The following is a 56,252-nucleotide window of genomic DNA, read 5'->3' on the forward strand; positions in this document are numbered from 1 at the left end:
GGGTACCGCTGATCGTGCTGCACCGGCCGGCGCCGTTCGCGCGGCTCACCGAGGAGGTGCACGCCCGCCTGGTGCACGGCCGGTTCGCCGCGCTCGACCTCTCCGACCGGGTCCGCTCCTCGCTGACCGCCCTCAACCTCTCCGGCGCCGGCCTCCAGCAGGTCCTGGACGAGATCGCGGCGCACAGCGGCTGTCCGGCCGTCGTCGTCAACCTCGCGCAGCGCGTGCTGGCCTCGGCCGGGGACAAGGGATCGCTCAACGACCTGCTGCGCGACTGGGAGCGGGTCTCCGGTCAGGTGGCCGAACTGGCCGGCAGAGGCGCGGTGACGGTCGGCCCGGACGGCTGGGTCGTCGCACCGCTGGAGGCCCGGGGCCGGCAGTGGGGGCGCCTGGTGCTCTTCGGCCACCACGGCCCCGAGGAGTTCGGCCGGGTGCTGGGCGCCCGCGCCTCGGAGGCGCTGGCGATGCACCGCCTCCTCGGCGACCAGGACCGGGGCTGGGAGGACCAGGCCGCGGAGTCCCTGCTGCACGACCTGGCGACCGGCACGGCCCGCCCCGAGCAGTTGGTGACGCGGGTGCGCGCGGCGGGCCTCCCGGTCAACCGGCGTACCTTCGTGCCCGTCGTGGTCCGCCCCCTCGGCCCGCCGCCCGGCGGCCGCGACGACCTGCCGGAGCTGATCGAGCACGTGCTGGCCGAACATCCCGGCGTCGCGGGGCTGGTGGCGCGGACCGGCGCCGCCGGCACGGCGGTCCTGCTGAGCATCCCCGCCGGTCAGGACGCCGACGCCGCCGTGCACAAGGTCGCGCTGCGGGTGCACGAGGAACTGGCCGGGCGCGGCCGTACGGCGGTGGTGGGCGCGGGGTTCGGCTGCGGGGAACTGGACGAGGTCCGCCGTTCCTTCGTGGAGGCGGTGCACGTGGCGGACGCGGCGGTCGCCGGCCCCCCGGACGCGCCGGTGGCCCGGCTGCGCGACGTACGGCTGCGCGGCCTGGTGCGCCTGCTGCGCGACGAGCCCGAGCTGCAGGCCTTCATCGGGCGGGAGCTGGGCCCCCTGCTGGGGAACCCGGCGCTGCTGGAGGTGCTGCGCACCTATCTGGCGACGGGCCGCAACAAGTCGGCGGCCGCCCAGGTGCACCACGTCAGCCGGCCCGCCCTGTACCGGCGGCTGCAGAGCATCGAGGCGCTGCTCGGCATCGACCTGGACGACTGGGAGCAGCTCACCTCGCTCTACGTGGCGCTGCTCGCGCACGAGGCGCAGAGCGCCGCGGGGCCCGGGTCCGGCCGCTGACGTGTCGGGCCCGGGCCCCGCGGGCGCGGCGCCGGTTCAGTCCTCGCGCTGGGGCGCGAGACGGCTGAGCAGGACGTACACGAGGAGGGAGGCGGCGAGGCCGACGGCCCACCCGTAGTCCGCGAGCGGCTTCAGGAAGGGAATCATTCCGTCGACCGGGAACGGCCCCTGCTTGACGCCCTTGGCGTCGAGTCCCGAGTGCGAGCCGCCGATGGCGAGGACACCGCCGACGACGAAGGCCGCCAGCGCCCGCCAGTTCCAGCCGCCGTCGTACCAGTAGCGGCCCTCGGACCTGTAGAGGTCGGCGAGTTCCAGCCGTGTGCGGCGCAGGATCCAGTAGTCGGCGATCAGGATGCCGGCCACCGTGCCCAGCAGGCCGCCGACGGTGCCGAGCCAGGTGAAGATGTACGCCTGCGGGCTGGCCAGCAGCTTCCACGGGAAGATGACGACGCCGACGACCGCGGTGATCAGCGCGCCGGTGCGGAAACTGATCCTGCGCGGCGCGATGTTGGACAGGTCGAAGGCGGGCGAGACCACGTTCGCCGCGATGTTCACCGAGAGCGTGGCCACCAGGACCGTGATCAGCGCGAAGAGCACCGCCGCCCAGTTGTCGAGCTTGGCCGCCAGCGCCACCGGGTCCCAGATCGGCTCGCCGTACACCGCCTGCGAGCCGGAGGTCACCAGCACCGACAGCAGCGCGAACAGCGTCATCGTGGTGGGCAGCCCGAGCGACTGCCCCCACAGCTGGGCGCGCTGCCCGGCCGCGTAGCGGGTGAAGTCGGGGATGTTGAGGGAGAGCGTCGACCAGAAGCCGATCATGCCCATGAGGGCGGGGAAGAAGACCTTCCAGAAGTCACCGCCCCAGCCGAGGGCGGAGGGCTGGTCGAGCAGCGGGCCGAGGCCGCCGGCCTTGTTCGTCATCCAGATCAGCAGCGCGATCGCGCCGACGATGACGAAGGGGGCCGCCCAGTTCTCGAACCGTCTCACCATCTCCATGCCGCGCACGATGATCGCGACCTGGATGATCCAGAAGACGACGAAGGACAGCCACTGCGTCCACGGGTATCCGCCGATCGTCCCGGCGTTCGCCCACGAGTCGCCGAAGAGCTTCCCGGCGAGCAGGAAGATGCCGGAGCCGCCGATCCAGGTCTGGATGCCGAACCACACGCAGGCGACCGCCGCCCGGACCAGGGCGGGCAGGTTGGCCCCGCGCACCCCGAACGACGCCCGGGCGAACACCGGGAAGGGGATACCGTACTTGGGGCCGGCGTGGCCGGTGAGCAGCATCGGCACCAGCACGATGACATTGGCGAGGGCGATGGTGAGCACCGCCTGCTTCCAGTCCATGCCGAGGGCGACCAGGCCCGAGGCGAGGGTCCAGGAGGCCACGTTGTGGGCCATGCCGACCCACAGGGCGGTGAAGTTGTACGTGGTCCACTTCCGCTGGGCGAGCGGTACGGGCAGCAGGTCCTCGTTGGCGTAGGGGCCGGTCGGGACGGCGTCGGGCGAGAGCTCGACGCGGCCCTCGGCCCCGGCTCTTCCGGCGGGGGGTGGAGCGGTGGCTGTCATGGCAGCCCCCTTCGTTCGAGGGGTACGGGGATCGAACGTGCCGTGCGGGGGGATGGCGGGCCGGGGATCAGGCGCGGAGCGCGGGGATGACGGTGGAGCCGTAGACGTCGATCACGGACTCCTTGGCGTCCTGCATGTCGTACAGGGCGAACTGGTCGACACCGAGGGCCTGCAGGGCGCGCAGCTTCTCGACGTGCTGCTCGGCGGTGCCGATGAGGCAGAAGCGGTCGACGATCTCGTCGGGGACGAACGCGGTGTCGGGGTTGCCGGTGCGGCCGTGGTGCGAGTAGTCGTACCCCTCGCGGGCCCGGATGTAATCCGTGAGCTCCTGGGGGACGGCGCTGGACACCTCGCCGTACTTGGAGACGAGGTCGGCGACGTGGTTGCCGACCATGCCGCCGAACCAGCGGCACTGCTCACGGGCATGGGCCAACGCCTGCGGGGAGTCGTCCTCGGTGACGTACGCCGGCGCGGCCACGCACACCTTCACCTCGGCCGGGTCGCGGCCGGCGGCGACCGCGGCGTCCTTGACCGCCTTGACCATCCATTCGGTCAGGTAGACGTCGGCGAGCTGCAGGATGAACCCGTCCGCCTTCGCCCCGGCGACCGCCAGCGCCTTCGGCCCGTACGCCGCCATCCACACCGGGAGTTCGGCACCGGGCCGCACCCACGGGAACTTCACCACCGTCCCGCTGCCGAGGTCGGCCTCGCGGCCCTCGGCGAGCTCGCGGATGACGTGCATCGCCTCCTCGATGCGGGCGAGGGTGTTGGGCCTGCGGCCCGCCACGCGCATCGCCGAGTCGCCCCTCCCGATGCCGCAGATCGTCCGGTTGCCGAACATCTCGTTCAGCGTGGCGAAGGTCGACGCGGTCACCTCCCAGGTCCGGGTGCCCGGGTTGGTGACCATCGGGCCGACGACCAGACGTTCGGTGTTCGCCAGGATCTGGCTGTAGATGACGAACGGCTCCTGCCACAGCACGGTCGAGTCGAAGGTCCAGCCGTGGCTGAAGCCGTTGCGCTCGGCGCGCCGCATCAGCTCCACGACCCCCGCGGCGGGCGGGTCCGTCTGCAGGACGAGACCGAAATCCATTGCTGCGCTCCCTGGGTGGCTCGACGGGGTGGCTAGACGAGGTACTGGCAGGTCTCACGGGTCTGGTAGCGGCCGTGGCCGGCCCGGCCCAGGTAGCGGTCCTGGTCGACGACGACGGTGCCGCGGGAGATCACGGTGCGGGCTTTGCCGCGCACGCGCTTGCCCTCGTAGGCCGAGTAGTCGACGTTCATGTGGTGGGTGGCCGCGGAGATGACCTGCTCCGCGTCCGGGTCGTAGATCACGATGTCGGCGTCCGCGCCCGGCGCGATGGTGCCCTTGCGCGGGTACAGACCGAACATCCGCGCCGGCGTCGCGCAGGCGATCTCGATCCACCGGCGGCGGCTGATCTGACCGTCCACCACGGCCTGGTGCAGCAGGTCCATCCGGTTCTCCACCCCCGGCAGACCGTTGGGGATCTTCGAGAAGTCACCCCGGCCCAGCTCCTTCTGCCCCACGAAGCAGAACGGGCAGTGGTCCGTCGACACCACCTGCAGGTCGTTGGTCCGCAGGCCCTTCCACAGCGCCGCCTGGTGCTCCTTCGGCCGCAGCGGCGTCGAGCACACGTACTTGGCGCCCTCGAAGTCCGGCTCCGCCAGGTTGTCCGTCGACAGGAACAAGTACTGCGGGCACGTCTCACCGAAGACGTTGAGGCCGCGGTCGCGCGCCGTCGCCAGCTCCGCGACGGCCTGCTCGGCGGAGACGTGCACGACGTAGAGCGGCGCACCGGCCACCTCGGCCAGCCGGATCGCGCGGTGGGTCGCCTCGGCCTCCAGCAGCTCGCGCCGTACCTCGCCGTGGTAGCGGGGGTCGGTCTGGCCCGCGGCAAGGGCCTGTTCGACCAGGACGTCGATGGCGATGCCGTTCTCGGCATGCATCATGACCAGTCCGCCGTTGGCGGCGCCGCGCTGCATGGCCCGCAGGATCCTGCCGTCGTCGCTGTAGAAGACGCCGGGGTACGCCATGAACAGCTTGAAGGAGGTGACCCCTTCGTCGACGAGGAGGTCCATCTCTTTGAGGCTGTGCTCGTTCACGTCCGACACGATCATGTGGAACGCGTAGTCGACGGCGCAGTTGCCCTCGGCCTTCGCGTGCCAGGTGTCCAGACCGGCGCGCAGCGACTCGCCCACCGACTGGACGGCGAAGTCCACGATCGTCGTCGTACCGCCCCAGGCGGCGGCCCGGGTACCGGTCTCGAAGGTGTCCGAGGCGAAGGTGCCACCGAAGGGCAGCTCCATGTGGGTGTGCGCGTCCACACCGCCCGGGATGACGTACGTCCCGGTCGCATCGATCACGGTGTCGGCCGTCCAGCCCTCGGCGACCGTGCTGTCGGCGGCGGCGAGGGCGACGACCTTCTCGTCCTCGACGAGGACGTCGGCGTGGACCTCGTCCGCGGCGGTGATGACGAGGCCGCCGCGGATCAGGGTTCGGCTCACGGGTTCCCTCCCTCTCCTCAGGCCTCGGTCAGCGGACCGTAGGCGTCGGGGCGGCGGTCGCGGTAGAAGGCCCACTGCTGGCGGACCTCCTCGATCCTCCCGAAGTCCAGGTCGCGCACGAGCAGTTCCTCCTCCTTGTCGGAGGCGACGTCGCCCACGAACTGGCCGCGCGGGTCGACGAAGTAGGACGTGCCGTAGAAGTCGTTGTCTCCGTACTCCTCCTGGCCGACCCGGTTGATGGCGGCGACGAAGTACTCGTTGGCGACGGCCGCGGCCGGCTGCTCCAGCTGCCACAGATAGGAGGAGAGCCCGCGCGAGGTGGCGGAGGGGTTGTAGACCAGCTCGGCGCCGGCGAGGCCGAGCGCCCGCCAGCCCTCGGGGAAGTGGCGGTCGTAGCAGATGTAGACGCCGACCTTGCCGACGGCCGTGTCGAACACCGGCCAGCCGAGGTTGCCGGGCTTGAAGTAGTACTTCTCCCAGAAGCCCTTGACCTGCGGGATGTGGTGCTTGCGGTACTTGCCGAGATAGCTGCCGTCGGCGTCGATCACGGCGGCGGTGTTGTAGTAGAAGCCCGCCTGCTCGATCTCGTAGACCGGGACGACCATCACCATGCGGAGCTCCTTGGCGAGCGCCTGCATCCGCACGATCGTCGGGCCGTCCGGCACCGGCTCCGCCCAGCGGTAGTGCTCGGGCTCCTGCACCTGGCAGAAGTACGGGGCGTTGAACACCTCCTGGAAGCCGATGACCTGCGCCCCCTGGGCCGCGGCCTCACGGGCGTAGCGCTCGTGCAGGTCGGTCATCGACTCCTTGTCGCCGGTCCACTTCGTCTGGACGAGCGCGGCGCGCACTACTCGACTCATCGGTCTTCCCTCCGACGTCGCGGCAATGGGCGGGCCGCGGAGGTGAACTCCGGGCCGCTTGACGGCTGACATTAGGAGCCGTGCGGTGCGGGGTGGAGTACCACGGTGTAACGCGATGGGGCCCCCGGCGTTCCGCCGCGTCACCTGCGCGGACACCGCCCACCGGTGTGTCAGGGGCGTTCGCGCGGCAGGTGAAATCGGCGTTTCGTCCCCCGCGCCGGCGTTACCGGCCGGTGTCCGCGACCAGCCGACAAGAAATGTGGGCTGGACAAAATAATTTGTCGGTGAGATGGTGGAGCCATGTTGGACGTGAGCGTGATCGAGGACTCGGCGGCCGCCGCCGCCACCCTGGACCCCGTACGGGCCCGCCTCCTCGCCGAGCTGGCGGAGGGGCCCGCGTCGGCGGCCATGCTCGCCGCCCGGGTCGGGCTGCCCCGGCAGAAGGTGAACTACCACCTGCGGACACTGGAGGCGCACGGCCTGGTCGAACTGGCCGGCGAGCGCCGCAAGGGCAACGTCACCGAGCGGTTGATGCGGGCCACAGCGGCCTCGTACGTGATCTCCCCGCTCGCGCTGGCCGCCGTCCAGCCGGACCCCGGGCGCTTCCGCGACCAGTTGTCCGCGCGCTGGCTGCTGGCCGTCGCCGCCCGCCTCGTCCGCGACGTCGGCACCCTGATCACCGGCGCGGACCGGGCCCGCAAGCGGCTGGCGACGTACGCCCTCGACGGGGAGGTGCGCTTCGCCTCCGCCGCCGACCGGGCCGCGTTCGTGGAGGAGCTGACCCGCGGGGTGAGCGCGCTGATCGCCAAGTACCACGACGCGGACGGCGAGGGCGGCCGCGACCACCGCATCGTGGTGGCCCTCCACCCCACCGTCAAGGAACCCGCCCCCGGGCCCGCGCCCGGGGAGACCGCACCGGCAGCAGTCGAGGCGTCCCCCGGAGCGGAGCCGCCCCGGGCCGAGCTGCCCTGAGCACGACCGCCCGGTGCGGCCCGTGAACCGTCACGTCCGGCACCGCACCGCCGGGCACCGCCCCGCCCCACCGTCCATCACCCACCACGCCGCCCGGGCGCCCGAGCCCGTCCCACGAGGAGCGAGCAGCATCATGTCCAAGGAATTCGAGATCGTCCGCGAGTTCGCGACCGAGGCCGGTCCGGAAGAGGTCTGGGAGGCCGTCACCACCGGCTCGGCCGGCTGGCTCTGGCCCCAGGAGTTCGAGCCGCGCAAGGGCGGCGCCGCGTCCTTCGGCGGCACCATCACCGCCTGGGACCCGCCGCACCACCTGATCGCCCGCGCGGAGGACCTCGAAGCCGCGCGCCAGACCTTCAACCAGCTCGAGCACGTCATCGAGGAGCGCGAGGGCGGCGGTGCCTGGGTGCGCTACGTCCACAGCGGCGTCTTCGTGGACGACTGGGACAACCAGTACGACGGCGCGAGCAAGCACACCGACTTCTACCTGCACACCCTGCGCCAGTACCTGACCCACTTCACCGGACGGCCGGCGGCCTTCGCCACCGTCAACGGGCCCGCCGCGTCCACCGCGCCGGACGCCCTTGGCGTCGTCACCCGGGCCCTCGGGGTGCCGGACGACGCCGCCGAAGGCGCCGGGGTACGCGTCGAACTGCCCGGCGCCGGGCCGGTGGAGGCCGTGGTGGACTACCGCGACCGGTACTTCGTCGGCCTGCGGACCGGCGACGCGATGTACCGCGTCTTCGGCCGCAACCACTGGGGCGCCCCGGTCGGCGTCAGCGTGCACGACTTCGCCCCCGGCGCGGACGGCGAGCGGGCCGGCGAGCGCTGGCAGGCGTGGCTGGACGGCGTCTTCGCGTAGTCGCGTAGGGCACGCCCCGCCCCGGACACGCGAACCGCCCCGGCTGGATCACCAGCCGGGGCGGTTCGCGTCGTCCTGCCTTCGCGCCGCGCCGCGTTCGCGTCGTCTCGCGGCTCGCGTCAGGCGAGCGTCGCCAGCGCCTCGTTGAAGGTCGCGGACGGGCGCATGACGGCCGCGGCCTTGGCCGGGTCGGGCTGGTAGTAGCCGCCGATCTCCGCCGGGGAGCCCTGCACGGCGATCAGCTCGTCGACGATCGTCTGCTCCTTCTCGGTCAGCGTCTGGGCGAGCGCGCCGAAGGCCTTGGCCAGCTCCGCGTCGTCCGTCTGCCCGGCCAGCTCCTGGGCCCAGTACATGGCCAGGTAGAAGTGGCTGCCGCGGTTGTCGATGCCGCCGAGCCGGCGGCTGGGCGACTTGTCCTCGTTGAGGAAGGTGCCCGTGGCGCGGTCGAGGGTGTCGGCCAGCACCTGGGCGCGGGCGTTGCCCGTGGTGGTCGCCAGGTGCTCGAAGCTGACCGCGAGGGCCAGGAACTCGCCGAGGCTGTCCCAGCGCAGGTAGTTCTCCTTCACCAGCTGCTGGACGTGCTTGGGCGCGGAGCCGCCGGCGCCGGTCTCGAAGAGGCCGCCGCCGTTCATCAGGGGCACGACCGACAGCATCTTGGCGCTGGTGCCCAGCTCCAGGATCGGGAAGAGGTCGGTCAGGTAGTCACGCAGCACGTTGCCGGTGACGGAGATCGTGTTCTCGCCGCGGCGGATGCGCTCCAGGGAGAACTTCGTCGCCTCGACCGGCGACTTGATCTCGATCTGCAGGCCCTCGGTGTCGTGCTCCGGCAGGTACCGCTCGACCTTGGCGATCAGGTTCGCGTCGTGGGCGCGCTCCGCGTCCAGCCAGAAGACCGCCGGGTCGCCGGTCGCGCGGGCGCGGGTGACGGCGAGCTTGACCCAGTCCCTGATCGGGGCGTCCTTGGTCTGGCAGGCGCGGAAGATGTCGCCCGCGGAGACGGCCTGCTCCAGCACGACGTCGCCGGCCTGGTCGACCAGGCGCACCGTGCCGGTGTGCTGGACCTCGAAGGTCTTGTCGTGGCTGCCGTACTCCTCGGCCTTCTGCGCCATGAGGCCGACGTTGGGCACCGAGCCCATCGTCGAAGGGTCGAAGGCGCCGTGCGCGCGGCAGTCGTCGATGACGGCCTCGTAGATGCCGGCGTAGCTGCTGTCCGGGAGCACCGCGAGGGTGTCGGCCTCCTGGCCGTCCGGGCCCCACATGTGGCCGGAGGTGCGGATCATGGCGGGCATGGAGGCGTCGACGATGACGTCGCTCGGGACGTGCAGGTTGGTGATGCCGCGGTCGGAGTCGACCATGGCCAGGGCCGGGCCCTCGGCCAGCTCGGCCTCGAAGGAGGCCTTGATCGCCGCGCCGTCGGACAGGGACTCGACGCCCTTGAGGATGCCGCCGAGGCCGTCGTTCGGGGTGAGGCCGGCCGCCGCGAAGGCCTCGCCGTACTGGGCGAAGGTCTTGGGGAAGAAGGCGCGGACGACGTGGCCGAAGACGATCGGGTCGGAGACCTTCATCATCGTGGCCTTCAGGTGCACCGAGAACAGGACGTCCTCGGCCTTGGCGCGCGCGACCTGCTCGCCGAGGAACTCGCGCAGCACGGCGACGCGCATGACGGAGGCGTCCACGACCTCGCCCGCCAGCACCGGCACGGACTCGCGCAGCACGGTGGTGGTGCCGTCGTCACCGACCAGCTCGATGCGCAGGGCGCCGTCCTCGGCGATGACGGCGGACTTCTCGGTGGAACGGAAGTCGTCGGCCGTCATGTGCGCGACGTTCGTCTTCGAGTCGGCCGACCAGGCGCCCATGCGGTGCGGGTGCGCCTTGGCGTAGTTCTTCACCGAGGCGGGGGCGCGGCGGTCGGAGTTGCCCTCGCGCAGGACGGGGTTGACGGCGCTGCCCTTGATCTTGTCGTAGCGGGCGCGGACGTCCTCGTCCTCGTCGGACTTGGGGTCGTCCGGGTAGTCGGGCAGCGCGTAGCCCTGCTCCTGCAGCTCCGCGATCGCGGCCTTCAGCTGCGGGATCGAGGCCGAGACGTTCGGCAGCTTGATGATGTTGGCGGCCGGGGTCTTGGCGAGCTCGCCGAGCTCGGCGAGGGCGTCGGCGATGCGCTGGCCCTCCTCCAGGTACTCGGGGAAGCTCGCGATGATGCGCCCGGCCAGGGAGATGTCACGGGTCTCCACGGCGACTCCGGCCGTGGAGGCGTAGGCCTGGATCACGGGCAGGAACGAGTACGTCGCCAGCGCCGGCGCCTCGTCGGTGTGCGTATAGATGATGGTCGAGTCAGTCACCGGGTGCTCCGCTCCACGTCTGCAACATTGCTCGACATCAAGATATCTCGTGAGCGCGCATCACTCGAATGGACCCTCCCGGGGTCAGGCGCCACCCCCGGCGCCGGGCCGGGGCGCGCCGGGCGTCCCGGGGCGCGCGCTCATGGTGCCCGCCCGGATACCCGGCGGCGCAACTGTGGTGTTCCACCACATGGGAGCGTGACGTGGCCGTTCCTACGGTGTGGCGACATCGGAAACGTCCCCCGTCCCCCGCCCGGAAGTGGTGACCATGGCAACCCCGGCACCCGCGCCCACCGCACCCGGCTCGCTCCGCAGAATCGTCGCGGCGAGCCTCATCGGCACCACCATCGAGTGGTACGACTTCTTCCTCTACGGTTCCGCAGCCGCGCTCGTGTTCAACAAGCTGTTCTTCCCCGGCGAGGAACCCCTGGTCGGCACCCTGCTGTCGTTCCTCACCTACGCGGTCGGCTTCGCCGCCCGCCCGGTCGGCGCCCTGGTCTTCGGCCACTACGGGGACCGTCTCGGCCGCAAGCGGCTGCTCGTGCTGAGCCTGCTGCTCATGGGCGGCGCGACCTTCTGCATCGGCCTGCTGCCCACCTTCGCCACGATCGGCGTCGCCGCTCCGGTGCTGCTCACCGTGCTCCGTCTGGTGCAGGGCTTCGCCCTCGGCGGGGAGTGGGGCGGCGCGGTGCTGCTGGTCTCGGAGCACGGCGACGCGAAGCGGCGCGGCTTCTGGGCGTCGTGGCCGCAGACGGGCGCGCCGGCCGGCCAGCTGCTCGCCACCGGTGTGCTGTCCGCGCTGACCGCGCTGCTCTCCGACGAGGCCTTCACCTCGTGGGGCTGGCGCGTCCCGTTCCTGCTCTCGGGCGTGCTCGTGATGGTGGGGCTGTGGATCCGGCTGTCGGTCGACGAGTCGCCGGTGTTCAAGGCGGCGCTGGCCAGGGCGGAGGCGCGCCGGACGGAGGAGTCCGCGATGGAGCGGCTGCCGCTGGTCTCGGTGCTCCGCGACCACTGGCGGGACGTCCTGGTGGCGATGGGTGCCCGCATGGCGGAGAACATCAGCTACTACGTCATCACCGCGTTCGTGCTGGTCTACGCCACCGAGCACGCGGCTCTGGGCAAGCAGACCGCGCTCAACGCCGTGCTCATCGCCTCCGCGGTGCACTTCGCCGTGATCCCCGCCTGGGGCGCGCTCTCGGACCGCGTCGGACGCAGGCCCGTGTACCTGCTGGGCGCCGCGGGCGTGGGGCTCTGGGCCTTCCCCTTCTTCGCGCTGATCGACACGAAGAGCTTCCCGGCCCTGCTGCTGGCCGTCACGGGCGGTCTGGTGCTGCACGGTGCCATGTACGCGCCGCAGGCGGCCTTCTTCACGGAGATGTTCGCGACCCGCATGCGCTACTCCGGTGCCTCCATCGGTGCCCAGTTCGCCTCCGTGGCCGCGGGCGCCCCGGCGCCGCTCATCGCCACGGCGCTGCTCGCGTCCTACGACAGCTCGGTCCCGATCGCGCTGTACGTGATCGCCGCCGCCCTGCTCACGCTGATCGCGGTCGGCGTGGCCAAGGAGACCCGCGGCCGCGACCTCGACGCCGTCGAGGCCGGGGCGGCGCAGGACGCCCCGCTGGCCCCGTCGGCCCACGCGGGCTGACCCGGGTCGGCCGCCGTTCCCCCACCCCCGATGCGTGGACCCCGCCGTTGTCAGTGGCGGGGTCTACTGTCGTTACCGTGAGTGACGGAGGAGTGATGACGGGGGTGCTGCACCATGTCGAGTTGTGGATTCCGGACCTCGAGCGCGCGGACGCCGAGTGGGGCTGGTTGCTGGGCGAGCTCGGCTACGTCCCCCACCAGCGGTGGGAAGCCGGCCGCAGCTGGCGTCTGGGGGCGACCTATATCGTCGTCGAACGGTCGCCGGACCTGGTCGACCGCTTCGAGGGGCGGCACGAGCGCCGCGCGCCGGGGCTGAACCACCTCGCCTTCCACGTCGCGGGCCGCGCGGAGCTGGACGCGCTGGTGGCACGCTCGCCGCTGCACGGCTGGACGCTGATGTTCCCCGCGCTGCATCCGTACGCCGGGGGCGAGCGGCACTACGCCGCCTACCTGGAGAACGCCGACGGCTTCGAGGTGGAGCTGGTCGCGGACCCGGATCAGTCCTGACCTGCGGGGCCGGGCGGTTCCTGCCGTCCGGCCGCCAGCCCGTGCAGGCGCAGCGCGAGCTGGATCTCCAGTGCGCGCTCCGGGGACTGCCAGTCGGCGCCGAGCAGGTGCGAGATCCGCTCCAGGCGCTGCGCGACGGTGTTGACGTGCACGTGGAGGGCGTCCTTGGTGCGTACGGGGCTCATCCCGCTGGCGAAGTAGGCGTCCAGGGTGCGCACGAGTTCGGTGCCGCGGCGGGCGTCGTAGTCGGCGACGGTGCCGATCGTGCGGTGTACAAAGCCGTCGACGTCGCGCGACTCGGTCAGCAGCAGGCCGAGGAAGCCGAAGTCGTCGCCCGCGGCGCCCTCACCGGCCCGGCCGAGTGCGCGCAACGTGTCCCCGCAGCGCTGCGCCTCCGCGTAGGCCAGGGCGACGGAACCGGGACGGCCGGCCGGCGAACGGACGGGGCCGGACGCCCCCACGGTGACGGCCGCCTGCACCGCCGTGCCCAGCTGCTGGGCGACGCGGCGGGCGGTGGCGGAGGCGTCGGAGCCCGGTTCCAGCGGGAGCAGCAACACCGTGCCGCCGTCGCGCGCGGCGGCGAGGCCCCGCCGGGTGGCGGCGAGGTGGGAGGCGGCCGACCACAGCCGCTGCCGGTCGGCGGCGGCTCCGGCGTGCTCCTCGTCGACGCGGGCGGCGAGCACGACGTGCGGGGCGTCGAGGTCGGCGCGCAGCCGGCCCGCGCGTTCGCGCAGCAGACCGGGGTCGCGGTGCGGGGCGTCGAGCAGGTCGTCCAGGAGTTCGCCGCGGAAGCGTTGCTCCGCCTCGGCGGCGGTACGCCGGGCGAGCAGCAGCAGGGAGGTGACCATCGCGGCCCGCTCCAGCGTGCGCTGGTCGACGGGATCGAGTCCGGGATGGCCGTGCAGCACCAGGGCGCCCAGCAGTTCACCGCCCGCGGTGACGGCGGCGGTCCAGGTCTCGCCCTGCCGTACGGCGTGGCCGTCCTTCCGGGAGCGGGCGACGGCGTCGGCGAGCGCGTCGGGCACGGGGTCGCGGTCGGTGCCGACGACCCGCACCGTCCCGGAGAGCACCTCGGCGACGGCGTCCGCGACGTCGTCCACCCCGCCGCCGCGCAGGACGAGTTCGGTGAGCCGGTCGTGCACCTCGGAGGCCCGTTCCAGCACGGCGCTGTGGTCGCGGATGGTGTCGTTGGCGGTGCCGAGGTCGGCGAGCGCGGAGCGGGTCTCGTCCAGCAGGTTCGCCGTGTCGATGGCGACGGCGGCGAGCGAGGCGAGGGAGGCCAGCAGGGCGATCTGGCCGCGTTCGAAGACCCGGGCCCTGCGGTCGGCGGCGTACAGCACACCGATGACGCCGGTGCCCAGCACGAGGGGGACGCCGAGGATCGCCACCAGTCCCTCGTCGTGCACGGCCGAGTCGATCGGGTGGGTGTGCCGGAAGCGCTCGTCGTCGAAGTAGGACTCGGTGACGTAGGGCAGCGCGGTCTGCGCGACCAGGCCGCCGAGCCCCTCCCCCATCCCGAGCCGCACCCGCTGGAACTCGGCGGAGACCGACCCCTCGGTGACCCGCATGTAGGTGTCCCCGGCCTTGCGGTCGATCAGGCTGAGGTAGGCGACGTCCGTGCCGAGCAGGGACCTGGCCCGCTGCACGATGGCCTGCAGCACCGAGTCCAGGTCGCGCAGCCCCGCGAGGTCGCCGGCGGTCTCGAAGAGCGCCGACAGCTCGGCCTCGCGCCGCCGCCGGCCCTCCAGTTCCGCGCGCACGCGCAGGGCCAGCAGCTTGGCCTGCTCCATCTCCGCCAGCACGGCGGGCGGCGCGCCCGCGGCCCTGGCCGCGAGGACGGGCCGCTCGTACTCCTCGGCCGGTGCCCCGCGGGCGAGCAGCCGCAGGAAGGGCGCGTCGGAAGGGCTGTGGGGAGCCATGGTTCCGCCGTGGTCGTCGGGGGCTTGGTGTGGGTCGCGCGGCACGCTGTCAGGGATACCGGCAGATCAGTGTGCCGTCCATCCGCCGTCCATGGTGAGCGAGGCACCGGTGATGAAGGACGCCTGCGGCGTGCAGAGGTAGGCGGTGAGCTCGGCCACCTCCTCCGGCTCCACCAGCCGCTTCACGGCGGAGTCGGCGAGCATGATCTCGGTGACGACCCGCTCGGGTTCGATGCCGTGCGCGGCCGCCTGGTCGGCGATCTGCCGCTCGACGAGCGGGGTGCGCACGTAGGCGGGGCTGATGCAGTTGGAGGTGACGCCCCGCGCGGCGCCCTCCAGGGCGGCGGTCTTGGAGAGCCCCTCCAGCCCGTGCTTGGCCGAGACGTAGGCGCTCTTGTAGGCCGAGGCCCGCAGTCCGTGGACGGAGGAGATGTTCACGATCCGGCCCCAGCCCTGCCCGTACATGTGCGGCAGCGCCCCCCGGATCAGCCGGAAGGGCGCCTCCAGCATCACCCGCAGCACCGTGGCGAAGACGTCCGGCGGGAAGTCCTCGATCGGGCGGACGAGCTGCAGGCCTGCGTTGTTGACCAGGATGTCGGTGCCCTCGGCGGCCTGCTCGGCGGCGTCGAGGTCGGTCAGGTCCAGGGTCACGGTCTCCACGGCGCCGGGGCGGCCGCCCGTCGCTGCCTGTTCCGCGAGTTCTGCCAGGCCTTCGGCGTCCCGGTCGGCGGCCCGCACCTTGGCGCCGGCGGCGGCCAGGCGCAGGACGCACGCGCGGCCGATGCCGCCCGCGGCTCCGGTGACGAGGGCGGTGCGTCCGTCCAGGTCCGGTGCCGCGGAGGGCGGGAGGGGGCCTGCTGCGGGACGGGGCGCGGGGGGCGTGGGCGTCATGCACTGCAGGCTAGGCAGCGCGCGGGCGCCGACCGATGTGTGCGCCGCCCACACTCCTGCGACCGCCCGTGGGGGCGGCGCACACTCGCTCCCGCTGCTCACCTCCGCGGCTCACCCCTGCGGCGGTCCCGCGGGCTCGAACCAGGTCGGGCCGTCGGACAGCGCGTGCTTGAGCCGGAGCCGCCCGTGGTTGCCGAGGTCGGGCAGGCCGTCCACGTCGAACCAGCCGACGTCCAGCGACTCGTCGTCGGCGACCCTGGCCCGCCCGCCGACCGCGCGGCAGCGGAAGGTGATGTCCACGTACTGGCAGCGGTCCCCGTTGGGGTACAGGACGGGGTCGATCGTCTGGACGAGGACGACGCGCTCCGCGACCGCACGCACCCCGGTCTCCTCCAGCACCTCGCGGACGGCGGTCTCGGCGGGCTGCTCGCCGGGTTCCGCGATGCCGCCGATGAGGGACCAGCGGCCGTTGTCCGCCCGCCGGTTCAGCAGGACGCGACCGTCGTCGTCGAGGACGACCGCCGTGACACCGGGCAGGAGCAGCTCCCGGTGGCCGACGACGGCCCGCAGCTCGCGGAGGAATTCGGGAATCGGCACGCCCCCGAGCCTACGTCCTCGGCGGTGGCCCTCCGTCGATCACGCCCGCGCCCGCGGCATGTGCCGTTCGTGCACGGGATCTCCACACCGCGAGGGCCCAGCGGTTACGGTGACCCCGGGGTCGGGGGTTCCCCGGGGGTCAGGGGGTGCGGGCTGTGGACACGCGAACCGGTGGAGTGCGGCCGGGCACCGGCGGTGCCGCGGACGGCCCGGCGGAACGTCCGCGCTCCGGATGGACGGACGCCGTGGGCGCGCTGGTCCTCGCCGGCTGCGCGGTGTGGTCGCTGGTCGCCGCGGCGGGCCGCCCGGCCCGCCCGGAAGGGGTGCTCCTGGCCGTCCTCGCGGTCACCGCCGGATACGCCGCCGGACGCATCGGCGGTGCCCTGCGGCCGGTGGCCGTCCCCGCCGTGGCCACCCTCACCGCGGTCGTACTGGTGGTCGCCCTGCCCGGCCGGCTGTCCGGTGGCCCGGACGCCCCGCCGCTCGGGTACGCGAACGCCGACGCCGCGCTCATGGTGCTCGCGACCGGCGCCGCCTGCTGCGCCGCCTGGACCGCGCGGTCCCGCCCCCTCCGGGTGGCGCTGCGCCTGCTCGGCGCCACGGCGGCCGCCTTCGCGCTGGCGGTGGGCTCCGCCGCGGGGTTCGCGGCGTGCCTCGGCGTCGTCCTGTGCTCCCTGGCCGCCGCCCGTACGCGCCGGGCGCTCGGTCTCGCGGGCCTGGCGCTGGCCCTCGTCGTGGCCGTCGGCGGCACGTGCGCGGTCGCCGTCGACGCCCTGCCGCCGGGGCTCTCGGCCTCGCTGTCCGGGCAGCTCACCCCGGCCCGGGTCCGGCTGTGGCACGACGCCCTGGAGACCGCCCGGGACCACCCCGTACGCGGGATCGGCCCGGGCCGCTTCGCCGAGGCGGCCACCGGAACGGCACCCTCGGCGCCCGGCGCGGGCACACCGCAGTCGGCGCCCCTGCAACTCGCGGCGGAACAGGGCCTGCCCGGCGTCGCCTTCCTCGCCGCCTCCTACGTCTGGCTGCTCTGGGCCCTGCAGCGCTCCCCGCGCCCGACCCCGGTCGTCCTGACCGCGGCGGCCGCCCTGACCGGCCTCGCCATGCAGTCCGCCGTCGACCACGTCCTGAGCTACCCCGTGGTCACCGCCGGCGTCGGCCTCCTCGCCGGCCTCGCCACGTCCCGCCCCCTGAGCGGCCCCCCGGACCACGCCACCGGCCCGTGAGCCCCCGGCTCCGCCGCGAGCCAGACGCACCTCGCAGGCCGGGCAGCGCACTCGATCCTCCGGCCGAGCACCGCTCCGAAGCGGGGCATTGCCTCTCCCCGGGGTGGCGGCATAGCATCGTGCGTCAGAGCGGTCGAATCGATTCGACGAATCGTTTCGACAAACCGGCACAGGGCCGCGAAGGAGCCGCATGACCACCATCAAGGACGTCGCCGAACGCGCCGGGGTCGCGCCCAGCACCGTGTCGTACGTCTTGAGCGGCTCGCGCAAGATCTCCGAGGACACCCGCCGCACCGTGCAGCAGGCGATCGACGAGTTGGGCTACCACCCGCGCGCCAGCGCCCGCACGCTGCGCAGCACGCGCACCAACGTGCTGGCGCTCGCCCTCCCCCGCGTGGCGGGCGGCTACCGGGCGGTCGACGGGCGGTTCGCGATCGAGATCAGCGACGCGGCCCGCGCCCACGGGTACGACGTCCTGCTCATGACCGCGCACGAGGGCGTGCCGGGCCTGCGCCGCATCGCGCGCAGCGGCCAGGCGGACGCCGCGATCCTGATGGCCGTCGAGATGGACGACCCGCGGATCGTCGCCATGCTGGAACTCGGCTTCCCCACCGCGCTGCTGGGCCGGTCCGCCGACGACACCGCGCTCCCGTGGACCGACCTGGACTGGGAGGCGGCCGCCGCCCTCGCCGTGGGCGAACTCGCCGCCGCCGGCCACCGGGACATCGCGTACCTGGCCACCACCGAGCGCGAGATCCTGGCGCAACGCGGCTACGCCGTCCGCGGACTGGCCGGTGCCCGCCGTGCGGCCGCGCGGACCGGCGCCGACGTGCGCGTGCACCAGTCGACCGGCGACATGGCGCGGCTCGCGCGGCGCATCGGGACGCTGCTGCACGGCGAACACCCGCCCACCGCCCTGGTGGTGCAGCACGTGGCCGCCCTCCCGCACATCCTCGCCGCCGTGACGGCGGAGGGCCTGCGGGTGCCCGAGTACCTGGCGGTCGTGGCGGTCGGCAACCTCCCCGACGACCTGGGGGGTCTGGAACTGCCGCGCGTCGAACTGCCCGTGACCGAGATGTCCGCCGCGGTGACACGGCTCGCCGTGGAGGCCATCGCCACCCGCGCCCAGGGAGCGTCCGTCATGCCGCCCGGGCACCGGCTGATCCCCCCGGCGTTCGTGCCGGGCGCGCGGATCGCCCCGCCGGGCCCCCGCACGGCGGGCGCCTGACCCCGGCACCGCCCGCGCCCGCCCTTCCCGGATTCTCCGTTCTCCGTTGTCCCTTCCCGCCCACCACTGACCCTGCCGAGGGAGCACGCCCCCATGTCCACCGATTTCCCGGTCTTCCCGCCCGGTTTCCGCTTCGGCGCCGCCACCGCCGCCTACCAGATCGAGGGCGCCCACGACGAGGACGGCCGCGGCCCGTCGATCTGGGACACCTTCAGCCACACCCCGGGCCGCACGGCCGAGGGCGCCACCGGTGACGTGGCCTGCGACCACTACCACCGGCACGCCGAGGACGTACGCCTCCTCGCCGGCCTGGGCGTCGACTCCTACCGCTTCTCCGTCTCCTGGCCGCGCGTCGTCCCGCAGGGCCGCGGCGCGGTCAACGGCAAGGGCCTGGACTTCTACGACCGCCTCACCGACGACCTGCTCGCCGCCGGCATCTCCCCCGCCGTGACGCTCTACCACTGGGACCTCCCGCAGGCCCTGGAGGACGAGGGCGGCTGGCGCAACCGCGCGACGGCCGAGGCCTTCGCCGCGTACACGACGGCCGTCGCCGAGCGGCTCGGCGACCGCGTGGAGCGCTGGATCACCCTCAACGAGCCCTACTGCTCGGCCTTCGTCGGCTACGCCGAGGGCCGGCACGCCCCCGGCGCCCAGGAGGGCACCGGCGCGCTGGCCGCCGCCCACCACCTGCTGCTCGCCCACGGCCTGGCCGTGCGCGCGCTGCGCGAGGCGGGTGCCCGCGAGGTCGGCATCACCCTCAACCTCGACCGCATCGAGGCCGCGAGCGGCTCCGCCGCCGACCTGGCCGCGCTGCGCCGGGCCGAGACGCTGCACAACGAGACGTGGACCGAGCCGCTGTTCGCCGGCCGCTACCCCACCGGCGAGGCCGAGACCTGGGGCGCGCTCGCCGACGGCTCGTACCGCCGCGAGGGCGACCTCGAGGTCATCGGGGCCCCGCTGGACTTCGTGGGCCTCAACTTCTACCGCCCCCTCACCGTCACCGACGCCCCGCACCGCGAGCCCGACCCGGCCCGCCGCACCGCCGTCGACATCGGTGTGCGCGAGACCGACCCGTACGGCACCCGGCACACCACCATGGGCTGGCCCGTCGTCCCGGAGTCCTTCACGGCGCTGCTGCTGGACCTCAAGGAGCGCTACCCCTCGCTGCCGCCCGCCTTCATCACGGAGAACGGCTCGGCCGAGGCCGACGTCCCCTCCGCCGACGGCCGTGTCGAGGACACCGACCGCGTGGCCTACCTCCGCGACCACCTGCACGCGCTGCGCGCCGCGATGGACGAGGGCATGGACGTGCGCGGCTACTACGTCTGGTCGCTGCTGGATAACTTCGAGTGGGCCCGCGGCTACGGCCAGCGGTTCGGCATCGTGCGCGTCGACTACGACAACGGAGAGCGCACCCCCAAAGCCAGCTACGACTGGTACCGGGACCTGATCGGCGCCCACCGGGCGGGACTGCAGGAGCAGTCGTGAAGTTCACCGACGGCTTCTGGATGATGCGCCCGGGCGTCACGGCGAAGTACGCGACCTCCGTCGCGGACGCCTCCGTCGCGGACGACCGGATCGTCCTGCACGCCCCCGTGAAACCGGTGCGGCAGCGCGGCGACACGCTCAACAGCCCGCTGCTGAGGGTGGAGTGCTGGTCCCCCGCCGAGGGTGTGATCGGCGTGCGCACCACGCACCACGCCGGGAAGGCCCGCCGCGGGCCGGAGTTCGCCCTGCCGGGCGCGGTGGACGGCGGCGCCGGCAAGACCTCCCGCGACGGCTCCCTGCTCGAACTGACCTCGGGCGGCCTGACGCTGCGCGTCGACGCCTCCGCCCCGTGGCACCTGGACTTCACCGCGGGCGGCCGCACCCTCACCTCGGCCGGCGCCCGCGGCACGGGCTTCGTCACCGACGCGGACGACCGGCACTTCATGGTGGCCCAGCTCTCGCTCGGCGTCGGCGAGACGGTGTACGGCCTCGGCGAGCGCTTCACCCCGTTCGTCAAGAACGGCCAGACGGTGGACATCTGGCAGGCGGACGGCGGCACGATCAGCGAGCAGGCCTACAAGAACGTCCCCTTCCACCTCACCAACCGCGGCTACGGCGTCTTCGTCAACCACCCCGGCAAGGTCTCGTACGAGGTCGGCTCCGAGGTCGTCGACCAGGTGCAGTTCAGCGTCGAGGACCAGTCGCTGGAGTACTTCGTCGTCCACGGGTCCACCCCGAAGGAGATCCTGGCCCGCTACACGGCCCTCACCGGCCGTCCCGCGCTGCCGCCGGCCTGGTCGTTCGGCCTGTGGCTGTCGACCTCCTTCACCACCTCCTACGACGAGGCGACCGTCAGCCACTTCGTCCAGGGCATGGCGGACCGCGGGATCCCGCTCAGCGTCTTCCACTTCGACTGCTTCTGGATGCGCGAGTACCAGTGGAGCGACTTCACCTGGGACGCGGAGGTCTTCCCCGACCCCGAGGGCATGCTCGCCCGGCTCAAGGAGCGCGGGCTGCGCGTCTCCGCCTGGATCAACCCGTACATCGCGCAGAAGTCGGCGCTCTTCGAGGAGGGCATGCGCGAGGGCCACCTCGTCCTGCGGCCGAACGGCGACGTGTGGCAGTGGGACCTGTGGCAGCCGGGCATGGCGCTGGTCGACTTCACCAGCCCCGCCGCCCGCACCTGGTACGCGGAGAAGCTGCGCGCCCTGCTGCGGCAGGGAGTCGACGTCTTCAAGACCGACTTCGGCGAGCGCATCCCGGTCGACGTGGTGTGGCACGACGGCTCCGATCCGGAGCGCATGCACAACTACTACACGCAGCTCTACAACCAGGTCGTCTTCGACGTGCTGCGCGAGGAGCGCGGCGAGGGCGAGGCGGTGCTCTTCGCGCGCTCGGCGACCGCGGGCGGGCAGCAGTTCCCGGTGCACTGGGGCGGCGACTGCGAGTCGACGTTCACGGCGATGGCCGACAGCCTGCGCGGCGGCCTGTCGCTGGGCCTGTCGGGCTTCGGCTTCTGGAGCCACGACATCGGCGGCTTCGAGGGGACGCCCGACCCGGCGCTGTTCAAGCGCTGGGTGCAGTTCGGCCTGCTGTCCTCCCACAGCCGGCTGCACGGCAGCAAGTCCTACCGCGTGCCGTGGGAGTTCGGTGACGAGGCGGTCGCCGTCACCCGCGACTTCACCCGGCTGAAGAACCGCCTCATGCCGTACCTGTACCGGGCGGCGCTGCAGGCCCGTGACGAGGGCACGCCGATGATGCGGGCGATGCTGCTGGAGTTCCCCGACGACCCGGCCTGCCTGCACCTGGACCGGCAGTACATGCTCGGCGACGACGTGCTGGTCGCGCCGGTCCTGAGCGCGGACGGCGAGGTCGAGTACTACGTCCCGGCCGGCACCTGGACGCACCTGCTGACCGGCGAGCGCGTCGAGGGCCCGGGCTGGCGGCGCGAGACGCACGGCTTCGACACGCTCCCGCTGCTGGCCAGGCCCGGCTCGGTGGTGCCCTTCGGCGCCGCCGAGGAGGGTCCGGAGTACGACTGGGCGGACGGGGTCACCCTGCGGGTGCACGCCCCGGCCGACGGCGGCGGCACGATCGCCACCGTGCCGGCTCCGGACGGCTCGACGGCCGCCGTCTTCCGCGTGGGCCGTACGGGTGACACGGTGACGGTCGAGGCCCTAGGCGAGCACCCGCCGGCCGCGCCGTGGCACGTGCTGCTCGTCGGCGCGCAGGACACGGACGGGGTGGAGGGCGCCGCCTCCGCCGAGTGCACCGGGCTGGGCGTGCTCCTGACGTGCGCCGCGGGAACCGGGCGGGTGAGCGCGCGCTGGTCGTGAGCGCGCGCCGGCCGGGATGTCTGCGCCCGTGGCCCCCGGACTACGGGCGCAGGCCCAGCCGGCTGCGGATGGCCTGCACGGCGCCCTCGGCGTCGTCCACGGTGACGGTGAAGTGCCGGCCGTTGCCCAGGTCGATGACGACCCCCGGCCCGCGGCGGACCACGACCGCGGTGCCCTGCTCGGGCCGCCAGCGGTAGCCCCAGCCGCCCCAGTGGCGGGGGCTGACGACGGGCGCGAGGTGCGCGTCGTTGATCTCCTCCCACCGGATCCGGCGGCGGGGCACGCCGATGTGGCCGCAGCGCACCTGGAGCCCGTCCCGGTCCACGTTCACGCGGACGTGCGTGAACGCGACGGTTCCGAACAGCACCAGCAGCCCCGCCGCGATGCAGCCCACCACCGACATGACCAGCGGCACCGTGCCCGAGGTGTAGGGCGAGGTCACGGCGAGCTCGATGCCGAGCGCCATGCAGGCAGCCCCCGCGGCCGCGAGGAGCCACTGGAAGCGGTTGCTCGCGTGGCCCGTCCACACCTGGGATGTACGCGCGTCGTCACGCTGCGCGTCCGTCATAGTGCGCAGCCTACTCATCCCACGGCGAGTTGGCACCGTTGTACGGAGCGGATACGGCGGAAAGTGGCGGCGCCCCCGGACGCCGTGCGGGGCGGGGTCAGCGGGCCTCGGCCGCGGCGGGGGCCACGTCGGCGCCGAGGGAGCGGCCCTCCGCGTAGGCCAGGGCCTCGGGGGTGACGGTGCCCGCCCGGCCGCTGAGGATCACCGCGAGGCTTCCGGTGGGCGCCGCGTCCGGGCGGGACCCGGCGCCGATGCGGCGGAGCGTCTGGGCGGCGACGGCGTCGGCCGAGCCGTACAGCAGGGCGGGGGCGGCCAGGGCGGCCCGGATGCGGTCGGCCACCAGTTCGTAGTGGGTGCAGCCGAGGACGACCGCCTCGACGTCGGGGGGCGTGAGCGCGGCCGCGGCGGCGATGGCCGCGGCGGTCGCGGCCTCGTCGGCGCGGTCGACGGCGTCGGCGAGGCCGGGGCAGGGCACCTCGGTGATCTCGGCGCCGTTGCCGAAGTCCTCGATCAGCCCGCGCTGGTAGGGGCTGCCGGTGGTCGCCGGGGTCGCCCAGATCGCCACCTTGCCGGCCCCGGCGGCGGCGGGCTTGATCGCCGGGACGGTGCCGATGACCGGGATCGCGGGTTCGAGGGCCGCGCGCAGCGCGGGCAGGGCGTGCACGGTGGCGGTGTTGCAGGCCACGATCAGCGCCTGCGGGCGGTGCTCGGCGGCGGCGAGGGCACAGGCCAGGGCGTGCGCGGTGACGTCCTCGGGGGTGCGCGGGCCCCAGGGCATGCCGTCGGGGTCGGCGGAGAGCACGAGGTCCGCGTCGGGCCGCAGCCGTCGGATGGCGGCGGCCGCGGCGAGCAGGCCGATACCGGAGTCCATCAGCGCGATCTTCACGGGGCACCACCTTACGCGATGCGATTGTCGGCCCGCTCCGCGGCCGTACCGGGGGAAATGACGCGTGCGGGAGGGCGACGGCGGCAGACTGCGGGGGTGACGTGGCTGACGTGGGTGACCGTGGTGTCGTTGCTGGCGTGGGTGTGGCTGCTGCTGGCACAAGGGCTGTTCTGGCGGACGGACGTGCGGCTGCCGGCCGTGGCGGCGGAGCCGCGGGAGTGGCCGGACGTGGCGGTGGTCGTCCCGGCGCGGGACGAGGCGGAGGTGCTGCCGCGGAGCCTGCCGAGCGTCCTGGCGCAGCGCTACCCGGGACGCGCCGAGGTCGTCCTGGTGGACGACGGCAGCACCGACGGCACCGGGGAACTGGCCCGCGAGCTGGCGGGGCGTGCGGAGGGACTGCCGCTGCGCGTCGTCAGTCCGGGCCCCGTGCCGGAGGGCTGGACGGGGAAGCTGTGGGCGGTCCGGCACGGCATCGAGGTCGCCACCTCTTCCGGCGGTCCCGAGTTCCTGCTGCTCACGGACGCCGACATCGCGCACGGCCCCGACTCGCTGCGCCATCTGGTGGCCGCGGCGCAGGGCGCCGGCCTGGACATGGTGTCGCAGATGGCCCGGCTGCGGGTCGCCGGCACCTGGGAGCGGCTGATCGTCCCGGCCTTCGTCTACTTCTTCGCCCAGCTGTACCCGTTCCGCCGGGTGAACCGGCCGCGTGCCAGGACCGCCGCGGCGGCCGGCGGTTGCGTGCTGATCCGCCGCACGGCGGTGGAGCGGGCGGGCGTGCCCGACACGATCCGGCACGCGGTGATCGACGACGTGGCGCTGGCCCGCGCCGTCAAGCGCTCGGGCGGGCGGATCTGGCTGGGCCTGGCCGACGAGGTCGACAGCGTCCGTCCCTACCCGGGCCTCAGCGAGCTGTGGCGCATGGTGTCGCGCAGCGCCTACGCGCAGCTGCGGCACAGCGCGCTCCTCCTCACCGGCACGGTGCTCGGCCTGCTGCTGGTGTACGTGGTCCCGCCGCTCGCCACGATCGGCGGGGCGCTCACCGGGGACGGGTGGCTGTGCGCGGCGGGTGCCGCGGCGTGGGCCCTGATGTGCGGTACCTACCTGCCGATGCTCCGCTACTACCGCCGGCCGCCGTGGCCCGCGCTGCTGCTGCCGTTCACGGCGGTCCTCTACCTGCTGATGACGGTCGACTCGGCCGTGCAGCACGGCCGCGGCCGCGGGGCCGCGTGGAAGGGCCGCACCTATGCGCGGCCGCGGCCCGACGACGCCTCGGCGTAGACGACGGCCAGCCGGGCACCGACGGCCGCCGTGCCGTAACGGCGCCGGGTGCGGTCGGCGAGGAGCGCGGGCCGGCGCGAGGACAGCCGGGCGGCGGCCTCCACGAGCGCCCGGCCGAGGGCGGGGGCGTCACCGGGGGCGACGAGCACCCCGCCGTCGTGCCCGACGAGTTCGGGCAGCGCGCCGGTGCGGGTGCCGACGACGGGCGTACCGCAGCCCAGCGCGTCCAGCGCGCGTACGCAGAAGCTCTCCACGTGGCTCGCCACGAGGAAGAGGTCGGCGTGGGCGACGGTGTGCAGGGCCTCGGCGCGGCCCCGGGCCCGGCGCACCGTGACGAAGTGGGCCACCCCGCACTTGCGTATCAGCTCGCGTACGTCGGCGGGGAGTTCGGCGGCCCCCTCGGCGACGACGTCCAGCCGCAGCCGCGGATCCTTGACCCGGGCGGCGGCGAAGGCGTGCACGAGCACCTCCCAGCCCTCGTGGGCCTCGAAGCTCCCGGCGGCCGCCACCCGCACCGGGTCCTGGCTGATCCGGGCACGGGCGGGCACCGGCGGCAGCGCCTCGGGACCGACCGGGTGCGGGACCAGGCGGTGCCGGCCGGGCAGGCGCAGTTCGCCGAGCCGCAGCAGCAGGGCGTCGCTGACCGCGAGCACGGCGGCGGCCTCGCGGTAGACCCGCGCGCGGGCCCGCCGCGCCGGCAGGCCGGGGAGCGGGCGCGTGGGGTGGCCGAAGAGGGAGGGGTCGTCCTCGGTGAGCACGTACGGCAGCCTCGCGGCGCGTGCGAGCCGGGGCAGCAGTTCCTCGGCGCCGGGCAGATGGCCGTGGAGGAGGTCGAACCGGCCGCACTCGGCCGCCTCGTGGCGCAGCACGCCCTCGACGCGGCCCGCGGTGACCCGGCGCGCCACGGCGCCGCCGTGGGGGACGGCGACCTGGTAGTGGTGCGGACGCTCGGGGTCGCGGCCGGCGTAGGGGAGCCCGCGGACGGCGGGCAGGGTCAACTCGTGGACGGCCACCACGTCGACGACGTCGGCGACGGTCGCCGCGGCCTTGTGCCATTCGTCCGGCCGCGCGGGCCGGTCCTGCCCGAAGAGCATGGCGACGCGCATGGCTCACTGTGGCACATCGGGGTCCTCGCAGGACGAAGTTCGCCGGAGTCACGGAAACACCGCGTTCCTCCTTCGTGCGGGTGACCTGTTGGTGCGCGAGAGTGCCGGTCCCGTCACCCTCCGACACCATTCGCCCGCTTGGTTTTCCGCGCCCGTGTTCCCGCGTGACGAGCGGTAACGCCCCAGGCCCAGCGCCTTTACGCGATCCGAACGGCGGCCACGCGCCGATTTCCTCCGATTCGATCGCAATAGGGGTCAGCCGTCACTCACTGCACATGAAATGACCTGCTAATCGGTCTCCCCAACCAGCACATCGTGGGCTTAACTTATGGGCTATGACCTCCCCCCGCGGTTCTTACAGCGGTGGCTACTACACGTCGCCGTTCTTCCCCGACACCCCCATCTACGACAGCCTGGTCGCAGAGCGGGGCACCCCCCAGATCGCGCCGATCCGCGTCCCGTCCGCGTACGAGACCACCGGCAGCAATCTCCCGGCCCTGCCGGCCGCGCTCCCCGCGCTGCCCCCCGGACCGTCCCACCACTCCTCCGCGCCGAGCACGCCGTCGTACTCCGGCTACTCGGCGCCCGGTTACCAGCAGCCCCAGCTGCAGCAGGCACCGGCGCCCTACATCCCGCAGCAGGCCACCGCGCCCCGTCCCGCCGCGTTCAACGGCGGGTACCCGGCGCAGCAGGCCCCGCAGCAGTACCAGGGCCCGGCCGGCTACGAGCAGGTGCGCCCCGCCGCCGCCCCGCGTCCTGCCCCGCCGCGCCCGGTCGCACCGACCGGCTACGACGAGCAGCCGTACCAGCGGCGGAACCTCGGCCAGGGCTACTACTCCGGCTGACGACCGCGGGCGGCCCGGTCCCCGCCGACGGGTGACCGTGCCGCCTGGCACGATGGCGGAATGACGACTCCGACGCCGACACCTCACCTCAGTTCACTGCACGTCCACCCCGTCAAGTCGCTCGGTGGGCAGCGGTTGTCCGAGGCAGTGGTGGAGCCGTGGGGGCTCGCCGGAGACCGCCGGTGGATGCTCGTGGACGCTGCGGGACGATGCGTCACGCAGCGCGAGCAACCCCGGCTGGCCCTGGCGCGCGCGGAGCCGTCCCCCGGCGGTGGGCTGCTGCTCACCGCTCCGGGGATGCCGGTGCTGGACATCGCGGTACCGGGACCGTCCACGACGGTCCCGGTGCACATATGGGGCGACAAGGTGGAGGCCGTGCCCGCGGGAGACGCGGCCGCCGCCTGGTTCGGCACGTTCCTGGGCGCGGAGGTCACCCTCGTCCACCTCGACGACCCGGCCCGTCGGCGCCCGGTCGACCCGGAGTACGCGCGCCCCGGGGAGACCGTGAGCTTCGCCGACGGCTTCCCCCTGCTCGTGACGACCGAGGCCTCGCTGGCCGCCCTCAACGCGCTGGTCGCCGCGGGCGACCACCCTGGGGAGGGCCCGCTGCCGATGGACCGTTTCCGTCCCAACGCCGTGATCGCGGGGACCGGCGCCTGGGCCGAGGACACCTGGACCCGGATCCGCATCGGGGAAGTGGAATTCCGTGTCGTGAAGCCCTGTGGACGTTGCGTGGTGACCACCACCGACCAGCGCACCGCGGCCCGCGGCCGGGAACCGCTGCGCACCCTCGCGCGCCACCGCAGAATCGGGGGCAGACTGGTTTTCGGACAGAATCTCGTGCCCGAACGACCCGGAACACTCCGGGTGGGCGACGCGTTGACATGTGTGGAGTGAACGCGTCCCAGGACCGCGGCACGGTCCGGGCCCCGGGTGGGCGCCGGCGTGAGACGGCTCTCTCCCGCCCGGTCCATGCCGCGCATGTACCGCGCCGTGTGCGGTACTTGGACGGTGAAGGGGGTGCGCCCGATGGCGGCCACGCACGTGCGGTGGTGGCGTTGGCGGAAGAACAGCCTGCGCCGCCGTTCCGACGTGTTCGAGGCCTGCGCGGGGGTCGCGGCCGGCTGCGCCATCGTGCTGGGCGCGCCCGCGGCCGGGCTGACCGCCGGGCTGACCGTGGACCACTCCCTCCAGCACACCGTCAGCGTCGAGCACGCCAACCGCACCGAAGTCTCCGCCGTGGTGCTCAGGGCCGGTCCGCGTGAGGCCCCCGACCCCGACCCCGAGTCCGGCCGCGTCCACGAGGACCGCCGCGACGCCGTGGTCCGCTGGACGTCGCCGGACGGGCACGTGCACACCGCCCAGGTACGGGTGGGCGCCTCCCACGACAAGGGCGACCACATCGCGATGTGGACCGACAGGTCCGGTGCGCTGCCCGTGCCGGCGCCCCTGGACTCCCGCTCCGCCACCACGCACGCGATGCTCGCCGGCATCGGCACCTTCCTCGCCGCGACCGTGCTGGGGTTGATGGGGCGCCAGGTGCTCATGTGGCACCTGATGCGACGCAGGCTCGCCGAGTGGGAGCGCGAGTGGGCGGCCGCCGGGCAGAGCTGGGGCCGGGCCGGGGCCGGCGGCTGACCACACCGGGTACGTAGGTCGGTGCCGCGGATCATCCGCAATCGGCGTCATCCAGCCGGATCCATCAGGTGATCCATCAGCATCTGGGTGCTGGCGCGCGCCCGGCGCGCGCTACCGTGGAGGCCCCCAGGTCGGCGCAGTGCAAGAGGACGGGGCAGAGCATCTCCATGGCACAGGGCGTGGTTCAGGTGACGCACACCAGCAGCTCGCGGTGGCGCCGCCGCACGGGAGAGTACGAGAGCCTCGCCGCGGCCCTGGAGGCGGCCGCCGAGGGCGACGTGCTCTCGGTCAACCCCGGGACCTACCGGGAGAACCTCGTCGTGGAGAAGGTCATAACGCTCCGCGCGGCCGAGGGCCCCGGCTCCGTGCGGATCGCCCCGCCCGCCGGTGTCGCGCTGACCGTACGGGCCGCGGCGACGGTCCAGGACCTCTCCGTCGAGGGCCAGGACACCTCCGCAGCCGCCCTCCTCGTCGAGGACGCCGCGCCCGAACTCACCGGACTGCGGGTCAGCACCCGTTCCGCGGTGGGCATAGAGGTCCGCGACGGGGCGCGGCCGACCGTGCGCCGCTGCACCGTCGACAACCCCGCGGGGCTGGGGATCAGCGTCCTGGAGGCCGCCGGCGGCCTGTTCGAGGACTGCGAGGTGGTGTCCGCGGGCCAGACCGGCATCTCGGTGCGCGGCGGCGCTTCCCCGCGGCTGGAGCGCTGCCGGGTCCACAACGCCTCCGGCGCGGGACTCGCGCTCACCGGCGAGGGCACCGTGGCCGAGGCGGTCGGCTGCGAGGTGTACGAGGTCAAGGGCACCGGCGTACAGGTCGCCTCGCGGGCCGCCGGCCACCTCACCGAGTGCCAGGTGCACCGCACCACCGGCGACGGCATCACCCTGGACACGGACGCCGTCCTCACGCTCTCCGACTGCGACATCCACGACGTCCCCGAGAACGCCGTGGACCTGCGCTCCCGTTCGGTCCTCACCCTCACCCGCACCACCGTGCGGCGCTTCGGCCGCAACGGCCTTTCGGTGTGGGACCCGGGCACCCGGGTGGACGCCAACCAGTGCGAGATCCACGACAGCCAGGGCGACTACCCGGCGGTCTGGGTCAGCGACGGCGCGGCCGCCGTCCTGGACTCCTGCCGCGTGCACGACGTGCCCGACGCCTTGTTCGTGCTCGACCGGGGCTCCCGCGCCGACGTCGTCGACTGCGACATCTCCCAGGTCCGCAACACCGCGGTCTCGGTCAGCGACGGCGCCACCGTGCAACTGGACGACTGCCGCATCCGCGAGGCCTCCACCGGCGCCTGGTTCCGCGACCACGGCAGCGGCGGCACACTGTCCGCCTGCACCATCGACGACACGGCCACGGGTGTCATCGTCACCAAGGGCGCCGACCCCACGCTGGAGCGCTGCGTCGTCACCAACCCGGCCGAGGCCGGGTTCTACGTCTCCGCGGGCGGCCGCGGCACCTTCACCGGGTGCCGGGTCACCGGCAGCCGGGGCTACGGCTTCCACATCATCGACGGCTGCCGCGCCACGCTCACCCGCTGCCGCACGGAGCGCTGCGCGCGCGGCGGTTACGAGTTCGCCGAGCCGGGACCGGTCACGGAGGACTGCACCGGGGACCAGAGCGGTGAGCGCCGTACCGTGCCGGAGTCCTCGGGCGTGCCCGCTCCGGCCGGCGAACGGCAGCCCGCCCCTGCGTCGTTCGGGCTGCTCGGCGGACTGCCCGTGGCGCCGACCGCCGCCGAGCCCACGGCCGCGGCCCCGCAGGCCCCGGCCGCGGACGCGCGTCCCTCGGACGAGGTGCTGGCCGAACTCGACGCGCTGGTGGGCCTGGAGAGCGTCAAGCGCGAGGTGCGCTCGCTGATCGACCTGATCGCGGTGGGCCGCAGACGCCGCGAGGCCGGCCTCAAGGCCCCCTCCCCGCGCCGCCACCTGGTCTTCACCGGCTCCCCCGGCACGGGCAAGACGACCGTCGCCCGGCTCTACGGCGAGATCCTGGCCACCCTGGGCGTGCTGGAGCGCGGGCACCTGGTGGAGGTGGCCCGGGTCGACCTTGTGGGCGAGCACATCGGCTCGACCGCCATCCGCACCCAGGAGGCCTTCGACCGCGCCCGCGGCGGGGTGCTCTTCATCGACGAGGCGTACGCGCTCGCCCCCGAGGACTCGGGCCGGGACTTCGGGCGGGAGGCGATCGACACCCTGGTGAAGCTGATGGAGGACCACCGCGAAGCCGTCGTGGTGATCGTCGCCGGTTACACGGCGGAGATGGAACACTTCCTGTCCGCCAACCCCGGTGTCGCCTCCCGCTTCTCGCGGACCATCACCTTCGACGACTACACCCCTGTCGAACTGCTGCGGATCGTACGGGCCCAGGCCGAGGAGCACGAGTACCAGCTCTCCGAGGACACCGGCGAGGCGCTCTACAAGTACTTCACCGCGATCCCCAAGGGCCCGGCGTTCGGCAACGGCCGCACCGCCCGGCAGACCTTCGAGGCCATGGTCGAGCGCCACGCGGGGCGGCTCGCCCGGATCAGCGAGCCCAGCCACGAGGAGCTGCAGCTGCTCTACCCGGAGGACCTTCCCCCACTGCCCTGACCCTGCACGGGCAGCACCCCCTCCGCGTTCCCGTACAACCAGCCGAGCAGCGCGCCGCGCTCGGCCGCGAAGGCCGGGTCGGCCTGGTAGTCGAAGTGGGTGAGCAGCGGCGCGGGCAGCGGGTGTTCCGCCGTCCGTCCGTACGCCGCCGGATCGGGCAGCGGCGCCCGGTCGACCGGTGGTCCGGGCTCGTCGAGGTGGACCGGGCCGCCGATCGGATCCGTACGGCGCCACAGGTTGCGCCAAGCGTGCAGCTCACCGTGGAGCGAGGTCAGGGCAGGGGGCCCGAAGTAGGCGGGGAACCAGCGCCCGTACAGCCGGCCCAGCGGAGAACCGTAGGTGAGCAGGGCGATCCGTGCCCGGGTCGTCGGATCCAGCTGCCACACCGCGGCCGCGGCCAGGACGCTGCCCTGGGAGTGCCCGGAGAGGATGATCCGGCCGGGGTGCGCCCGGGTCCAGGTCGTCATCCGCCAGGTCAGGTCGGGCACGGCGCGCTCGGCGTAGCAGGGCGGGGCGAAGGGGTGCGCGGCGCGCGGCCAGAAGGTGCCGACGTCCCAGAGGATGCCCACGGTGCGGCGCGCCCCCGCGTCGCGGTAGGCCCGGCGGCCGAGCGCGATCAGGGCGACCACCCCCGCGCCGACCAGCCAGGAACCGAGTCCCTGGGCTGTCTCCGCGACCGTCCGCAGCCAGCCGGGCGCGCCGGCTCCGGCCCGTCCCGGGACGGCACCGCTCAGCCAGGCCCCGGCGAGCGCCCCGGCGCCCAGCAGGAAGGCGACGGCCCCGATGACCCCGATGAACAGGGCGGCCTGGTCGGTGAGTTCGGCTCTGGCCCGGGCCATGGCGATCTGGCGGCTGCGCGCGGGCTCGTGCTCCTCCCCCGGGTAGTCCGACTCCACCTTCGGCACCAGTGCCCGGGACCGGCGCACCAGTCTCCTGCCGCGCACCACGACCACCACGGCCAGCACCAGCAGCAGCACCGGGATCGCCGAGGCCTGCCAGGACAGCAGCACGGGCGGCCCCGCGACCGCGCTGCCGCCGCTGCCCGGCGTGGCGCCGCGGTCCAGCCAGTCCGCGACCCGCTGGGCGATGCCACCGGTCAGCACGCCGCCGAGGGAGCAGGCGAGCAGGGCCACCGCCGGTCCCCCCAGCCCGCGCAGCTCCGCGCGGCCGCCGCCGGAGCGGTACATCAGATGGGCGACGGAGGCGAGCGCCACGAGCAACGCCCCTTGAGCCAGGGCGAGCCAGCCGAAGGCCTCCCCGGACGGGAGCCGTCCGACGGCGTTCCAGCCCGGACGGTGCCAGCAGGCGTAACCGGCCGCGGCGAGCAGCGCGGCAGCCGTGCCGCCGAGCATCGCCCGGGCCAGTCGTGGGTCCAGGGCCTCGTCCGGCGCGTGCTCGCTGCGTCCCATGCCGCAGGTCACGGCGACCGCCGCCACCGTCAGCCCCGCCAGGGCGCCCGTCAGCAGCCAGCCGACGGCGGCGAGTATCCGCACCCCGCCGGCGTCCATGTCCCGTTCCAGCGGGGGGACCACCAGCGCGGACGCGACCGTGAGCAGCCCGGCCGCCGTGTGCGCCGCGCGGAGCCGGGCGACCAGCCGTCGCCCGTACCAGAAGCCGCGACGGGCCAGCGGCGTGACGTCCGGTCCCTCCCGCTCCCGCGGATGCGGGCCGGGCAGCGGGCGCTGGGACTCGTAGGCGTACCAGGTGCGCCGCGAGAGCCACCACAGCAGCAGGGTCAGCCCGCCGGGCAGCGCCGCCCCGGCGGCGATCCGGCGCCCCGGCTCGCCGGCGGCGAGGAAGGACAGCCAGCTCTTCCCGCCCGCGCAGGCCGCGTTGCCCGCGCACTGCCAGGCCACCAGATCCATGGCGACCTCGCAGGCCGCGGCCACCAGCAGCACCGTCAGCGACAGTGCCAGCAGCCGCACCAGTACGTCGTAGGCCCGGTCCAGGCCGGGCCGGGAGACCGGCGGCCGCATCCAGTGGGCCAGGTTGGCCACCATGAAGGGGAGCAGCAGCAGCCACAGCGCGCGACTGCCGTCCCCGGACGTCAGGTTGCACCACGAATAGGCGTCGGGCACCGGGCCCTCGCCGTACTCCTGCGGACGGCGCTCCGCGTCGGCGTCGTCGGCACGCCGGTAGATCCCGGCGGTGTCGTCACCGCAGACGCGCGTGATGCGCGGGTCGTTGAGCATCGTCTGCGGGGTCGTCCCGCCGACGCCGTGGACCAGCAGCTCCAGCGACAGCTCCGTCCGTACCGTATCCGACCGCATCGCGATCGCCTCCCGTACTTTCCCCGTGACGCGCGTACGGCATCGCGCGTATTCAGAATCGGGCACACGTACCAGTACTGGACAGAGGTGTTCACGAATGCCACCCGAACGTGTCACGCGCGGTACGTGTGGGACCGGTCACCCCGTGCCTTCCGGCCCCCGCCCGGCGGGGGAGGTCGTGGAAGGATGGCGAGACTGCCGGTCCGGGCAGCATCGGGATCACATCAGAGGATGGGACGGGACCTCGGGTGAGCGACAACCAGAACCTGCTCGCGGAACAGCGCCGTGCGCTGATCCTGGACGAGGTCCGGCGGCGCGGCGGGGTCCGGGTCAACGAGCTGACCCGGAAGCTGAACGTCTCGGACATGACGGTCCGCCGCGACCTCGACGCGCTGGCCCGTCAGGGCGTGGTCGAGAAGGTCCACGGCGGCGCCGTGCCCGTCGCCCCGGCCAGCAGTCACGAGCCGGGCTTCGAGGCGAAGGCGGGCCTCGAGCCCGGGGCCAAGGAGGCCATCGCCCGCGCCGCCGCCCGCCTGGTCACCCCCGGCAGCGCCATCGCGCTCACCGGCGGCACGACGACGTACGCCCTCGCCCACCACCTGCTGGACGTCCCCGACCTCACCGTGGTCACCAACTCCGTGCGGGTCGCCGAGGTCTTCCACTCCGCGGCCCGTGGCGCGAGCGGCCGCGAGGGCGCCGCGACCGTCGTCCTCACCGGCGGGGTGCGCACCCCCTCGGACTCCCTCGTCGGCCCCGTCGCGGACCGGGCCATCGGTTCGCTCCACTTCGACCTGCTCTTCCTCGGCGTCCACGGCATCTCCGTCGAGGCGGGCCTGTCCACCCCCAACCTCGCCGAGGCGGAGACCAACCGGCGCTTCGTGCGCTCCGCCCGCCGGGTGGTCGTCATCGCGGACCACACCAAGTGGGGCACCGTGGGCCTGAGCTCCTTCGCCACGCTGGAGGACGTGGACACCCTCGTCACGGACGCCGGCATCCCCGAGGTGCTGCGGGCGGAGATCGCCGAGCACCTGTCGGACCTGGTCGTCGCCGGTGAGCCGGGGGACACCGAGCCGGGCGACGTCCCCGGCGAGGGTCCCGCAGACAACTGACGGCCCATCAACTACGGTACGGCGCATGACGCGCCCACTGCGCCCCACACGCCAGGTGGACCTGGGCTTCCTCGCCTCGGCGCCGCTCCGTCTCGTCTTCGCCGCCGATGCCTCGGCGCCGCCCGGGGCCGTCCACGCCGCCCTCGCCGAGGACACCGAGGGCTGGACGGCGTGGTTCGACGCCGTCACGGCCGCCGTGCCGACCCCCGGGGGGCGGACGATCAGGCTGCGCGCGGGAGTGCGCTTCGAGGAGACCGTCCTCGCCGACGAGCCCCCGCGCCGCTTCGCCTACCGCGCGGACGCCACCAACGTCCCCGGCCTGCGTGCCCTGCTGGAGGAGTGGGCGCTCTCCCCCACGCCTGACGGCGGCACCCATGTGCGCTGGACCTTCGCCGCCGACGGGCCGCCGGCCCTGCGCACCTTCCTGCTGACGTCCCGCCCGGGCCTCGGCCTGTCCTTCCGCGCGGCGGTCCGCTCGCTGGACCGCCGGCTGGCCTCCTGAGCGGGGCCAGGACACCTCAGGTGCGGGAGACGGTGCCGCAGCCCTCGGTCTCGGTGCGCTCGGCCACCAGGTCCCGGCTGCGGTCGTAGGGGTCCACCGTGGGTCCCGACCGATCGGCGTCCTCGCGAGCCGAGGCGTCGGAGGCGAACTGCGGGTGGAGCCAGCCGTCGTGGACGAAGCAGGCGGAGTTGGCGACGTCGTCGTCGTACAACGTGATCGCGAACTTGCCGGGGGTCACCCGGTAGCGGGACGGATCCGGGAACTCCAGGTCCAGGACGCGGCGGACGATCGTCCGGGCGACCTCGTCGGAGCCGGACCCCACCTTCACCAGAGGGTACACGAAGGTGTAGTCGGCGTGGACGACGACGGCGTGCTCCTTGCCCTTGCCGAAGGTCATCCGTCCACGGGTCTTGACCACGTCGCCGGCCAGGGCGAGTTCCGCGGGCTTGAAGCGCACCGCGAGGCGGAGCGGGTCGTTCTTCTCGGTCGGCTTGCGGAAGGCCGTCTCGAACCGGGCGCGCAGTTCGCGCTGGCTCGGGTCGAGCATCCCCAGGGCGGCGTCCGGCCGTTCGCCCCGCAGCGTGGCGGGGTCGAGGTTGGTGTCGACCAGGAACGCCTTTACGTTCTTCAGGGCCGCCGCCACCTGCGCGGACGTCATCCAGCCGACAGCCCGCGCCTTCGGCGGGACGATCCCCTCCGCGCCGTCGGCGTACCGCTCCGCCGGGGAACCCGCGAAGGGCTCGTCCGATGTGGGCGTACCGGGGAACGCCTCCTGCGAGGGGGCGCCCGTCGGCCGAGCGGTCTCCATGGGGAGCGGCGAGTGTTCCGCCCCGCCACCACCGCCACTGTCGCCGCCGCGCATCGCGTCCAGTGCCCACCCCGGGTTCAGGGCGAACAGCAGCACGCCGACCGCGGCGAGGACGCCGACCAGGCCGAGCCACCGGCGGCGCCGGGGGCGGCGTTCCTCGACCTCGTAGACGGCGGGGCCGGTGCGCCAGCCCTCGCGTTGCGCGGGCGGCGGGGTCCCACGCCACCTGCGCTTGGTGCGGCGCGCCGCCTCCTCGTCCTGCTGCCGCAGCCGCTCGGTGACCATGCGGGCCCGTGCGGAGGGTTCCTTGGGCGCCGACGAGCGGATGTCCGCCTCGGTGTCCTGTACGAACCGGTCCCAGACGTCGTCGGGAACGGAGGGGACGTCGTCGGGGGACGGCGGGGTCGTGGTCACCGGAGGCTCTTTCACAAGATCGGGCAGACAGGCCTTTCTATAACCGAACACAGGTTCCCCACAAGCCCGGGCGCCCCCGCCTGTGGCGTCGGCCCGGTCGCCCCCATCGCCTCCCGCCGGTCCCCGTCGCCCCGCTGTCACCGGCTCAGCGGTACTCCGCGAGGCGCGGCCGCACACCCACCACCACGAGGACCGCGGCGATGCCCAGGACACCGGCGGGAACGGCGGGCCAGCCGTCGAGCCCGGAGTGCGCGGCGTCCGTGCGCGCGACGAAGTCGGCCTGCTGGTGCTGGGCGAGGGCGTCCAGGGTGGTCGCGAAGTCCCAGAAGTCGAAGCCCACCTCCCCGCGGCCGACGTCCGTGAGCACGACGGCCGCCTCGTCGATCCGCTTGCCGGCCATCAGCCCGACGAGCCGGCGGTCGTCGGCGCGGAAGTGCCCGTAGCGTTCGTTGACGTCGGCGTACGCCGGGCGCTCGTCCGCCGAGGCCCACCCGCCGGGGGCGAGCAGACCGTCCAACCGCCGGTTGAGGGAGTCGAGTTCGGCGCGCTGCTGCGGCTCGGCGCCGTTGACGAGCCAGCGGCTCTGGGTGGCGGCGGCCTCCGCGGCGACGGCGCGCGCCTCCGCCAGACGCGACCAGGGGCGCAGTCCGTCCCGGGTCCCGGCGTCGAGGTCGGCGGCGGCGCCGGTGAAGGCGAACACCCCGGCCAGGGTGACGCCGAGCGCGGCGGCGGTGGCGGCGGCCAGTGCCGGGTTGATCAGACGGCGGTAACGGCGCGTCAGGTCGCGCTGCCACCACAGGAGTACGGCGACGGCGATCAGGCCGAGTGCGCCGACGGCCACGGCCGAGCCCATGGCGGCGTCCTGCGCGGTGCGCGAGGCCGCGGTGGCCTGCGCGTCGTAGGCGTTCGCCAGGGTCGCGACCTTGGGCAGCAGATGGCTGTGCATGATGTCGCCCGCCTCCGCGGAAAAGGCGACGGCGACCGCCGGCGGGTGGCCCGCGGCCCGCTCGTGGTGCTGTTCGTCGACGTAGGCGGCGCGGCCGCCGGCGTCGTCGTAGCGCCCGAGGAGGTCGAGGATGCCGCGCACCTGCGCGGCGTGGGCCTCGTCGCCGCCGAGCCGGCGGAGGAGGTCGCTGGCCTGGGCGCGGCGCTGCTGCGCGGTGATGAGCGCGAGCAGCCGGTTGCCGACCGACACCTCGGGGTCGTCGGCCGCGTGGCCGGGCACCAGCTGGTTGGCGCGCTGGGCGTCCAGGTCGGCGAGGGCGAAGCGGAGTTCGGCGGCGACGGCGGCGCGGTGCGCGGACGTGTCGCGCAACTGCTCGGCGTCCGACCGCACGGTGACGGCCCCGACGACCGCGGCGAGGCACAGGGCGAGGACGGCGACGAGTGCGCCGGTCGCCTGGACGACCAGCCGCGCCGGGGGCGGCATGCGCCGGCGCCGCGCCCGGACGGGCGGCACCGGCACCCGGGGCGCGGGCGGCGCGGACGCACCGAACGCGGGGGGCGGCGGCGCGACGGCCGGAGGCGCCACTTGAGAGATCGTCATATCGGGACGCTAAGAGCGCCCGGAGAAGGGAAGGCGGTGCTCCGGCGGACTCCGGGTGACCACGACGTAACAGAACGGAACGGGCGGAGCGGGTCAGTCCGGCCAGTTCCCCGCGGCCATGAAGGCGTCGATGGTGGCGGCGTACGGCCGGATGTCCAGGCCCTGTTCGGCGAGCCAGGCATCCGCATAGTACTTGTCCAGGTAGCGGTCGCCGGGGTCGCACAGCAAGGTGACGACACTGCCCGTGCGGGCCGCCGCGACCATCTCCGCGACGAGCTTGAAGGCGCTCCACAGACCTGTGCCCGTCGACCCCCCGGCCTTGCGCCCGATGGCCGCCTCCAGGGCGCGTACCGCCGCCACCGACGCCGCGTCCGGCACCTTCATCATCCGGTCGACCGCACCGGGCACGAAACTCGGCTCCACCCTGGGGCGGCCGATGCCCTCGATCCGCGAACCCCGTTCGCAGCACACGGAGTCGTCGCCGCTCACCCAGCCGTCGAAGAACACCGAGTTCTCGGGGTCCGCGACGCACACCAAGGTGTCGTACTGCATGTAGTGGACGTAGCGCGCGATGGTCGCCGAGGTGCCGCCGGTGCCGGCGGTCGCCACGATCCACGCCGGGCAGGGGTTCCGCTCGAGGCGCAGCTGCTGGTAGATCGACTCGGCGATGTTGTTGTTGCCGCGCCAGTCGGTGGCGCGTTCGGCGTAGGTGAACTGGTCCATGTAGTGGCCGCCGCTCTCCTCCGCGAGGCGGGCGGAGACCTCGTAGACCGTCCGCGGGTCGTCCACCAGGTGGCAGCGGCCGCCGTGGAACTCGATCAGCCGCTGCTTCTCCCAACTCGTGGTGCGCGGGATGACGGCGATGAACGGCACGCCGATCAGGGCCGCGAAGTACGCCTCGGACACCGCGGTCGAGCCGCTGGAGGCCTCGATGACGGGTTTGCCGGGCCGGATCCAGCCGTTGCACAGACCGTAGAGGAAGAGTGAGCGGGCGAGGCGGTGCTTGAGGCTGCCGGTGGGGTGGGTCGACTCGTCCTTGAGGTAGAGGTCGATGCCCCAGGCATCGGGGAGCGGGAAGCGCAACAGGTGCGTGTCGGCGGAGCGGTTGGCGTCCGCCTGGACCTTCCGTACGGCCTCTTTGAGCCATCCTCGGTAGTGCGGGTCGGTCCGGTCCACGTCGATGGTGGGTACGGTCTGCGCCGCCCTTGTGCGGTCTTCGCGGTCGCCCTTCTCGTTGCTGCTCACCCGCGCCGCCCTTCGTTCGCGCCTGTGTCCCGATCTTAGGCGGGCGCTGGTGCGGCGCCCCCCGGAGCGGGCAGACTGCGACCGGACGAAGGAGGGGATGCGCCGTGGCCGAAGCGGAGTTCACCGCCACAGGGGTGCGGATCGGACGGCGGCTGCGGTCGCTGACCCGGGGAGGGCAGGTCGTGATCCAGGACGGCCGCCTGGTGCTGCTCACCAGCCGCGGCCGGGAGATCGACAGCGCTCCGGTGGAGGACGTCCACGCCCTGACCCCGCGGTTCGCGGTACGGCGCCGCACCCTTGCCCGCCTCAACGGCACCGGCTACCTGCTGACCTTGCGCACGCAGGGCGCGGCCTCTGCGGGCCGCTTCCTGGACGCCCTGCGGACCGCCCGCGAGCGGGTCAAGCGGCACTGAGACGAACGGAACGGCACTCTCCGCGTTCACGGAGTTGCGGTAAGCATCCATCGGGGTGATCCTTGAGTGGCGTCACGGAGTCACTGCAGCAGTCACTCACAGCAATCCCGCAAAGGTGTTCCCATTCCATGCGGGCGGGGCATGCCCCGGTCACAGGGGCGCGCCCTCCACCGCGGAGGGAGTCGCAGCCGTGATCAGCTCAGAAGGCAGTAAGCGGCAGTGCGCTCTGGAACTTGAGGCACTGCCGTCCCGGATCCAGCAGGTACGCCGTATCGTCGCCGCTCAGCTACGGTACTGGCGGCTGGACCCGCTGATCGACCCCACTCTGCTGGGCATCACCGAACTGCTCGGCAACGTCCACCGGCACGCCCGGCCGGACAAGCGCTGTTCCGTCGAGCTGAGCTTCGCCTCCGGCTGGCTCACCGTCGCCGTCTCGGACAACGATCCGCGCCTGCCGCGGGTCCGCGAGTTCGAGCCCCTGGCCACCTGCGGCCGCGGCCTCGCCATGGTCGTGTCGATGAGCGACAGCTGGGGCACCGAGACCCTCAACGACGGCGGCAAGGTCGTGTGGTTCACGCTCCGGGCCGAGGCGACGGTCTCGCCCAGCACGATGGGCGAGCAGGTGTCGGCGGCCGTCGTCCGCAAGGTCGCCCCGCGGACGCTGCCGGTCCTTCCCGAGACGCCGGAGGCGTGGCCCCCGGTGCTCGATCGTCTGGTCCCGGCCGCGGCCGAACCGGTTCTGGTCTGACGCGCGGCCGCCGCACCCCGGTGGGGCACGGCGGCCGTGGCCCTCCGGGCCGTCGTCGGCGGAGTCATTCCGCGGCGATGGCCCTCAGTACGTCCAGGCGTGCCGCGCGCCGGGCCGGGCGCCATCCGGCCAGGACCCCGGCGACCAGCCCGACCAGCAGAACGACCGCGAGCCGGCCGGGCGGCAGCGCGAAGGCGCTCGTGCCCGCGGCGTCCGACGCCTTCACCAGTGCCCAGCCGAGGAAGGCCCCGAGCCCCAGCCCACCGGCCGTGCCGAAGGCGGCGACCAGGACGGACTCCCAGCGCACCATGGCCCGCAGCTGCGCCCTGGTCTGCCCGACCGCCCGCAACAGCCCCAGTTCGCGGGTGCGTTCGTGCACCGCGAGGGTGAGCGTGTTGGCGATGCCCAGCAGGGCGATGAGGACGGCCAGCGCGAGCAGCGCGTAGACGAGCGTCAGCATGATGTCCACGCCCGAGGCGGCGGACTCCGCGTACTCCTCGCGGGTCTGCACCTCGGGATTTCCGTACCTGCGGGCGACCTCCCGGACGGCCGCCCGCCCGTCGTCGGGTGCGACGCCCTCCTGGTAGGCGACGGCGACGAGGGCGTCGGAGTCCTGCCCCTTGTGCGGTGCCCAGGCGGTGCGGGTGATCACGTAGTCGCCCGCCAGACCGGCCTCCCGGTAGACGGCGCGCACGGTGAACGGCCCCTGGGTGCCGTCGGCGAAGCCCAGCACCATGGTGCTGCCCGGCTTCCAGTGGTGCTTGTCCGCTTCCTTGCCGGACACGGCGATGCCGTCCTTGCCGAGGTCGCCCAGCGACCCGTCGACGGCTCCGAGGTCCAGCACACGGGTGAGGGCGACCGGGTCGGTGACCGTCAACTGCCGTCCGCCGCCGTCGACTTCGGCGACGCCCTTGCCGAGCCCGACCGCGGTCGCCACCTGCGGGAGCCTGGCGACCGCGGGCGCGAACTCCGGGCTGAGACCGCCTGCGCCCGCGCCGAACCCGGAGGCGGTCACGGCCACGTCGCCGGCGAAGGAGCGGTCCACAGTCCGGTCCATGGTCGCCTTCAGGGAGGCGCCGAACACCGTGAACAACGACACGACCGCGACGCCGATCATCAGCGCGGTGGCGGTGGCCGCGGTGCGCTTCGGACCGCGCAGCGCGTTGCGCCGGGCCAGCGCCCCGGTGACGCCGCGCAGCCGTGCGAGCGGCGCGCCGAGGACGCGTACCGCGTACGAGGAGGCGACGGGCCCCAGCACGACGAACGCGACGACGACCAGAGCGGCGCCCACGGAGGTGAGCCACACCCGGGGCGTGCCCGTCGCGCCCGTCACGGTCGCCGCGATTCCGGCCACCGCGGACGCGGCCCCCAGCAGCGCCCTTCCGCGCGAGGCGGCGGAGTGGTCGGCCGCCGTCTCGCGCAGCGCGGCCAGCGGCGCCGTCCTGCCGGCCCGGAAGGCGGGCAGCACGGCCGAACCGGTGCAGACCAGCAGGCCGACGCCGAGCGGTACGGCCATCGCGGTGGCGCCGACGACCAGCCCGCCGTCCGGGAAGGGGAATCCGACGGCGGGGAAGAGCGCCTGGAGCCCTGCGGCGACGCCGATCCCGCCGAGGAGCCCGGCGGCCGAGGCGGCCAGCCCCACGGCCACCGCTTCGGCGAGGCTCGCGCCCAGCACCTGGCGCCGGGACGCGCCGAGCGCCCTCAACAGGGCGTTCTCCCGGGTGCGCTGGGCGACGACGATGGCGAAGGTGTTGTGGATGCCGAAGGTCGCCACGAGCAGGGCGATCCCGGCGAACACCGTGAGCAGGGTCGTGAACAGCGACAGGAACCGTCCGGAGACCTGGTCGAGGTTCTCCTCCGTGGCCTGCTGTCCGGTGATCGCCTCGACGCCGCGGGGCAGCACGCCCGCGACGCGCGTGGCGAGTTCCTCCTGGCCGACGCCTGCGGCCGCGCGCACCTTGATCGTCGACGCCCGGCCGGGCCTCGGCATCAGGTGACGCTCAGCGTCGGCGCGGGTGAGGCCGGTGTAGGTGGACTGGCCCATGCCGTCCTGACCGCCGAAGGTGACCAGTCCGACGATCCTCACGCGGAACGGGTCGGGCGTGCGCAGCACCGTGGTGTCGCCGACGCGCAGCCCGCCCTTCTCGGCCGCGGCGCGGTTGACCACGGCCTCGCCGGATGCCCTGGGCGCGCGGCCCTCGGCGAGGGCGTACGGGTTGAGCCCGGCGTCGTCGATCCAGTTCCCGGCGAGGGTGGGCGGGCCCTGGCCGCCGACGGGCTCGCCGTCGCGGCCGACGAGCAGGCCGCCGCCCTCGATGCCGGGCGCGACGGCCGCCACCCCGGGCACGGAGCGCAGCCGCGCCACGAGCGCGGTGTCCACGGGCTCACGGGTGCCCTGCCCCTCCCCGGCGACCGTGACGACGTCGGCGCTGCGGACGACGACGGCGGTGCCGCTGTTGGCGCTCGTGAAGAGGACGTCGAAGCCGGCACGAAGGGTGTCGCCCATCACCATGGTGCCGGTCAGGAAGGCGACCCCCAGGAAGACCGCGAGGAAGGTGCCGGCGAAGCGGCGCTTGTGGGCCCTCAGCGAGGACCGGCTCAGCCGCAGGGAGGCGCGGATGGGTCCGGTCGACGAGCTCACGACGTCACCCGCTGCAGTGGTGCGGCCCCGCGGCTGGCGACGCGGCTGGCGTCGCGTTCGGTGTCGCGCGCGGTGTCGAAGGCCTTCATGCGGTCGAGGACCTTCTCCGCGCTCGGGTCGGTCATCGTGTCCACCAGGCGCCCGTCGGCGAGGAAGACGACCTCGTCCGCGTGCGCGGCGGCGACCGGGTCGTGGGTGACCATGACGACCGTGCGGCCCATGTCGTGGACGGCCCGTCCCAGCAGACGCAGCACCTCCTCGCCGGACCGCGAGTCGAGGTTGCCGGTGGGCTCGTCGGCGAAGACGACCTCGGGTCTCCCGGCCAGTGCCCGGGCGACGGCCACGCGCTGCTGCTGTCCCCCGGAGAGTTCGGCCGGGCGGTGCCGCAGCCGGTCGCGAAGGCCCACGACGTCGATGAGGGCGTCCACCCACTCCTGGTCCGTGGCGGCACCGGCCAGGTCCTGGGGCAGCGTGATGTTCTCCGCCACGGTCAGGGTCGGCAGCAGGTTGAAGGACTGGAAGACGAAGCCGACCCGCTCCCGGCGCAGCAGGGTCAACCGCCGGTCGCCGAGCGCCCCCAGTTCGGTGCCGCCGATCCACGCGGTCCCCGAGGTGAGGGTGTCCAGCCCGGCGGCGCAGTGCATGAGGGTCGACTTGCCGGATCCGGAAGGACCCATGATCGCGGTGAACCGTCCGGCGGGGAACGCCACCGTGACCCCGTCCAGGGCGTGCACCCGGGCGTCGCCCGTCCCGTAGGTCTTGACGGCGTCGACGACGCGGGCGGCGGTCATCGCTCGCCGCCCTTGGAGAAGCGGCCGAACTGCTCGTCCAGGACGGACAGCCGGCGCCAGTACTCGTCCTCGTCGATCTCGCCCGCGGCAAAGCGGCGGCCCAGCACGGCGATCGGCGAGTGCTCGCCGATCGCGGCCCGGGCGTGCCAGGGGCCGCGGCCCAGGCCCCGGCGCCACGCGGTACGGCGCAGCACGAATGCGACGCCCGCGATGGCGGCGGCCCAGATCAGCGGGAAGAACAGGATCCAGGGACCCGGTCCCCCGTCCCAGTGGTCGGCGAGCGGGGTCAGTGCGGTGGCGTCCATGGCGATGCGTCTCCTTGGTGGGGCCGTGTTTCCCGACACCACGAGACTCGTCCGTGCGGGGCCGCCGGTCGTCGTACGGCCAGCGGCACCGCGGGTACCACCCGGGGAGTACGGCCGCTGTCGGTGGCTGCGCCTAGCATGCGGATCATGTGGCGATGCACGGGTCTGCGATGGGTGTCCGGGGGCCCGGTGTGGACGTGGTGGCACCCGCGCCACGGTGACCGGCGCAGTCCCGTGCGCCTCGGCGACCCGCTGACGCTCGCCGTGGAACCGGGCGCGGTGCGTCGCTGCACGGGCGTGTGGCGTTCGGGCCGCTGGACCCCGTGCCCGCGCTCCGCGGAACTTCCCGAGCGGGCCCGCCGTGACCAGTGCGAGCAGTGCGCGGCCCTGGACCGCTCCCGTTCCGTGGCCGCGGACACCCGGCTGGACGACCCGCGGCCCTTTTCGGTGTACCTGGCCTGGTTCGGCCCCGGCCTGGGCAAGGTCGGCATCACGGCGGCCGAGCGGGGCAGTGCGCGGCTGCTCGAACAGGCCGCGGTCTGCTTCACGTTCCTCGGCCGGGGCCCGCTGATGGCCGCACGCCGCGCCGAGTCGGTGCTCGGGACGGCGCTGGGCATCCCGGACCGGGTGCCGACGTCGGCGAAGCGTGCCGCCCGCGCCGCGCTGCCGCCCGCGGACGCGCGGGAGGCGGAGCTGCGGGCGCTCCACGAGGCGGCGGCCGCGGTCCCCGACTGGCGGGACACGCTCACGCCCACCGGCTTCCGGCCCGTGGACCACGCGGTGGTGTTCGGCCTGGAGCCGCGCGCGCCTCAGGCCACCGCCGCGGTGACCGGGCTCGCGGCGGGTACCGCGCTGCGCGGCACCGTCGTGGCGGTGGCCGGAGGTGATCTCTACCTCCGCACTGCCGGGCCGTCCGGCGGGGTCCTGCTGCTCGACACGCACCTGGTGCCGGGATGGCCGCTGACCGCCTCGGCGGAGGGGCTGCCGGCGCCGCCCGTCAAGGCGCTGCCGCCGCCCGCCGACCCCCCGGAGCCGCTGTTCTGACGCCCCGTGGGGGCCGGGGGTTCTAGGCGCCGAGCGCTGTGAGCGGGTCGTCCAGCACGGGCTGCCAGGCCAGTTCGGCGGCCCCGACGAGGCTGTTGTGGTCCAGCGCGCAGGCGAGCAGCGGGACCCCGCCGCTGCGTCCCCACAGGCTGCGTTCGGCGACGACGGCGCGCAGCCGCTCCGGGTCCGCGTCGAGCAGCCAGCGGTGCAGGCCGCCGAGCAGGATCCGGTCGGGGTTGAGGACGTTGACCAGTCCGGCGAGTCCCTGCCCGAGGTGGTCGATGAGGCGGTCGGCGGCGCTGCGCACCGCGGGGTCGTCGTACTCCTCGCGCAGTAGGGCACGGCACTGGTCGGGCAGCGAGCCCTCGGGGCCGGGGATGCGGCCGGCGGCCTCCAGGAAGGCGAGGGGGTCCACCTCGACGTCCAGGCAGCCGCGGCTGCCGCAATGGCAGGGCCGGCCCTCGGGGTTGACGGTCAGGTGACCGACCTCCAGGGCGAGCCCGGCGCTGCCGGTGTGGAGCTTGCCGTGCAGGACGAGGGCACCGCCCACGCCGCGGTGCCCGGTGGCGACGACCAGCAGGTGTTCGGCGCCCTGCCCGGCGCCGTGCCGGTGCTCGGCGAGCGCGGCGACGTTGACGTCGTTGCCAACGAAACACGGCGGCGGCGCCCCGTTGGGGGCGATGATGCCGGAACGCTCGATCTGCTCGCGGAAGATGTCCAGCACCGGTGCGCCCGCGGCCCACGCCAGGTGCAGGGGGTTGAGCGCGGCGCCTTCGGGTTCGGCGACGGCGGACGGCACGGCGAGGCCCGCGCCCGCGCACTCCCGGCCGGAGGCGCGCAGCAACTCCGCGCCCGCCTCGACGACGGCGCCGAGGACCCGGGCGGGGTCCGCGGGCACGGTCATGGCGACCGGCTTGGACGCGAGGATGTGGCCGCCGAGTCCGACCAGCGCGGCGCGGAATCCGTCGGCGTGGATCTGCGCGGCGAGGACGACCGGCCCCTCGGGATTGACGGCGAGCCGGTGCGAGGGCCGGCCCTGCGCTCCGGCGGGCCCGCCCGGCCGGGTGTCGACGCGGATCAGGCGCAGTGCCTCCAACTCGGCGGCGACGGCCCCCGCGGTCGCCCGGGTCACGCCGAGTTCGACGGTGAGCACGGCGCGGGTGGGCGCACGCCCGGTGTGCACGAGCGCGAGCGCGGGACCGAGCGCACCGCGGCCCCGCTCCAACCTTGTCCGAGTCTGGGTCACAGTCCTATTCTCACTTTGTGCCGAGCCTAAACAAAATACGGAGCGTACTCAGCAGGCAAGATCCCGCAAGTCCGGCGCTCCCGCTGCTGCGCCTCCGTGTCGCCCTCACCGCGTTCTTCGCCCTCGACGGATTCGTCTTCGCCGGCTGGGTCGTTCGCATCCCCGCCGTCAAGGAGCAGGTCGGCGCCTCGGCGGGCGCTCTCGGTCTCGCCCTGCTCGGCGTGTCCGCGGGGGCGGTCGTCACCATGATCCCCAGCGGACGGCTGTGCCGGCGCTTCGGCGCCCGGCAGGTGACCGTCGCCACCGGGGCGATCCTGTCACTGAGCGTCGCGCTGCCCCCGTTCACCCACTCCCCCCTCGCCCTGGGTCTCGTGCTGCTCCTGCTCGGTGTGGGCTTCGGCGGCATGAACGTCGCCATGAACAGCGTCGCCGTCGACCTGGTGGCCGCACTGCGGCGCCCCATCATGCCCGGTTTCCACGCCGCGTACAGCCTGGGCGGACTGGTCGGGGCGGGCGTCGGCGGGCCTCTGGCCGCACGGCTGACCCCGGCTCAGCACCTCGTGGGCGTCGCCCTGTTCGGGCTCCTGGCCACCGTGTTCCTCGGGCGGCTCCTGCTGCGGCACGCGATCCCCCGTCCCACGGAGAGCGCCGGCGCGGCCGGCAGCGGGGAGGGTGCGCCGGGCACCGCGCGTCCCGGCGCCCGGCGCATGGTCGCCGTCTTCGGGCTGATCGCCCTGTGCACCGCCTACGGCGAGGGGGCGCTCGCCGAATGGGGTCCGCTCCACCTGCAGGAGGACCTGCACACCGGCCCGGCCCTCGCGGCCGCCGGATACGCCTCCGTCGCCCTGGCGATGACCGTGGGGCGTCTGTCCGGCACCGCGCTCCTGCTGCGGCTCGGCCCGACCCGTGCGGTGGTGCTGGGCGGACTGACCGCGGGTGCCGGAATGCTGCTGGGGGCGTTGGGTCCCACGGTCTGGCTCGTCCTGACCGGCTTCGCGCTCACCGGACTCGGGCTCGCCAACGTCTTCCCCGTCGCCATCGGCCGGGCCGGTGCCCTCGGCGGTCCCGGTGGTGTGGCCACCGCCTCCACCCTGGGGTACGCGGGCTTCCTGCTCGGGCCGCCCACCATCGGCTTCCTCGCCGACGCCTACGGGCTGCCGGTGGCGCTGACCACGGTCGCCGCGCTCGCGGCGGTCGCCGCCGTGGTCGCGCGCACGACCCGGCACGCGTCCGCGGCCGCCGGAGTCTGACGCCCCACGTCCGGGCGCGGCAGGCGCATCGCGCCGCCGCGGCCCGGTTGTCGGTGCCGGCTGGCACAATCCCGACATGGAGACAGCCGAGTTCATCGAGGTCCTGCGGCGCGAGGGCGGACTGCTCGCCGACGCGGCGGAGGCGGCCGGGCTCGACGCCGTGGTGCCGTCCTGCCCCGGCTGGCGCGTGCGCGAAGTGGTCCGCCACCAGGGCACCGTGCACCGCTGGGCGACCCGTTACGTCGCGGAGGGACGTCGGCAGCCGGAACCCATGGAGGCCGAGACCCCGGAGGACGACCCCTCCCTGCTCCCCTGGTTCCGCGAGGGTCACGGGCTGCTGGTCGCGGCCCTCGAAGCGGCGCCCGCCGACCTGGACTGCTGGTCCTTCCTCAAGGCGCCCTCCCCGCGCGCCTTCTGGGCACGGCGCCAGGCGCACGAGACGGCGATACACCGCGTGGACGCCGAACTGGCCCTGGGCCGCGCCCCGTCACCCGTCGGCCCGGAGTTCGCGGCCGACGGCGTCGACGAGTTGCTCGCGGGTTTCCACGTACGGCCGAGGAGCCGGGTCCGCAGCACGACGCCCAGGACGCTCCGCGTGCGTACGACGGACACCGACGCCGCGCGGGACGTCTGGCTGGCGCGCCTGTCGGCCGAACCGCCGGTCGTCGAGCGGGCAGCGCCCGGCGAGGCCGACTGCACGGTGAGCGCCGCCGCAGAGGAGCTCTACCTGACGCTGTGGAACCGGGGCGCCTACGAGGGTTTGCAGGTCACCGGGGACGCATCCGTGATCGACCTGTGGCGGCGCACCGCGGCGATCGGCTGATCCACAGCCGCCATGGCGCCGGCGCCGTTCGTGGACGGGGCGAAGGGTACGGACCGCTCCTGAGGCACGCCGCAGCCGCCGGACCGGGTAGGGCGCGCCCTCAGACCTGGCCGAGCATCCGCTCCAGGACGGCTCGTTGCGCCGGCTTGGCCTCCTCGTGGCGCGCCCGGCCGGCGTCGGTCAGCGCGACCCGCACCCCGCGCCGGTCCTCACTGCAGATGCCACGGCTCACGAGGCCGTCCTTCTCCAGCCGGCCGACCAGCCGGGAGAGCGCGCTCTGGCTCAGGTGCACGCGGTCCGCGAGCTCCTGGACGCGGTAGGTGCACCCGCCCTCGTCCGGGTTTCCCTCGGCGAGCAGGTCGAGCACCTCGAAGTCGCTCGCGCCCAGACCGTGCTGGTTCAGCTCACGGTCGAGCTCGCACGCGGTGCGCGCGTGCAGGGAGAGGACCTCACGCCACCGCTCCACGAGCACATGCTCACTCTTCACGCCGGTCATGGCCGCAGGATAGCAGAAAATCAACACTAGATGTACGCACATTAAATGCACTTGCATTTGATGCATGTGCATGTAGTGTTCCTCGACATGACCTCTCCGCACACCGCCGCCGTCCGCGGTCCCGAAGGGCGCTGGAGCGCCCGGCAGTGGGGCACCCTGCTGGTGCTCTGCGCCGCGCTCTTCCTCGACGCCCTGGACGTCTCGATGGTCGGCGTGGCCCTCCCGTCCATCGCGGACGACCTCGACCTGTCCACCTCGTCGCTGCAGTGGGTCGTCAGCGGCTACATCCTCGGCTACGGCGGCCTGCTGCTGCTCGGCGGCCGCGCCGCCGACCTGCTCGGCCGGCGCCGGGTCTTCCTCGTCGCGCTCGCCGTGTTCGCCGCCGCCTCGCTGCTCGGCGGGCTCGTCGACTCCGGTGAACTCCTGATCGCCAGCCGCTTCATCAAGGGCCTGAGCGCCGCCTTCACCGCCCCTGCGGGCCTGTCCATCATCACCACGACCTTCGCCGAGGGACCGGTCCGCAACCGCGCCCTCAGCATCTACACCACCTGCGGCGCGACCGGCTTCTCCATGGGCCTGGTCCTGTCCGGCCTGCTCACCGAGGTGGGCTGGCGCTGGACGATGCTGCTGCCCGCCCCCATCGCGGTCCTGGCCCTCGTGGCCGGCATCCGGCTGATCCCGACGAGCCCCCGTGAACGGCACTCCGGCCGCGGCTACGACCTGCCCGGCGCCCTGACCGGCACCAGTGCGATGCTGCTGCTCGTCTTCACCGTCGTCCAGGCCCCCGAGGCGGGCTGGGCCTCGGCCCGCACCCTGCTCTCCTTCGCCGCCGTCGCCGTCCTGCTGACCGCCTTCGCCGTCATCGAACACCGCAGCACCCATCCCCTCGTACGGCTGGGCGTCCTGCGCTCGCCCCACCAGATACGCGCCAACCTGGGCGGCGCCGCGTTCTTCGGCTCCTACGTGGGCTTCCAGTTCCTCGTCACCCAGTACATGCAGTCGCTGCTGGGCTGGTCGGCGCTGCAGACCGCACTGGCCTTCCTGCCCGCGGGGGCGCTGGTCGCGCTCGCCTCCACGCGGATCGGTCCGCTGGTGGACCGCTTCGGGACACCGCGGGTGATCGCCACCGGCTTCACCCTGCTGTTCGCCGGCTACGTGCTCTTCCTGCGCGTCGACCTCACCCCGAGTTTCGCCGCGGTGATCCTCCCGTCCATGCTGCTGCTCGGCGCCGCGTGCGCGCTGGTCTTCCCGTCGCTCAACATCCAGGCCACCAACGGGGTGCGCGACGAGGAGCAGGGCATGGTCTCCGGCCTCCTCAACACCTCCTTCCAGGTGGGCGGCGCCATCTTCCTCGCGGTCGTCACCGCGGCGATCACCGCCGGGTCCGGCGACGGGCACCCGGCCTCCCCGCAGGCGACGCTCGACAGCTTCCGGCCCGGGCTGGTCGTGGTCAGCGCCATCGCCCTGGCCGGGCTGCTGATCACCCTCACGGGACTGCGCCGCAGGGTGTCGTACGGATTCGTGGTCGCCTCCTCCTCCGACTCCGCCGCTCCGGCGAGCGAGGAACGCAAGGTCCCCGTGCGGGACTGACCGGCGCCGGCCCCTCGCCCCGGGCCCGCGCGGACCACGGTCCGCGCGGGCCCTTCCGGCTCAGCCGAGCCAGCCCGGCCGCACCAGGCCGGACTCGTAGGCCAGGACGACGAGCTGGGCCCGGTCCCGGGCGCCGAGCTTCACCATCGTGCGGCTGACGTGCGTCTTGGCGGTGAGCGGGCTCACCACCAGGCGGCGGGCGATCTCCTCGTTGGACAGGCCGATCCCGACCAGGGCCATCACCTCGCGCTCCCGCTCGGTGAGCCGGTCCAGTTCCGCCGCGGCCGAGGGCTCCTTGGACCGGGCCGCGAACTCGGCGATGAGCCGCCGGGTCACCCCGGGCGAGAGCAACGCGTCGCCGTCCACCACCGCCCTGACGGCGCGCACCAGTTCCTCCGGCTCGGTGTCCTTGACCAGGAAGCCGGAGGCACCGGCCCGGATGGCCTCGAAGACGTACTCGTCGAGCTCGAACGTGGTGAGGATGACCACCTTGACCCCGGCGAGCGCCGCGTCCTCGGTGATCCGGCGGGTGGCCTCGAGACCGTCCATGACCGGCATGCGGATGTCCATCAGCACCGCGTCCGGGGTGAGTTCGCGGACCATGCGCAGGGCCTGGGCGCCGTCGGACGCCTCGCCCACGACCTCGATGTCGGGCTGGGCGCCGAGCAGGGCGGCGAAGCCCGCCCGCACCAGGACCTGGTCGTCGGCGAGCAGGACCCGCGTCATGGGATCTCCTTGTCGGGGACGGACGCCGTCGCGGCGCCCGCGGCGAGCGGAAGCAGGGCCAGCACACGGAAGCCCCCGTCGGCGCGCGGTCCGGCCTCGACGGTGCCGCCGAGCGCCGCCGCCCGCTCACGCATGCCCAGCAGCCCGTTGCCCCCGCCCGTGGAGTCGTGGGCGTGGTCGGCGGTGGCGGTGGCGGGACCGTCGTCGTCGATCCGCAGCTCGACCGCGTCCCGGCGGCGGGAGACGCGGACGCGGGCGGTGCGGGAGCCCGAGTGGCGGATGACGTTGGTCAGCGCCTCCTGGACGATGCGGAACGCCGCCAGGTCCACGCCGGGCGGCAGGGCGGCGGCGCGGCCCTCGCGGGTGATGTCGACGGCCAGGCCCGCGCCCGCGGCCTGTTCCAGCAGTTCGGGCAGCCGGTCCAGGCCCGGGGCCGGCGAGCGGGGGGCCTCCCCGGGAGCGCGCAGCGTGCCGAGCACCTGGCGCACCTCGCCGAGCGCCTCCTTGCTGGCCGCCTTGATGGTGGTCAGCGCCTGCCGGGCCTGCTCGGGGCGCTCGTCCATGAGGGCGAGGGCCACCCCGGCCTGCACGTTGATGACGGAGATGCTGTGTGCGAGCACGTCGTGCAGCTCCCGGGCGATGCGCAGCCGTTCCTCGTCGGCGCGGCGCCTCTCCTCCTCGGCCCGCTCCCTCCGCTCGCGGACGAACTGCTCCCTGCGCAACCGCCACAGCTCCGCGACGGCGAGGATCGCCAGCAGCCAGGCGGCGGCCCCCGACACCTGGGCCCACGAGGCGGCGTGGTCCCCGGCGGGCGGCAGCCAGCGATACAGCCACACGGTGATGAGCAGGTAGGCCGTGTACAGGGTGCCCGCGATGACCAGGACGGCACCGCGGCGGCCGGCGGCCACGCCCGTGAAGTAGGCGGCGACGATGCTGAGGAAGACCGGCCCGTACGGGTAACCCCCGGCGACGTACACGAGCGTCACGGCCGAGACGGCGGCGGCCACGGCGACGGGCGCGCGGTTGCGCCACAGCAGCAGTACGGGCCCGGCGAGCAGGAGCGCGTAGCCGAAGTGGTCGAGGCCGGCCCGGCCGGCCGCGTTGTGCGAGGCGGCCGTGGTGCCGACCACCTGGACGACCGCGACGACGAGCGACGAGACCCAGGGGTGGCGCAGGCGATCGGCGCCGGGACGGTGTCCCGCCCCGGCGCGGCGCCACCGCGGCCCCCGGGGCGGGCGGCCCCCCGGTGTCCTGTCGTCGGTCATGCGGCCACGCTAGACCGACATGCGGCGGGTCGGCGTCCGGTCGGCGGGGTGACCGCGTCTACTCCCCGTGGAGTACGCGACCGCGGCGGAGTCCCGTCTGGTGGGCGAGGCCCGCGACGGCGTGGTCGAAGAAGTCGTCCCGCGCCTCGACCACATTGTTGAACTGGCCGAACACCTCGAAGCTCAGGAGCCCGAAGAGCTGCGCCCAGGCGGCCACGAAGGACGGGATCACCGCCGGCGGCAGATCGCCGTCCAGGTCCCTGCTGAGCCGCCAGGCGTCGGCGTGGACGGCCTCGGAGAGCGGGACGTCGGGCGGGGGCACGGCGAGCGCCCCGGCGGTGTGGGCCTCCGCGGCCACGGTGAGGAGGGCGAGCCCGACCCGGGACGCGGGCCCGATCGTGTCCAGCGGGGCGGAGTAGCCGGGCACGGGGGAGCCGTAGATGAGGGCGTACTCGTGCGGATGGGCGAGCGCCCAGCGGCGGACGGCCCGGCAGATCTCACTCCAGCGCTCCACCGGGTCGGTGCCGCCGGCGCGGGCCAGGGCGTCCTCCGCTGCGGCGCCCACGGCGTCGTAGGCGTCGACGATGAGGGCGGTGAGCAGGTCGTCCCGGCTGGGGAAGTAACGGTAGAGCGCCGAGGAGACCATGCCCAGCTCGCGTGCGACGGCGCGCAGCGAGAGCCTCGAGGCGCCCTCGTCGGCGAGCTGCCGGCGCGCCTCTTCCTTGATGGCCGCGGTCACTTCGTCGCGGGCCCGTTCCCTGGCGGTTCGGATGACGCTCATGGGGGTCAGTGTAGGCGGGGATGGAGCGACGACCAAGAACGAGAGCAGTGCTCTTGCCATGGGATGCGGACTCGTGCACACTGTTCTCAAGCGAGAGCACCGCTCACGGACCGGTCCACGGTCCACGGCCCGCGCGTCTTCGAGGAGTCCTCATGTCCGAGCACGTCATGAAGCCCGGCTGGTTCACGGTCAACGTCCTGAACCGCACGGTGGCCTGGCTGACGCGTCGCGGCCTCAGCGTGTGGGGGTCCCGCGTGCTGGCCGTCCGCGGCCGCAAGAGCGGGGAGTGGCGGCGCACCCCGGTCAACCTGCTGGTGGTGAACGGGGAGCGCTACCTCGTGGCGCCCCGCGGGCACGTCCAGTGGACGCACAACATGCGGGCCGCCGGCGGCGGCCGGCTGCTCCTGGGCAAGCGGGCCGAGGAGTTCAGCGCGACCGAGGTCGCCGACGACGCCAAGCCCGAGCTGCTGCGTGCCTACCTCAAGCGCTGGAAGGCCGAGGTGGGCGTGTTCTTCGGCGGTGTGGGGGCGGACTCCACCGACGAGGAACTACGCGCCATAGCCCACAAGCACCCGGTCTTCCGCATCACCGGGCTCCGGCCCGTCAGCTGAAGCGGACCTCCACCTTCTCGAAGCCCAGCGAGGTCAGCAGCCGTTCCAGCATGGCCCGGGTGTTGGTCTCCGCCCGCTTCGTCAGCTCGGTCGACTCGGCCGCCTGCTGGATCTTCTTCGCGGCGAGCTTCTGGACCTGCTGTTCGTCCCCGGGATGCGAGGAGAAGAAGTCACCGAGCCGGTCGAAGAAGCCGCGCTCCTGGGCGACCACGTAGGAGCGGTCGGGGTCGAGCGAGGCCCGCTCCAACTGGGCGTGGGGCAGGGTCAGGACCGCGGAGGTCCGGTCCTCGGAGACGATGACGCCCTTCGGGCCCACGTCACCGAGGTCCACGTAGGCGTCGACGCTGCCGGCCCCCACGTAGAGCGTGCGCCTGCCGCGCACGGCGTCGGGAAGGAACTTGGCGTCCTTCTCCAGGTCGACCACCACCTGGAACTCGCCGCTGGCCCCCTCGAATCGGTTCATGTCCTGGATCGCCTTGAGCACCACGGGACCGGTGCGGTCCTTGGTCTCCTCGGCGAAGGGGTTGGGCAGACCAGGTATCAGGTCGGCACGTGCGACCAGAAACAGAAGTCCGCCGAGCACTACGAGCCCGGTGAGCGTACGCACCCACCACGGCAGCCTTCCGTCTTCATTCCTCAAGGGCATGACGAGGACACCTCCCACAAAGTTGTCTGCCCCTCAACTCCCCCTTTATGGCGTGCCGGAGGGTGCCATCGCAAGATCAATCGGAGGGTTCCGTCGCCGAGATCAGCGGCGGTCGAAGGACTCCAGGGCGCGACGGGCCAGAGGGTGGGAGCGCACGAGCTCGGCGAGCGAGCTGGAACCACGGGTGATCTTGGCGAAGGCGTTCCACGCGGGAGGAAGGGTGGTGAGTGCGGCGTGCAGCAGACCGGGGCGCTTCTCGAAGACGCTCAGCATGCGGCGGCCGACGCCCATTTCGACACCGAGGCCGGCCTTGACCGCGAAGGCGTAGTTCAGGGCCTGGCGACGCGCGTCGACCGCGTCGTTCGCCTCGGCGATCCGTACCGCCCACTCCCCCGCCAGGCGGCCGGACCGCAGCGCGAAGGAGATCCCCTCACGGGTCCACGGCTCCAGCAGGCCCGCCGCGTCACCGCACACCAGCACGCGGCCACGCGAGAGCGGCGAGTCGTCGGCACGGCAACGGGTGAGGTGGCCCGAGGAGATGCTCGGTTCGAAGCCGGCCAGACCGAGCCGGCCCACGAAGTCCTCCATGTAGCGCTTGGTGGCGGCGCCGTCGCCGCGCGCCGAGATGACGCCGACCGTCAGCGTGTCGCCCTTGGGGAAGACCCAGCCGTAACTGCCGGGCAGCGGGCCCCAGTCGATGAGCACCCGGCCCTCCCAGTCCTCGGCGACCTCCGCGGGGACCGGGATCTCGGCCTCGAGCCCCAGATCCACCTGGGCCATCTTGACGCCGACGTGGGCGCCTATGCGGCTGGCGGAGCCGTCGGCGCCGACCACCGCACGGGCGAGGACCGTCTCGCCGTCGTTGAGGACCACCGCGACGGTCCGCCGGTCCGGGACGGAGGTGCCGTGCTGCTCGACCCGGGAGACCGACGCCCCGGTCCGCAGCTGCGCGCCCGCCTCGACGGCCGCGTCCACCAGCCGGGCGTCGAACTCCGGGCGGTTGATCAGCCCGAAGAGCATCTGCCGCGACCTGCGGGTCCGGCTGAGCCGGCCGTTGAGGCTGAAGGTCACCGCGTGCACCCGGTCGCGCAGCGGGAGCTCGAACCCCGGTGGCAGCGCGTCGCGGGACGGCCCGATGATGCCGCCGCCGCAGGTCTTGTAGCGCGGCAGTTCGGCCTTCTCCAGCAGGAGCACGCGGCGTCCCGCGCTCGCCGCGGCGTAAGCCGCCGAGGCCCCGGCGGGCCCGGCACCCACCACGACGACGTCCCACACCGCTGCGCCGTCGGCGCCCTCCGCCGAACCGCCGTCCTGCGCCTCGTACTCGCTGCTCACGTGTGCTTCCGCTCCCGTCCGACCCACCGACTGCCGTCGCCCCTGCTCAGCCGCATACTAATCCGCGGGGTGAGCGAGGCTGCCTGTGGCACCATCGATCACGACCACCAGTCCACGAACATCGCGTTCGACCTGTCCCATCCCTCAGGAGCGCCCATGTCCGCCGCACCACTCGCCGCAACCGTCGCCGCACTGATGCCGCGGGCCCGGACCGAGCTGGCCGAGCTGGTGTCGTACCGCTCGGTGGCCGACCCGCGGCAGTTCCCCAAGAGCGAGTGCGAGCAGGCCGCCTCCTGGATCGCCGAGGCCCTGCGCACGGAGGGCTTCGAGGACGTCGCCCTGCTGGACACCCCGGACGGCACGCAGTCGGTGTACGGCTACCTGCCCGGTCCGCAGGGCGCGCCCACCGTGCTGCTGTACGCGCACTACGACGTGCAGCCGCCGCTGGACGAGGCCGGCTGGCTGTCGCCCCCGTTCGAGCTCACCGA

The 56,252-nt window shown here is 73.8% G+C and carries 49 protein-coding genes (2 of these 49 running past the window's edge); 24 read left to right on the forward strand and 25 right to left on the reverse strand.

Features of this window, described 5'->3' with window-relative positions; all coding sequences use genetic code 11:
• Window positions 1-1,289 carry the 3' portion of a PucR family transcriptional regulator gene (locus ACZ7MY_RS33630; protein ID WP_499607487.1) on the forward strand. 355 nt of this gene lie to the left of the window's left edge, so the window shows 1,289 of its 1,644 coding nt (coding positions 356-1,644); the start codon falls outside the window, past its left edge; its stop codon occupies window positions 1,287-1,289.
• 36 nt (window positions 1,290-1,325) lie between these two features.
• On the opposite strand, the gene ACZ7MY_RS33635 is transcribed toward ACZ7MY_RS33630, so the two are convergent.
• The 4 genes from ACZ7MY_RS33635 to ACZ7MY_RS33650 form a co-directional block, all read right to left on the reverse strand.
• Window positions 1,326-2,858, reverse strand: coding sequence for an NCS1 family nucleobase:cation symporter-1 (locus ACZ7MY_RS33635; RefSeq protein ID WP_499607490.1), 1,533 nt, complete (start codon window positions 2,856-2,858; stop codon window positions 1,326-1,328).
• A gap of 67 nt (window positions 2,859-2,925) precedes the next feature.
• Window positions 2,926-3,948, reverse strand: coding sequence for a TIGR03842 family LLM class F420-dependent oxidoreductase (locus tag ACZ7MY_RS33640; RefSeq protein WP_499607493.1), 1,023 nt, complete (start codon window positions 3,946-3,948; stop codon window positions 2,926-2,928).
• A gap of 32 nt (window positions 3,949-3,980) precedes the next feature.
• Window positions 3,981-5,381, reverse strand: a complete 1,401-nt coding sequence (hydA, locus tag ACZ7MY_RS33645) for a dihydropyrimidinase (protein WP_499607496.1) — start codon at window positions 5,379-5,381, stop codon at window positions 3,981-3,983.
• Window positions 5,382-5,398: 17 nt separating this feature from the next.
• Window positions 5,399-6,241 carry a nitrilase-related carbon-nitrogen hydrolase gene (locus ACZ7MY_RS33650; RefSeq protein WP_499607498.1) on the reverse strand — a complete coding sequence of 281 codons (843 nt, stop codon included), beginning with the start codon at window positions 6,239-6,241 and terminating at the stop codon, window positions 5,399-5,401.
• Between the two features lie 300 nt (window positions 6,242-6,541).
• Here ACZ7MY_RS33650 and ACZ7MY_RS33655 point away from each other — a divergent pair, with 300 nt between their 5' ends.
• Together ACZ7MY_RS33655 and ACZ7MY_RS33660 are read left to right on the forward strand one after the other, a co-directional pair.
• Window positions 6,542-7,213: an ArsR/SmtB family transcription factor gene (locus tag ACZ7MY_RS33655; RefSeq protein WP_499607501.1), complete on the forward strand. Its 672-nt coding sequence runs from the start codon at window positions 6,542-6,544 to the stop codon at window positions 7,211-7,213.
• A gap of 133 nt (window positions 7,214-7,346) precedes the next feature.
• On the forward strand, window positions 7,347-8,072 hold the full coding sequence (locus ACZ7MY_RS33660) for an SRPBCC family protein (protein ID WP_499607504.1): 726 nt from the start codon (window positions 7,347-7,349) through the stop codon (window positions 8,070-8,072).
• Window positions 8,073-8,191: 119 nt separating this feature from the next.
• On the opposite strand, the gene ACZ7MY_RS33665 is transcribed toward ACZ7MY_RS33660, so the two are convergent.
• A complete protein-coding gene (locus tag ACZ7MY_RS33665) occupies window positions 8,192-10,411 on the reverse strand; it encodes an NADP-dependent isocitrate dehydrogenase (RefSeq protein ID WP_499607506.1) in 2,220 nt (739 codons plus the stop codon).
• Window positions 10,412-10,679: 268 nt separating this feature from the next.
• Here ACZ7MY_RS33665 and ACZ7MY_RS33670 point away from each other — a divergent pair, with 268 nt between their 5' ends.
• A complete protein-coding gene (locus ACZ7MY_RS33670) occupies window positions 10,680-12,056 on the forward strand; it encodes an MFS transporter (RefSeq protein WP_499607509.1) in 1,377 nt (458 codons plus the stop codon).
• Window positions 12,057-12,133: 77 nt separating this feature from the next.
• Complete coding sequence (locus ACZ7MY_RS33675; RefSeq protein ID WP_499607512.1) at window positions 12,134-12,562, forward strand: VOC family protein; 429 nt, start codon at window positions 12,134-12,136, stop codon at window positions 12,560-12,562.
• Here ACZ7MY_RS33675 and ACZ7MY_RS33680 read toward each other — a convergent pair.
• From ACZ7MY_RS33680 to ACZ7MY_RS33690, 3 genes are all read right to left on the reverse strand, one after another.
• Complete coding sequence (locus ACZ7MY_RS33680; RefSeq protein WP_499607515.1) at window positions 12,553-14,481, reverse strand: helix-turn-helix domain-containing protein; 1,929 nt, start codon at window positions 14,479-14,481, stop codon at window positions 12,553-12,555. The genes ACZ7MY_RS33675 and ACZ7MY_RS33680 overlap by 10 nt on opposite strands.
• A gap of 66 nt (window positions 14,482-14,547) precedes the next feature.
• Entirely contained in the window at window positions 14,548-15,372 is an 825-nt protein-coding gene (locus ACZ7MY_RS33685; protein ID WP_499607518.1) for a 3-hydroxybutyrate dehydrogenase, read from the reverse strand.
• Between the two features lie 111 nt (window positions 15,373-15,483).
• Complete coding sequence (locus tag ACZ7MY_RS33690) at window positions 15,484-15,969, reverse strand: NUDIX hydrolase (RefSeq protein ID WP_499607520.1); 486 nt, start codon at window positions 15,967-15,969, stop codon at window positions 15,484-15,486.
• Window positions 15,970-16,124: 155 nt separating this feature from the next.
• Here ACZ7MY_RS33690 and ACZ7MY_RS33695 point away from each other — a divergent pair, with 155 nt between their 5' ends.
• From ACZ7MY_RS33695 to yicI, 4 genes are all read left to right on the forward strand, one after another.
• Window positions 16,125-17,192: an O-antigen ligase family protein gene (locus ACZ7MY_RS33695; RefSeq protein ID WP_499607523.1), complete on the forward strand. Its 1,068-nt coding sequence runs from the start codon at window positions 16,125-16,127 to the stop codon at window positions 17,190-17,192.
• A 190-nt stretch (window positions 17,193-17,382) separates the two neighbouring features.
• A complete protein-coding gene (locus ACZ7MY_RS33700; protein ID WP_499607527.1) occupies window positions 17,383-18,420 on the forward strand; it encodes a LacI family DNA-binding transcriptional regulator in 1,038 nt (345 codons plus the stop codon).
• A gap of 93 nt (window positions 18,421-18,513) precedes the next feature.
• Window positions 18,514-19,908, forward strand: a complete 1,395-nt coding sequence (locus tag ACZ7MY_RS33705) for a GH1 family beta-glucosidase (RefSeq protein WP_499607529.1) — start codon at window positions 18,514-18,516, stop codon at window positions 19,906-19,908.
• Complete coding sequence (yicI, locus tag ACZ7MY_RS33710; protein ID WP_499607532.1) at window positions 19,905-22,244, forward strand: alpha-xylosidase; 2,340 nt, start codon at window positions 19,905-19,907, stop codon at window positions 22,242-22,244. Before ACZ7MY_RS33705 ends, yicI begins: the two co-directional genes overlap by 4 nt.
• A 40-nt stretch (window positions 22,245-22,284) precedes the next feature.
• Here the strand turns inward: yicI and ACZ7MY_RS33715 are convergent, their stop codons facing one another.
• Both ACZ7MY_RS33715 and ACZ7MY_RS33720 read right to left on the reverse strand, forming a co-directional pair.
• The gene (locus ACZ7MY_RS33715; RefSeq protein WP_499607535.1) at window positions 22,285-22,812 is read right to left on the reverse strand and encodes a hypothetical protein; all 528 of its coding nucleotides are present in this window, start codon (window positions 22,810-22,812) and stop codon (window positions 22,285-22,287) included.
• A gap of 97 nt (window positions 22,813-22,909) precedes the next feature.
• Window positions 22,910-23,698, reverse strand: coding sequence for a glutamate racemase (locus tag ACZ7MY_RS33720; RefSeq protein ID WP_499607538.1), 789 nt, complete (start codon window positions 23,696-23,698; stop codon window positions 22,910-22,912).
• A 57-nt stretch (window positions 23,699-23,755) separates the two neighbouring features.
• Between ACZ7MY_RS33720 and ACZ7MY_RS33725 the strand changes: the two genes are divergently transcribed.
• A complete protein-coding gene (locus ACZ7MY_RS33725; RefSeq protein WP_499607541.1) occupies window positions 23,756-24,976 on the forward strand; it encodes a glycosyltransferase in 1,221 nt (406 codons plus the stop codon).
• On the opposite strand, the gene ACZ7MY_RS33730 is transcribed toward ACZ7MY_RS33725, so the two are convergent.
• Window positions 24,940-26,082 (reverse strand): glycosyltransferase family 4 protein, encoded by a 1,143-nt coding sequence (locus ACZ7MY_RS33730; protein ID WP_499607544.1) that lies wholly within the window; start codon window positions 26,080-26,082, stop codon window positions 24,940-24,942. The two genes, ACZ7MY_RS33725 and ACZ7MY_RS33730, sit on opposite strands and share 37 nt — an antisense overlap.
• Before the next feature lie 335 nt (window positions 26,083-26,417).
• Here ACZ7MY_RS33730 and ACZ7MY_RS33735 point away from each other — a divergent pair, with 335 nt between their 5' ends.
• The 4 genes from ACZ7MY_RS33735 to ACZ7MY_RS33750 all read left to right on the forward strand — a co-directional run bounded on the left by ACZ7MY_RS33735 (window position 26,418) and on the right by ACZ7MY_RS33750 (window position 31,162).
• Window positions 26,418-26,927, forward strand: a complete 510-nt coding sequence (locus ACZ7MY_RS33735; RefSeq protein ID WP_499607546.1) for a DUF6643 family protein — start codon at window positions 26,418-26,420, stop codon at window positions 26,925-26,927.
• A 60-nt stretch (window positions 26,928-26,987) separates the two neighbouring features.
• Complete coding sequence (locus ACZ7MY_RS33740) at window positions 26,988-27,824, forward strand: MOSC domain-containing protein (protein ID WP_499607549.1); 837 nt, start codon at window positions 26,988-26,990, stop codon at window positions 27,822-27,824.
• Window positions 27,825-27,956: 132 nt separating this feature from the next.
• Window positions 27,957-28,565, forward strand: coding sequence for an Rv1733c family protein (locus tag ACZ7MY_RS33745; RefSeq protein WP_499607552.1), 609 nt, complete (start codon window positions 27,957-27,959; stop codon window positions 28,563-28,565).
• 167 nt (window positions 28,566-28,732) lie between these two features.
• The gene (locus tag ACZ7MY_RS33750; protein WP_499607554.1) at window positions 28,733-31,162 is read left to right on the forward strand and encodes a right-handed parallel beta-helix repeat-containing protein; all 2,430 of its coding nucleotides are present in this window, start codon (window positions 28,733-28,735) and stop codon (window positions 31,160-31,162) included.
• Here the strand turns inward: ACZ7MY_RS33750 and ACZ7MY_RS33755 are convergent.
• Window positions 31,132-33,432 (reverse strand): hypothetical protein, encoded by a 2,301-nt coding sequence (locus tag ACZ7MY_RS33755; protein ID WP_499607557.1) that lies wholly within the window; start codon window positions 33,430-33,432, stop codon window positions 31,132-31,134. The two genes, ACZ7MY_RS33750 and ACZ7MY_RS33755, sit on opposite strands and share 31 nt — an antisense overlap.
• A gap of 248 nt (window positions 33,433-33,680) precedes the next feature.
• On the opposite strand from ACZ7MY_RS33755, the gene ACZ7MY_RS33760 reads away from it, so the two are divergent.
• Window positions 33,681-34,541: a DeoR/GlpR family DNA-binding transcription regulator gene (locus tag ACZ7MY_RS33760; protein ID WP_499607560.1), complete on the forward strand. Its 861-nt coding sequence runs from the start codon at window positions 33,681-33,683 to the stop codon at window positions 34,539-34,541.
• 25 nt (window positions 34,542-34,566) lie between these two features.
• Complete coding sequence (locus ACZ7MY_RS33765; protein WP_499607563.1) at window positions 34,567-35,043, forward strand: SRPBCC family protein; 477 nt, start codon at window positions 34,567-34,569, stop codon at window positions 35,041-35,043.
• Window positions 35,044-35,059: 16 nt separating this feature from the next.
• Here the strand turns inward: ACZ7MY_RS33765 and ACZ7MY_RS33770 are convergent, their stop codons facing one another.
• From ACZ7MY_RS33770 to cds1, 3 genes are all read right to left on the reverse strand, one after another.
• Window positions 35,060-36,265, reverse strand: coding sequence for a hypothetical protein (locus tag ACZ7MY_RS33770; RefSeq protein WP_499607566.1), 1,206 nt, complete (start codon window positions 36,263-36,265; stop codon window positions 35,060-35,062).
• Between the two features lie 145 nt (window positions 36,266-36,410).
• A complete protein-coding gene (locus tag ACZ7MY_RS33775) occupies window positions 36,411-37,811 on the reverse strand; it encodes a GlnX family signal transduction membrane protein (RefSeq protein WP_499607569.1) in 1,401 nt (466 codons plus the stop codon).
• A gap of 93 nt (window positions 37,812-37,904) precedes the next feature.
• Window positions 37,905-39,056 (reverse strand): L-cysteine desulfhydrase Cds1, encoded by a 1,152-nt coding sequence (gene cds1, locus ACZ7MY_RS33780; RefSeq protein WP_499607572.1) that lies wholly within the window; start codon window positions 39,054-39,056, stop codon window positions 37,905-37,907.
• Between the two features lie 104 nt (window positions 39,057-39,160).
• On the opposite strand from cds1, the gene ACZ7MY_RS33785 reads away from it, so the two are divergent.
• Window positions 39,161-39,469, forward strand: coding sequence for a hypothetical protein (locus tag ACZ7MY_RS33785; RefSeq protein WP_499607575.1), 309 nt, complete (start codon window positions 39,161-39,163; stop codon window positions 39,467-39,469).
• Between the two features lie 190 nt (window positions 39,470-39,659).
• Entirely contained in the window at window positions 39,660-40,217 is a 558-nt protein-coding gene (locus tag ACZ7MY_RS33790) for an ATP-binding protein (protein WP_499607578.1), read from the forward strand.
• Between the two features lie 64 nt (window positions 40,218-40,281).
• Here ACZ7MY_RS33790 and ACZ7MY_RS33795 read toward each other — a convergent pair whose 3' ends face one another.
• The 3 genes from ACZ7MY_RS33795 to ACZ7MY_RS33805 are packed head-to-tail and all read right to left on the reverse strand — an operon-like array spanning window position 40,282 to window position 43,954.
• Window positions 40,282-42,837, reverse strand: coding sequence for an ABC transporter permease (locus ACZ7MY_RS33795; RefSeq protein WP_499607640.1), 2,556 nt, complete (start codon window positions 42,835-42,837; stop codon window positions 40,282-40,284).
• 17 nt (window positions 42,838-42,854) lie between these two features.
• Window positions 42,855-43,649, reverse strand: a complete 795-nt coding sequence (locus tag ACZ7MY_RS33800; protein ID WP_499607581.1) for an ABC transporter ATP-binding protein — start codon at window positions 43,647-43,649, stop codon at window positions 42,855-42,857.
• Complete coding sequence (locus ACZ7MY_RS33805; protein WP_499607584.1) at window positions 43,646-43,954, reverse strand: SHOCT domain-containing protein; 309 nt, start codon at window positions 43,952-43,954, stop codon at window positions 43,646-43,648. Before ACZ7MY_RS33805 ends, ACZ7MY_RS33800 begins: the two co-directional genes overlap by 4 nt.
• A 147-nt stretch (window positions 43,955-44,101) precedes the next feature.
• Between ACZ7MY_RS33805 and ACZ7MY_RS33810 the strand changes: the two genes are divergently transcribed.
• A complete protein-coding gene (locus tag ACZ7MY_RS33810) occupies window positions 44,102-44,998 on the forward strand; it encodes a DUF2797 domain-containing protein (protein ID WP_499607587.1) in 897 nt (298 codons plus the stop codon).
• 22 nt (window positions 44,999-45,020) lie between these two features.
• Here ACZ7MY_RS33810 and ACZ7MY_RS33815 read toward each other — a convergent pair whose 3' ends face one another.
• A complete protein-coding gene (locus tag ACZ7MY_RS33815; protein ID WP_499607590.1) occupies window positions 45,021-46,244 on the reverse strand; it encodes an ROK family protein in 1,224 nt (407 codons plus the stop codon).
• 17 nt (window positions 46,245-46,261) lie between these two features.
• Here ACZ7MY_RS33815 and ACZ7MY_RS33820 point away from each other — a divergent pair, with 17 nt between their 5' ends.
• Together ACZ7MY_RS33820 and ACZ7MY_RS33825 are read left to right on the forward strand one after the other, a co-directional pair.
• Complete coding sequence (locus ACZ7MY_RS33820; RefSeq protein ID WP_499607593.1) at window positions 46,262-47,494, forward strand: MFS transporter; 1,233 nt, start codon at window positions 46,262-46,264, stop codon at window positions 47,492-47,494.
• A 76-nt stretch (window positions 47,495-47,570) separates the two neighbouring features.
• Window positions 47,571-48,317, forward strand: coding sequence for a maleylpyruvate isomerase family mycothiol-dependent enzyme (locus ACZ7MY_RS33825; protein WP_499607597.1), 747 nt, complete (start codon window positions 47,571-47,573; stop codon window positions 48,315-48,317).
• Window positions 48,318-48,417: 100 nt separating this feature from the next.
• On the opposite strand, the gene ACZ7MY_RS33830 is transcribed toward ACZ7MY_RS33825, so the two are convergent.
• Window positions 48,418-48,813, reverse strand: a complete 396-nt coding sequence (locus ACZ7MY_RS33830) for a MarR family winged helix-turn-helix transcriptional regulator (RefSeq protein ID WP_499607600.1) — start codon at window positions 48,811-48,813, stop codon at window positions 48,418-48,420.
• Between the two features lie 87 nt (window positions 48,814-48,900).
• Between ACZ7MY_RS33830 and ACZ7MY_RS33835 the strand changes: the two genes are divergently transcribed.
• Window positions 48,901-50,403, forward strand: a complete 1,503-nt coding sequence (locus tag ACZ7MY_RS33835; RefSeq protein ID WP_499607602.1) for an MFS transporter — start codon at window positions 48,901-48,903, stop codon at window positions 50,401-50,403.
• Window positions 50,404-50,463: 60 nt separating this feature from the next.
• Here the strand turns inward: ACZ7MY_RS33835 and ACZ7MY_RS33840 are convergent, their stop codons facing one another.
• The 3 genes from ACZ7MY_RS33840 to ACZ7MY_RS33850 are packed head-to-tail and all read right to left on the reverse strand — an operon-like array spanning window position 50,464 to window position 53,175.
• Window positions 50,464-51,129: a response regulator gene (locus ACZ7MY_RS33840; protein ID WP_499607605.1), complete on the reverse strand. Its 666-nt coding sequence runs from the start codon at window positions 51,127-51,129 to the stop codon at window positions 50,464-50,466.
• A complete protein-coding gene (locus ACZ7MY_RS33845) occupies window positions 51,126-52,394 on the reverse strand; it encodes a sensor histidine kinase (protein ID WP_499607607.1) in 1,269 nt (422 codons plus the stop codon). Before ACZ7MY_RS33845 ends, ACZ7MY_RS33840 begins: the two co-directional genes overlap by 4 nt.
• A gap of 58 nt (window positions 52,395-52,452) precedes the next feature.
• Complete coding sequence (locus tag ACZ7MY_RS33850; protein ID WP_499607609.1) at window positions 52,453-53,175, reverse strand: TetR/AcrR family transcriptional regulator; 723 nt, start codon at window positions 53,173-53,175, stop codon at window positions 52,453-52,455.
• A gap of 152 nt (window positions 53,176-53,327) precedes the next feature.
• On the opposite strand from ACZ7MY_RS33850, the gene ACZ7MY_RS33855 reads away from it, so the two are divergent.
• Window positions 53,328-53,786, forward strand: coding sequence for a nitroreductase family deazaflavin-dependent oxidoreductase (locus ACZ7MY_RS33855; protein WP_499607612.1), 459 nt, complete (start codon window positions 53,328-53,330; stop codon window positions 53,784-53,786).
• On the opposite strand, the gene ACZ7MY_RS33860 is transcribed toward ACZ7MY_RS33855, so the two are convergent.
• Complete coding sequence (locus ACZ7MY_RS33860) at window positions 53,779-54,432, reverse strand: DUF4230 domain-containing protein (RefSeq protein WP_499607615.1); 654 nt, start codon at window positions 54,430-54,432, stop codon at window positions 53,779-53,781. The genes ACZ7MY_RS33855 and ACZ7MY_RS33860 overlap by 8 nt on opposite strands.
• 102 nt (window positions 54,433-54,534) lie before the next feature.
• Window positions 54,535-55,764 carry a geranylgeranyl reductase family protein gene (locus ACZ7MY_RS33865; RefSeq protein WP_499607619.1) on the reverse strand — a complete coding sequence of 410 codons (1,230 nt, stop codon included), beginning with the start codon at window positions 55,762-55,764 and terminating at the stop codon, window positions 54,535-54,537.
• A gap of 156 nt (window positions 55,765-55,920) precedes the next feature.
• Here ACZ7MY_RS33865 and ACZ7MY_RS33870 point away from each other — a divergent pair, with 156 nt between their 5' ends.
• Window positions 55,921-56,252, forward strand: partial view of a dipeptidase gene (locus ACZ7MY_RS33870; RefSeq protein ID WP_499607622.1) — the 5' end (the start) only. The gene runs 1,027 nt beyond the window's last position; the window shows 332 of its 1,359 coding nt (coding positions 1-332); its start codon is at window positions 55,921-55,923; its stop codon lies off the right edge, out of view.

This window comes from Streptomyces sp. NPDC111520 (assembly GCF_055635295.1).

What these genes read in the sequence shown, in the direction of transcription:
- ACZ7MY_RS33635 (WP_499607490.1), bottom strand. Translation starts at nt 2,858, where the DNA reads ATGACAGCCACCGCTCCACCCCCCGCCGGAAGAGCCGGGGCCGAGGGC.
- ACZ7MY_RS33640 (WP_499607493.1), bottom strand. Translation starts at nt 3,948, where the DNA reads ATGGATTTCGGTCTCGTCCTGCAGACGGACCCGCCCGCCGCGGGGGTC.
- ACZ7MY_RS33650 (WP_499607498.1), bottom strand. Translation starts at nt 6,241, where the DNA reads ATGAGTCGAGTAGTGCGCGCCGCGCTCGTCCAGACGAAGTGGACCGGC.
- ACZ7MY_RS33655 (WP_499607501.1), top strand. Translation starts at nt 6,542, where the DNA reads ATGTTGGACGTGAGCGTGATCGAGGACTCGGCGGCCGCCGCCGCCACC.
- ACZ7MY_RS33660 (WP_499607504.1), top strand. Translation starts at nt 7,347, where the DNA reads ATGTCCAAGGAATTCGAGATCGTCCGCGAGTTCGCGACCGAGGCCGGT.
- ACZ7MY_RS33670 (WP_499607509.1), top strand. Translation starts at nt 10,680, where the DNA reads ATGGCAACCCCGGCACCCGCGCCCACCGCACCCGGCTCGCTCCGCAGA.
- ACZ7MY_RS33680 (WP_499607515.1), bottom strand. Translation starts at nt 14,481, where the DNA reads ATGGCTCCCCACAGCCCTTCCGACGCGCCCTTCCTGCGGCTGCTCGCC.
- ACZ7MY_RS33685 (WP_499607518.1), bottom strand. Translation starts at nt 15,372, where the DNA reads ATGACGCCCACGCCCCCCGCGCCCCGTCCCGCAGCAGGCCCCCTCCCG.
- ACZ7MY_RS33700 (WP_499607527.1), top strand. Translation starts at nt 17,383, where the DNA reads ATGACCACCATCAAGGACGTCGCCGAACGCGCCGGGGTCGCGCCCAGC.
- ACZ7MY_RS33705 (WP_499607529.1), top strand. Translation starts at nt 18,514, where the DNA reads ATGTCCACCGATTTCCCGGTCTTCCCGCCCGGTTTCCGCTTCGGCGCC.
- ACZ7MY_RS33715 (WP_499607535.1), bottom strand. Translation starts at nt 22,812, where the DNA reads ATGACGGACGCGCAGCGTGACGACGCGCGTACATCCCAGGTGTGGACG.
- ACZ7MY_RS33725 (WP_499607541.1), top strand. Translation starts at nt 23,756, where the DNA reads ATGACGCGTGCGGGAGGGCGACGGCGGCAGACTGCGGGGGTGACGTGG.
- ACZ7MY_RS33730 (WP_499607544.1), bottom strand. Translation starts at nt 26,082, where the DNA reads ATGCGCGTCGCCATGCTCTTCGGGCAGGACCGGCCCGCGCGGCCGGAC.
- ACZ7MY_RS33735 (WP_499607546.1), top strand. Translation starts at nt 26,418, where the DNA reads ATGACCTCCCCCCGCGGTTCTTACAGCGGTGGCTACTACACGTCGCCG.
- ACZ7MY_RS33740 (WP_499607549.1), top strand. Translation starts at nt 26,988, where the DNA reads ATGACGACTCCGACGCCGACACCTCACCTCAGTTCACTGCACGTCCAC.
- ACZ7MY_RS33745 (WP_499607552.1), top strand. Translation starts at nt 27,957, where the DNA reads ATGGCGGCCACGCACGTGCGGTGGTGGCGTTGGCGGAAGAACAGCCTG.
- ACZ7MY_RS33750 (WP_499607554.1), top strand. Translation starts at nt 28,733, where the DNA reads ATGGCACAGGGCGTGGTTCAGGTGACGCACACCAGCAGCTCGCGGTGG.
- ACZ7MY_RS33755 (WP_499607557.1), bottom strand. Translation starts at nt 33,432, where the DNA reads ATGCGGTCGGATACGGTACGGACGGAGCTGTCGCTGGAGCTGCTGGTC.
- ACZ7MY_RS33765 (WP_499607563.1), top strand. Translation starts at nt 34,567, where the DNA reads ATGACGCGCCCACTGCGCCCCACACGCCAGGTGGACCTGGGCTTCCTC.
- ACZ7MY_RS33775 (WP_499607569.1), bottom strand. Translation starts at nt 37,811, where the DNA reads ATGACGATCTCTCAAGTGGCGCCTCCGGCCGTCGCGCCGCCGCCCCCC.
- ACZ7MY_RS33800 (WP_499607581.1), bottom strand. Translation starts at nt 43,649, where the DNA reads ATGACCGCCGCCCGCGTCGTCGACGCCGTCAAGACCTACGGGACGGGC.
- ACZ7MY_RS33805 (WP_499607584.1), bottom strand. Translation starts at nt 43,954, where the DNA reads ATGGACGCCACCGCACTGACCCCGCTCGCCGACCACTGGGACGGGGGA.
- ACZ7MY_RS33810 (WP_499607587.1), top strand. Translation starts at nt 44,102, where the DNA reads ATGTGGCGATGCACGGGTCTGCGATGGGTGTCCGGGGGCCCGGTGTGG.
- ACZ7MY_RS33825 (WP_499607597.1), top strand. Translation starts at nt 47,571, where the DNA reads ATGGAGACAGCCGAGTTCATCGAGGTCCTGCGGCGCGAGGGCGGACTG.
- ACZ7MY_RS33830 (WP_499607600.1), bottom strand. Translation starts at nt 48,813, where the DNA reads ATGACCGGCGTGAAGAGTGAGCATGTGCTCGTGGAGCGGTGGCGTGAG.
- ACZ7MY_RS33835 (WP_499607602.1), top strand. Translation starts at nt 48,901, where the DNA reads ATGACCTCTCCGCACACCGCCGCCGTCCGCGGTCCCGAAGGGCGCTGG.
- ACZ7MY_RS33840 (WP_499607605.1), bottom strand. Translation starts at nt 51,129, where the DNA reads ATGACGCGGGTCCTGCTCGCCGACGACCAGGTCCTGGTGCGGGCGGGC.
- ACZ7MY_RS33845 (WP_499607607.1), bottom strand. Translation starts at nt 52,394, where the DNA reads ATGACCGACGACAGGACACCGGGGGGCCGCCCGCCCCGGGGGCCGCGG.
- ACZ7MY_RS33850 (WP_499607609.1), bottom strand. Translation starts at nt 53,175, where the DNA reads ATGAGCGTCATCCGAACCGCCAGGGAACGGGCCCGCGACGAAGTGACC.
- ACZ7MY_RS33855 (WP_499607612.1), top strand. Translation starts at nt 53,328, where the DNA reads ATGTCCGAGCACGTCATGAAGCCCGGCTGGTTCACGGTCAACGTCCTG.
- ACZ7MY_RS33860 (WP_499607615.1), bottom strand. Translation starts at nt 54,432, where the DNA reads ATGCCCTTGAGGAATGAAGACGGAAGGCTGCCGTGGTGGGTGCGTACG.